General features: G+C 77.7%; 55 protein-coding genes, 4 tRNA genes and 1 riboswitch (1 of these 60 cut by a window edge). Of the genes, 32 read left to right on the top strand and 27 right to left on the bottom strand.

Translation table 11 applies throughout. The features are described from left to right. The 3 genes in view from resB to ACRYMY_RS11235 are tightly spaced (at most 1 nt apart) and all read left to right on the top strand, a layout consistent with a single transcriptional unit that may run on beyond the window. A protein-coding gene (gene resB, locus ACRYMY_RS11245; protein ID WP_432547342.1) for a cytochrome c biogenesis protein ResB crosses the window boundary here: on the top strand, window positions 1-372 show its 3' portion. 1,509 nt of this gene lie to the left of the window's left edge; only the last 372 of its 1,881 coding nucleotides appear in the window; its start codon lies beyond the left edge, outside the window; its stop codon occupies window positions 370-372. Continuing rightward, window positions 369-1,382 carry a c-type cytochrome biogenesis protein CcsB gene (gene ccsB, locus ACRYMY_RS11240; RefSeq protein ID WP_432547341.1) on the top strand — a complete coding sequence of 338 codons (1,014 nt, stop codon included), beginning with the start codon at window positions 369-371 and terminating at the stop codon, window positions 1,380-1,382. Before resB ends, ccsB begins: the two co-directional genes overlap by 4 nt. 1 nt (window position 1,383) lies before the next feature. After that, entirely contained in the window at window positions 1,384-1,653 is a 270-nt protein-coding gene (locus ACRYMY_RS11235; RefSeq protein WP_369054922.1) for a DUF4229 domain-containing protein, read from the top strand. A gap of 142 nt (window positions 1,654-1,795) precedes the next feature. On the opposite strand, the gene ACRYMY_RS11230 is transcribed toward ACRYMY_RS11235, so the two are convergent. From ACRYMY_RS11230 to ACRYMY_RS11215, 4 genes are all read right to left on the bottom strand, one after another. Next, complete coding sequence (locus ACRYMY_RS11230) at window positions 1,796-2,119, bottom strand: hypothetical protein (RefSeq protein WP_432547340.1); 324 nt, start codon at window positions 2,117-2,119, stop codon at window positions 1,796-1,798. Window positions 2,120-2,180: 61 nt separating this feature from the next. Further along, window positions 2,181-3,077, bottom strand: coding sequence for a 1,4-dihydroxy-2-naphthoate polyprenyltransferase (locus ACRYMY_RS11225; protein ID WP_432547350.1), 897 nt, complete (start codon window positions 3,075-3,077; stop codon window positions 2,181-2,183). Between the two features lie 191 nt (window positions 3,078-3,268). Further along, entirely contained in the window at window positions 3,269-3,589 is a 321-nt protein-coding gene (locus ACRYMY_RS11220) for a PLD nuclease N-terminal domain-containing protein (protein ID WP_432547339.1), read from the bottom strand. Window positions 3,590-3,639: 50 nt separating this feature from the next. After that, window positions 3,640-4,983: an AMP-binding protein gene (locus ACRYMY_RS11215; RefSeq protein ID WP_432547338.1), complete on the bottom strand. Its 1,344-nt coding sequence runs from the start codon at window positions 4,981-4,983 to the stop codon at window positions 3,640-3,642. A 220-nt stretch (window positions 4,984-5,203) separates the two neighbouring features. Between ACRYMY_RS11215 and ACRYMY_RS11210 the strand changes: the two genes are divergently transcribed. Together ACRYMY_RS11210 and ACRYMY_RS11205 are read left to right on the top strand one after the other, a co-directional pair. After that, window positions 5,204-7,582, top strand: a complete 2,379-nt coding sequence (locus tag ACRYMY_RS11210; protein WP_432547337.1) for a putative bifunctional diguanylate cyclase/phosphodiesterase — start codon at window positions 5,204-5,206, stop codon at window positions 7,580-7,582. 175 nt (window positions 7,583-7,757) lie between these two features. After that, complete coding sequence (locus tag ACRYMY_RS11205) at window positions 7,758-9,278, top strand: putative bifunctional diguanylate cyclase/phosphodiesterase (RefSeq protein WP_432547336.1); 1,521 nt, start codon at window positions 7,758-7,760, stop codon at window positions 9,276-9,278. A gap of 31 nt (window positions 9,279-9,309) precedes the next feature. Here the strand turns inward: ACRYMY_RS11205 and ACRYMY_RS11200 are convergent, their stop codons facing one another. Genes ACRYMY_RS11200 through ACRYMY_RS11180 form a run of 5 tightly spaced genes read right to left on the bottom strand, consistent with a single transcriptional unit; the run spans window position 9,310 to window position 14,397 of the window. Beyond that, entirely contained in the window at window positions 9,310-10,251 is a 942-nt protein-coding gene (locus ACRYMY_RS11200) for a 1,4-dihydroxy-2-naphthoyl-CoA synthase (protein WP_432547335.1), read from the bottom strand. A gap of 9 nt (window positions 10,252-10,260) precedes the next feature. Further along, entirely contained in the window at window positions 10,261-12,075 is a 1,815-nt protein-coding gene (locus ACRYMY_RS11195; RefSeq protein WP_432547334.1) for a DEAD/DEAH box helicase, read from the bottom strand. A 58-nt stretch (window positions 12,076-12,133) separates the two neighbouring features. Beyond that, window positions 12,134-13,069, bottom strand: coding sequence for a cupin domain-containing protein (locus tag ACRYMY_RS11190; protein ID WP_432547333.1), 936 nt, complete (start codon window positions 13,067-13,069; stop codon window positions 12,134-12,136). Between the two features lie 48 nt (window positions 13,070-13,117). Then, on the bottom strand, window positions 13,118-13,585 hold the full coding sequence (locus ACRYMY_RS11185; RefSeq protein ID WP_432547332.1) for an anthrone oxygenase family protein: 468 nt from the start codon (window positions 13,583-13,585) through the stop codon (window positions 13,118-13,120). Next, window positions 13,582-14,397, bottom strand: coding sequence for a Rossmann-fold NAD(P)-binding domain-containing protein (locus ACRYMY_RS11180; RefSeq protein ID WP_432547331.1), 816 nt, complete (start codon window positions 14,395-14,397; stop codon window positions 13,582-13,584). The genes ACRYMY_RS11185 and ACRYMY_RS11180 overlap by 4 nt, the downstream gene beginning before the upstream one ends. Window positions 14,398-14,547: 150 nt before the next feature. On the opposite strand from ACRYMY_RS11180, the gene ACRYMY_RS11175 reads away from it, so the two are divergent. Both ACRYMY_RS11175 and ACRYMY_RS11170 read left to right on the top strand, forming a co-directional pair. After that, window positions 14,548-14,937 (top strand): tautomerase family protein, encoded by a 390-nt coding sequence (locus ACRYMY_RS11175; protein ID WP_432547330.1) that lies wholly within the window; start codon window positions 14,548-14,550, stop codon window positions 14,935-14,937. A gap of 48 nt (window positions 14,938-14,985) precedes the next feature. Beyond that, entirely contained in the window at window positions 14,986-15,999 is a 1,014-nt protein-coding gene (locus ACRYMY_RS11170) for an o-succinylbenzoate synthase (RefSeq protein WP_432547329.1), read from the top strand. Between the two features lie 70 nt (window positions 16,000-16,069). Here the strand turns inward: ACRYMY_RS11170 and ACRYMY_RS11165 are convergent, their stop codons facing one another. Then, window positions 16,070-16,507 (bottom strand): PaaI family thioesterase, encoded by a 438-nt coding sequence (locus ACRYMY_RS11165; protein WP_432547328.1) that lies wholly within the window; start codon window positions 16,505-16,507, stop codon window positions 16,070-16,072. A gap of 74 nt (window positions 16,508-16,581) precedes the next feature. Between ACRYMY_RS11165 and menD the strand changes: the two genes are divergently transcribed. The 4 genes from menD (at window position 16,582) to ACRYMY_RS11145 (ending at window position 21,602) form a co-directional block, all read left to right on the top strand. Next, window positions 16,582-18,348: a 2-succinyl-5-enolpyruvyl-6-hydroxy-3-cyclohexene-1-carboxylic-acid synthase gene (menD, locus tag ACRYMY_RS11160; RefSeq protein WP_432547327.1), complete on the top strand. Its 1,767-nt coding sequence runs from the start codon at window positions 16,582-16,584 to the stop codon at window positions 18,346-18,348. 88 nt (window positions 18,349-18,436) lie between these two features. Then, the gene (locus tag ACRYMY_RS11155) at window positions 18,437-19,159 is read left to right on the top strand and encodes a demethylmenaquinone methyltransferase (RefSeq protein ID WP_432547326.1); all 723 of its coding nucleotides are present in this window, start codon (window positions 18,437-18,439) and stop codon (window positions 19,157-19,159) included. 98 nt (window positions 19,160-19,257) lie between these two features. Next, entirely contained in the window at window positions 19,258-20,547 is a 1,290-nt protein-coding gene (locus ACRYMY_RS11150) for a geranylgeranyl reductase family protein (RefSeq protein WP_432547325.1), read from the top strand. A gap of 68 nt (window positions 20,548-20,615) precedes the next feature. Further along, window positions 20,616-21,602 (top strand): polyprenyl synthetase family protein, encoded by a 987-nt coding sequence (locus ACRYMY_RS11145; RefSeq protein WP_432547349.1) that lies wholly within the window; start codon window positions 20,616-20,618, stop codon window positions 21,600-21,602. A gap of 28 nt (window positions 21,603-21,630) precedes the next feature. Here ACRYMY_RS11145 and ACRYMY_RS11140 read toward each other — a convergent pair whose 3' ends face one another. The 3 genes from ACRYMY_RS11140 to ACRYMY_RS11130 all read right to left on the bottom strand — a co-directional run bounded on the left by ACRYMY_RS11140 (window position 21,631) and on the right by ACRYMY_RS11130 (window position 25,285). Further along, window positions 21,631-22,431, bottom strand: coding sequence for an SDR family NAD(P)-dependent oxidoreductase (locus ACRYMY_RS11140; protein WP_432547324.1), 801 nt, complete (start codon window positions 22,429-22,431; stop codon window positions 21,631-21,633). Between the two features lie 76 nt (window positions 22,432-22,507). Next, the gene (locus ACRYMY_RS11135) at window positions 22,508-24,169 is read right to left on the bottom strand and encodes a methyl-accepting chemotaxis protein (protein WP_432547323.1); all 1,662 of its coding nucleotides are present in this window, start codon (window positions 24,167-24,169) and stop codon (window positions 22,508-22,510) included. Between the two features lie 54 nt (window positions 24,170-24,223). Then, window positions 24,224-25,285, bottom strand: a complete 1,062-nt coding sequence (locus ACRYMY_RS11130; protein ID WP_432547322.1) for a GlxA family transcriptional regulator — start codon at window positions 25,283-25,285, stop codon at window positions 24,224-24,226. A 212-nt stretch (window positions 25,286-25,497) separates the two neighbouring features. Between ACRYMY_RS11130 and ACRYMY_RS11125 the strand changes: the two genes are divergently transcribed. Next, window positions 25,498-26,151, top strand: a complete 654-nt coding sequence (locus ACRYMY_RS11125; protein ID WP_432547348.1) for a DJ-1/PfpI family protein — start codon at window positions 25,498-25,500, stop codon at window positions 26,149-26,151. Continuing rightward, window positions 26,148-26,462, top strand: coding sequence for a hypothetical protein (locus ACRYMY_RS11120; protein ID WP_432547321.1), 315 nt, complete (start codon window positions 26,148-26,150; stop codon window positions 26,460-26,462). Before ACRYMY_RS11125 ends, ACRYMY_RS11120 begins: the two co-directional genes overlap by 4 nt. 11 nt (window positions 26,463-26,473) lie before the next feature. Here ACRYMY_RS11120 and ligD read toward each other — a convergent pair whose 3' ends face one another. The 3 genes from ligD to rarD are packed head-to-tail and all read right to left on the bottom strand — an operon-like array spanning window position 26,474 to window position 29,563. Next, window positions 26,474-27,508, bottom strand: a complete 1,035-nt coding sequence (gene ligD, locus ACRYMY_RS11115; protein WP_432547320.1) for a non-homologous end-joining DNA ligase — start codon at window positions 27,506-27,508, stop codon at window positions 26,474-26,476. Then, window positions 27,508-28,572, bottom strand: a complete 1,065-nt coding sequence (locus ACRYMY_RS11110) for an ATP-dependent DNA ligase (protein ID WP_432547319.1) — start codon at window positions 28,570-28,572, stop codon at window positions 27,508-27,510. The genes ligD and ACRYMY_RS11110 overlap by 1 nt, the downstream gene beginning before the upstream one ends. A 4-nt stretch (window positions 28,573-28,576) precedes the next feature. After that, window positions 28,577-29,563, bottom strand: coding sequence for an EamA family transporter RarD (rarD, locus tag ACRYMY_RS11105; RefSeq protein WP_432547318.1), 987 nt, complete (start codon window positions 29,561-29,563; stop codon window positions 28,577-28,579). A 187-nt stretch (window positions 29,564-29,750) separates the two neighbouring features. Between rarD and ACRYMY_RS11100 the strand changes: the two genes are divergently transcribed. From ACRYMY_RS11100 to ACRYMY_RS11085, 4 genes are all read left to right on the top strand, one after another. Then, window positions 29,751-31,142, top strand: a complete 1,392-nt coding sequence (locus ACRYMY_RS11100) for an FAD-dependent oxidoreductase (protein WP_432547317.1) — start codon at window positions 29,751-29,753, stop codon at window positions 31,140-31,142. A gap of 1 nt (window position 31,143) precedes the next feature. Then, complete coding sequence (locus ACRYMY_RS11095) at window positions 31,144-31,974, top strand: electron transfer flavoprotein subunit beta/FixA family protein (RefSeq protein WP_432547316.1); 831 nt, start codon at window positions 31,144-31,146, stop codon at window positions 31,972-31,974. After that, window positions 31,974-32,969 (top strand): electron transfer flavoprotein subunit alpha/FixB family protein, encoded by a 996-nt coding sequence (locus ACRYMY_RS11090; protein WP_432547315.1) that lies wholly within the window; start codon window positions 31,974-31,976, stop codon window positions 32,967-32,969. The genes ACRYMY_RS11095 and ACRYMY_RS11090 overlap by 1 nt, the downstream gene beginning before the upstream one ends. A 157-nt stretch (window positions 32,970-33,126) precedes the next feature. Then, complete coding sequence (locus ACRYMY_RS11085; RefSeq protein WP_432547314.1) at window positions 33,127-34,125, top strand: ANTAR domain-containing protein; 999 nt, start codon at window positions 33,127-33,129, stop codon at window positions 34,123-34,125. 18 nt (window positions 34,126-34,143) lie between these two features. Here the strand turns inward: ACRYMY_RS11085 and ACRYMY_RS11080 are convergent, their stop codons facing one another. Then, window positions 34,144-36,507 carry a SpoIIE family protein phosphatase gene (locus tag ACRYMY_RS11080; protein ID WP_432547313.1) on the bottom strand — a complete coding sequence of 788 codons (2,364 nt, stop codon included), beginning with the start codon at window positions 36,505-36,507 and terminating at the stop codon, window positions 34,144-34,146. Window positions 36,508-36,615: 108 nt separating this feature from the next. Continuing rightward, window positions 36,616-36,704: riboswitch (SAM riboswitch) on the top strand. Between ACRYMY_RS11080 and ACRYMY_RS11075 the strand changes: the two genes are divergently transcribed. From ACRYMY_RS11075 to htpX, 3 genes are all read left to right on the top strand, one after another. Next, on the top strand, window positions 36,698-38,044 hold the full coding sequence (locus ACRYMY_RS11075; RefSeq protein WP_432547312.1) for an MFS transporter: 1,347 nt from the start codon (window positions 36,698-36,700) through the stop codon (window positions 38,042-38,044). Its footprint overlaps the riboswitch before it by 7 nt. Further along, window positions 38,041-39,423 carry an LLM class flavin-dependent oxidoreductase gene (locus tag ACRYMY_RS11070; protein ID WP_432547311.1) on the top strand — a complete coding sequence of 461 codons (1,383 nt, stop codon included), beginning with the start codon at window positions 38,041-38,043 and terminating at the stop codon, window positions 39,421-39,423. The genes ACRYMY_RS11075 and ACRYMY_RS11070 overlap by 4 nt, the downstream gene beginning before the upstream one ends. A gap of 135 nt (window positions 39,424-39,558) precedes the next feature. Continuing rightward, the gene (htpX, locus tag ACRYMY_RS11065; RefSeq protein WP_432547310.1) at window positions 39,559-40,440 is read left to right on the top strand and encodes a zinc metalloprotease HtpX; all 882 of its coding nucleotides are present in this window, start codon (window positions 39,559-39,561) and stop codon (window positions 40,438-40,440) included. A gap of 58 nt (window positions 40,441-40,498) precedes the next feature. On the opposite strand, the gene ACRYMY_RS11060 is transcribed toward htpX, so the two are convergent. Both ACRYMY_RS11060 and ACRYMY_RS11055 read right to left on the bottom strand, forming a co-directional pair. Next, window positions 40,499-41,509 (bottom strand): alpha/beta hydrolase family protein, encoded by a 1,011-nt coding sequence (locus ACRYMY_RS11060; RefSeq protein ID WP_432547309.1) that lies wholly within the window; start codon window positions 41,507-41,509, stop codon window positions 40,499-40,501. Beyond that, window positions 41,506-41,997 carry a YajQ family cyclic di-GMP-binding protein gene (locus ACRYMY_RS11055; RefSeq protein ID WP_432547308.1) on the bottom strand — a complete coding sequence of 164 codons (492 nt, stop codon included), beginning with the start codon at window positions 41,995-41,997 and terminating at the stop codon, window positions 41,506-41,508. The genes ACRYMY_RS11060 and ACRYMY_RS11055 overlap by 4 nt, the downstream gene beginning before the upstream one ends. 139 nt (window positions 41,998-42,136) lie before the next feature. Between ACRYMY_RS11055 and ACRYMY_RS11050 the strand changes: the two genes are divergently transcribed. The 8 genes from ACRYMY_RS11050 (at window position 42,137) to ACRYMY_RS11015 (ending at window position 46,144) form a co-directional block, all read left to right on the top strand. After that, window positions 42,137-42,218: transfer RNA gene (locus tag ACRYMY_RS11050), tRNA-Tyr, on the top strand. An 84-nt stretch (window positions 42,219-42,302) separates the two neighbouring features. After that, window positions 42,303-42,374: transfer RNA gene (locus ACRYMY_RS11045), tRNA-Thr, on the top strand. A 29-nt stretch (window positions 42,375-42,403) separates the two neighbouring features. Next, window positions 42,404-42,476: transfer RNA gene (locus ACRYMY_RS11040), tRNA-Met, on the top strand. A gap of 157 nt (window positions 42,477-42,633) precedes the next feature. Further along, window positions 42,634-42,801, top strand: a complete 168-nt coding sequence (gene rpmG, locus ACRYMY_RS11035) for a 50S ribosomal protein L33 (protein WP_369055894.1) — start codon at window positions 42,634-42,636, stop codon at window positions 42,799-42,801. A 23-nt stretch (window positions 42,802-42,824) separates the two neighbouring features. Further along, window positions 42,825-43,292 carry an FAS1-like dehydratase domain-containing protein gene (locus tag ACRYMY_RS11030; protein WP_432547307.1) on the top strand — a complete coding sequence of 156 codons (468 nt, stop codon included), beginning with the start codon at window positions 42,825-42,827 and terminating at the stop codon, window positions 43,290-43,292. Next, complete coding sequence (locus tag ACRYMY_RS11025; protein WP_432547306.1) at window positions 43,289-43,729, top strand: MaoC/PaaZ C-terminal domain-containing protein; 441 nt, start codon at window positions 43,289-43,291, stop codon at window positions 43,727-43,729. The genes ACRYMY_RS11030 and ACRYMY_RS11025 overlap by 4 nt, the downstream gene beginning before the upstream one ends. After that, window positions 43,726-44,985 (top strand): MFS transporter, encoded by a 1,260-nt coding sequence (locus ACRYMY_RS11020; RefSeq protein WP_432547305.1) that lies wholly within the window; start codon window positions 43,726-43,728, stop codon window positions 44,983-44,985. The genes ACRYMY_RS11025 and ACRYMY_RS11020 overlap by 4 nt, the downstream gene beginning before the upstream one ends. Window positions 44,986-45,046: 61 nt before the next feature. Then, on the top strand, window positions 45,047-46,144 hold the full coding sequence (locus ACRYMY_RS11015; RefSeq protein ID WP_432547304.1) for a UDP-N-acetylmuramate dehydrogenase: 1,098 nt from the start codon (window positions 45,047-45,049) through the stop codon (window positions 46,142-46,144). Here the strand turns inward: ACRYMY_RS11015 and ACRYMY_RS11010 are convergent. From ACRYMY_RS11010 to ACRYMY_RS10975, 8 genes are all read right to left on the bottom strand, one after another. After that, window positions 46,110-46,526, bottom strand: coding sequence for a GntR family transcriptional regulator (locus tag ACRYMY_RS11010; protein WP_432547303.1), 417 nt, complete (start codon window positions 46,524-46,526; stop codon window positions 46,110-46,112). The genes ACRYMY_RS11015 and ACRYMY_RS11010 overlap by 35 nt on opposite strands. After that, window positions 46,523-47,449: a hypothetical protein gene (locus ACRYMY_RS11005; protein WP_432547302.1), complete on the bottom strand. Its 927-nt coding sequence runs from the start codon at window positions 47,447-47,449 to the stop codon at window positions 46,523-46,525. The genes ACRYMY_RS11010 and ACRYMY_RS11005 overlap by 4 nt, the downstream gene beginning before the upstream one ends. A 98-nt stretch (window positions 47,450-47,547) precedes the next feature. After that, window positions 47,548-48,582 (bottom strand): adenosine deaminase, encoded by a 1,035-nt coding sequence (locus tag ACRYMY_RS11000; protein ID WP_432547301.1) that lies wholly within the window; start codon window positions 48,580-48,582, stop codon window positions 47,548-47,550. A gap of 54 nt (window positions 48,583-48,636) precedes the next feature. Beyond that, window positions 48,637-49,299, bottom strand: coding sequence for a response regulator transcription factor (locus ACRYMY_RS10995; RefSeq protein ID WP_432547300.1), 663 nt, complete (start codon window positions 49,297-49,299; stop codon window positions 48,637-48,639). Beyond that, window positions 49,296-50,537 (bottom strand): sensor histidine kinase, encoded by a 1,242-nt coding sequence (locus ACRYMY_RS10990; RefSeq protein ID WP_432547299.1) that lies wholly within the window; start codon window positions 50,535-50,537, stop codon window positions 49,296-49,298. Before ACRYMY_RS10990 ends, ACRYMY_RS10995 begins: the two co-directional genes overlap by 4 nt. Beyond that, on the bottom strand, window positions 50,534-51,400 hold the full coding sequence (locus tag ACRYMY_RS10985; RefSeq protein WP_432547298.1) for an ABC transporter permease: 867 nt from the start codon (window positions 51,398-51,400) through the stop codon (window positions 50,534-50,536). Before ACRYMY_RS10985 ends, ACRYMY_RS10990 begins: the two co-directional genes overlap by 4 nt. After that, the gene (locus tag ACRYMY_RS10980) at window positions 51,397-52,350 is read right to left on the bottom strand and encodes an ABC transporter ATP-binding protein (RefSeq protein WP_432547297.1); all 954 of its coding nucleotides are present in this window, start codon (window positions 52,348-52,350) and stop codon (window positions 51,397-51,399) included. Before ACRYMY_RS10980 ends, ACRYMY_RS10985 begins: the two co-directional genes overlap by 4 nt. 107 nt (window positions 52,351-52,457) lie before the next feature. Continuing rightward, complete coding sequence (locus ACRYMY_RS10975; protein WP_432547296.1) at window positions 52,458-53,702, bottom strand: pyridoxal phosphate-dependent aminotransferase; 1,245 nt, start codon at window positions 53,700-53,702, stop codon at window positions 52,458-52,460. 162 nt (window positions 53,703-53,864) lie between these two features. Between ACRYMY_RS10975 and ACRYMY_RS10970 the strand changes: the two genes are divergently transcribed. From ACRYMY_RS10970 to rplK, 4 genes are all read left to right on the top strand, one after another. Beyond that, window positions 53,865-53,937 (top strand) — tRNA-Trp (locus ACRYMY_RS10970). Window positions 53,938-54,009: 72 nt separating this feature from the next. Beyond that, window positions 54,010-54,243 (top strand): preprotein translocase subunit SecE, encoded by a 234-nt coding sequence (gene secE / locus ACRYMY_RS10965; RefSeq protein ID WP_369055907.1) that lies wholly within the window; start codon window positions 54,010-54,012, stop codon window positions 54,241-54,243. A gap of 64 nt (window positions 54,244-54,307) precedes the next feature. Beyond that, window positions 54,308-55,237, top strand: coding sequence for a transcription termination/antitermination protein NusG (gene nusG, locus ACRYMY_RS10960; RefSeq protein WP_432547295.1), 930 nt, complete (start codon window positions 54,308-54,310; stop codon window positions 55,235-55,237). 158 nt (window positions 55,238-55,395) lie between these two features. Next, complete coding sequence (gene rplK, locus ACRYMY_RS10955; RefSeq protein WP_432547294.1) at window positions 55,396-55,827, top strand: 50S ribosomal protein L11; 432 nt, start codon at window positions 55,396-55,398, stop codon at window positions 55,825-55,827. The last annotated feature ends 106 nt before the right edge of the window (window positions 55,828-55,933 follow it).

Below are 55,933 nucleotides of genomic sequence, written 5' to 3'. Positions count from 1 at the left end.
CTGGCGACGACCGGGCTCGTGATGTCCCTGTTCCTGCCGCGCCGGCGCCTGTGGGTGCGGGTCGTCCCGGCCGCCGGCGGAGGTTCCCGCGTGGAGGTGGCGGGGCTGTCGCGCGGCAGCGACGCCGGGCTGGGCGACGAGGTCGACGGGGTCCTGCGGCGGCTGCGCCGGGAGCTGGGCGAGCCCGCCCCGGACGAGCCGGAGGACCTGGGGCAAGAGCTGGTGGAGGAGCGCGTGACCCCGTCGGGGGACGTCCCCGCGGTGGGGGACGATGGGGACGGCGCGCCACGGCGCGCCGCACGAGGGGCCGCGGACGCGGCCAGGGTCCCGGGAGGCACCGGGACCGACGGACGGCCTGAGGAGACGGCGTGAGCGTCGACGAGAACATCGCGGGGATCAGCAACGTCCTGCTGTACGCGGCGATGGCCGCGTACCTGTTCGCCATGACGGCCTACGCCGCCGACCTCGCCGAGAGCGGCAAGGTGGTCAAGGCCCGCCGCGGCGAGCCGGCCGCGCAGCGCGCCGCCGGCCGGGCCGGTGCGACGGCGGGCGGACGGGTGGCCGCGCCCCCGGCACCGCCGGCGCCCGCGCGCCGGCGCCGCCGCGCCGCCGCCGTCGGCACGTCGCTGTTCGTGCTGGCGACGCTGTTCCACCTCGGTTCGGTCGTGACCCGCGGCCTGTCGGTGCACCGGGTGCCGTGGGGCAACATGTTCGAGTTCGCCCTCACCGGCACGCTCGTGGTGTCGCTGGCGTACCTCGTCGTCGTGCTGCGTGCCCACCTCGGCGCGCCCGGCGCGGGCCGCGACGCCCGCTACCTCGGCGTCTTCGTCGCCGGGCCCGTGCTGGCCACCCTCGGGATCGCGCTGCGCACCTTCTACGTCGAGGCCGCCCAGCTGGTCCCGGCCCTGGACAGCTACTGGCTCGTGATCCACGTCTTCGTGGCGATCCTGGCCAGCGCCCTGTCGACCGTCGGCTTCTCCGCCACCGTGCTGCAGCTGGTGCAGGAGAAGCGCGAGCGCTCGCGGGCGGCCGGGCGCACCCCCGGCGGCGCCTTCATGGACGCCCTGCCCTCCTCGGTGGAGCTGGAGCGCACGGCGTTCCGGCTGTACGCGGTGGGCTTCGTCATGTGGACGTTCACGCTCATCGCGGGCGCCGTGTGGGCGCAGGTGGCGTGGAACCGCTACTGGGGCTGGGACTCCAAGGAGGTGTGGACGTTCGTCATCTGGGTCGTCTACGCCGCCTACCTGCACGCGCGGGCGACCCGCGGCTGGGACGGGCGCCGCGCCGCCTGGCTGGCCTGCGTCGCCTTCGCCTGCATCCTGTTCAACTACCTCGTGGTGAACATCTTCTTCCCGGGTCTCCACTCGTACGCGGGGGTGTGACGTGTTCGTGGCGTTCCGCTACTCGGTGCTCCGGCTGAGCATCTTCGTCGGGTCCCTGCTGCTGCTGTACCTGCTGGGCGCGCGCGGCTGGCTGGCGCTGGGCCTGGCGGCGGTGGTCTCGGTGCTGCTGTCGCTGGTGCTGCTGCGCAAGCAGCGCGACGCGATGGCCGCCGAGGTGCAGCGCCGCGTGGACGCCCGCGTCCAGGGCGGCGGGCGGCGCTCGCGCTTCGAGCGCGGGCTGCGCGAGGACGAGGACGCCGAGGACCGCTGAGGCGCCCTCGCCACCCACCCGCGCTCGACCCGCCGTGATCTTGCACCGAGTCACAGCGGGGACCCCGCGAGGGTGCCGGGGACGCAGCCGCTGTGACTCGGTGCAAGATCACGGCGGGTGGGGGCGGCGGGGGGAAGGTCTCTCAGCGCAGGGGCAGGTCGCGCAGCAGCTCGGGGCGCTCGCGCTCCAGGGCCGCGAGGTCGATGTGCGTCGGCAGGACCGCCGCGCGCCCGCCGGCGGGGTCGTCGCCCGGCCCGGCGTCGTCGCGCTCGGCCTCGTCCAGCGCGGCCGCCAGCACCTCCAGCACCCGGCGCACGAGGACGGGCTCCTCGGCGGCCGTCACGTCCAGGCGCGCCAGCAGCTCCTCGTCGGCGGTGACGACGTGCTCGCTGCTGCTGCCCGACCCCGTCGTGAGCACCGCCGCGTAGCGGTGCGCGCCGTCCGCCCGGACCTCGACCTCCGTCACGGCGCGCAGCCTAGGGCCGCGCGCGCCGCGGGGCGCCCGGACGCGCCGCTCACCGGGTCGCTCACAGGGCCAGGCCCAGCGCCAGCAGCGCCCCGGTCACCAGCTCCAGCTGCCCGGTGCGCTGCAGGACGGGCACGAGGTCGCGCCCGCGGGCCCCGCCGAGCACGGCGCGCACGGGCGGCACGGCCGGGACGACGGCCAGCAGGACCAGCAGCGCCCACGGGTGCCGCGGTGCGCACGCCAGCGCCGCGACGAGCGCACCGGCGACGGTGCCCGCGTACAGCAGGCGGGTGCGCTCCTCGCCGAGGCGCACGGCCAGCGTCCGCTTGCCCGCCACGGCGTCGGTGGGGACGTCGCGCAGGTTGTTGGCCAGCAGGATGGCCACGGCCAGCAGCCCCACGCACACCGCGCCGGCCAGCGCGACGGGGCTGACCCGCCCGGCCTGCACGTAGGTGGTGCCCAGGACGGCGACGAGGCCGAAGAAGACGAAGACGAAGACCTCGCCCAGCCCGGCGTAGCCGTAGGGGCGCTTCCCGCCGGTGTAGTACCAGGCGGCCGCGATGCTGGCGGCGCCGACGAGCAGCAGCCACCACGCCTGCGCGAGGGCCACGACGGCCAGGCCGGCCAGCGCCGCCACGGCGAAGCAGCTGAAGGCCGCGTCGCGCACGTGCCGCGGTTCGGCGGCACCGGAGCCGACGAGGCGGAAGGGCCCGACGCGGTCGGCGTCGGTGCCGCGGACGCCGTCGGAGTAGTCGTTGGCGTAGTTGACGCCCACCTGCAGGGCCAGGGCCACGACGAGGGAGAGCACGGCGGTGCTCCAGCGCACGCCGTCCAGGGCCGCGGCGGCGCCCGTGCCCACGAGGACGGGGGTCAGCGCGGCGGGCAGCGTGCGGGGGCGGGCCCCGGCCAGCCACTGCCGCGCGCTCGCGCGGCGCCGGGTCGGGGGCGTGGAGGGCAGCTCGCTCAGCGGGTCGGTCCCGGCCGCCTCGGGAGCGGCGGGGCCGGTCGAGGGGCCGGTCGAGGGGCCGGTCGAGGGGTCCGGCGGGGGGTCAGCGGGCTGCGGCACGGCGGACCACTGTGCCAACGACGGCGCGCCGGTGCCCGCCCGGGTCCCGGGCCGGCACCGGCGCGCTCCTGGTCGGGGGCCGGTCAGCGCGGCGGCTGCTCGCGCAGGCGCCGCAGGAAGTCCTCGTCGTCGTCGGGGCCGCGCGGCGGCGCCGAGGGCGACCCGCCGGGGCCGCCGTAGCCGCGACCGCCTCCGCGGCCGCCGCCGCCGCCGTGCCCGCCGGGGGGCAGGGGGCGGCCCGCGATGAGGTAGGCCGCCGGCCCGACGAGCGGGACGAAGATCACGAGGAGCACCCAGGCCCACCGGGGGAACATGCGCACCTCGGTGTCGCGGGACTGCGCGATGCTGAACAACGAGTAGACGGCCAGTGCCAGGGGAACCAGCACGGCCAGGGCGCGAAGCACGGTCATCCCTCCCACTGCCGCCGGCCGGTCGGACGCCGGCGGCCGGTCCGTCACCTGCTGGACGACCGGGCGTCGCCCGCGGTTCCCAGTCTCGCACCGGAGGCGGCCGCCAGCGCGCGGAGCGCGGAGCGGTCGGGCTTGCCGGGTCCGCGCAGCGGCAGCTCCTCCAGCAGTAGCAGCCGGCGCGGAGCGGCGGGGGCGCCCAGGCGCTGGCGGACCACCTCGCGCAGCTCCTCCAGGGAGCAGCCGCGCGCCGTGGGGACGACGACCGCGGCCACCGCCTGCCCCCACTCGGGGTCGGGGACGCCGACGACGACGACCTCGCGGACGCCCGGGTGCGCGGCCAGCACGGCCTCCACGGCCGCCGGGGCGACCTTGAGGCCGCCCGTGACGACGACGTCGTCGACGCGGCCCAGGACGCCGACGCGGCCGTCCGCCCCGAGGACGGCGGTGTCGTCGGTGCGGAAGGCCCGCCCGGCCGCGGTGCGGGTGAACGCCGGGTCGCCGGGGCGGCCGCGGTAGCCGCGCGCGACGACCGGCCCGGCGAGCACCAGCCGCCCCGCGCCGCCCTCCGCGCCGTCCGGCCCGGGGACGGGCCCGGGGTCGCGGTCGAGCGAGGCGACGACGCCGTCCAGGGGCACGCCGTCGTACACGCAGCCGCCGCAGGTCTCCGAGGAGCCGTAGGTGGTCACGACGCGCGCGCCGGCGGCGCGGGCGCGCTCCAGCAGCGCCGGCGGGGTGGCGGCGGCGCCGACGAGGACGGCCGCGCAGGAGGCCAGGGCGGCGCGCGCCTCCTCGCCCTCCGCTCCGGCGGCGTCGAGCAGCCGGGCCAGCTGGGTGGGCACGAGGGAGGTCAGCAGCCGGGTGCCCGTGGCGCGGGCGACGGCGGCGGTGAAGGCGCGGGGGGTGAAGCCGTCCGCCAGGTCCGCGACGACGGGCTCGGTGCCCGCGCGCACCGAGCGCAGCAGGACCTGCAGGCCGGCGACGTGGTGGCCCGGCAGCGCCAGCAGCCACTGCTCGTCGCCCCGCCCGCCGGGGCCGGCGGCGGCGCCGGGACCGCCGAGCCGGGTGGCCGTCGCGGCCGCGGACGCGCGCAGCGCCCCCGCGCTCAGGAGGGCGGGCTTGGGGGCGCCGGTGGAGCCGGAGGTGGCGACGACGACGGCCGTGGGGTCCGCGGGGTCGTCCTCGCCGCGGGTCAGCGGCTGGCCGGCGCCGACGGCGGGGTGCGGGGCCCGGTCGGCGGCGTGCGGGTGCAGGGCGTCGCCGCGCCCGTCGAGGGCCCGGGCGAGCGCGGGCAGCAGCCGCAGGACGCCCTCGCCGGCGGGCACGGGCAGCGCGAGGACGCGCCGGGCGCCGTGTCCGGCCGGGAGCGGGTCGGGGTGCGGGCGGACCACGCCAGGAGGGTAGGCCGCCCGCCGGATCCCTCCCGTCCCGTCCGCCCCTGCTGTCACGGTCTGTCAGGATTAGTCCACGCAGAGGAGTAACAAGCGGGCGATCGGGTGAAGCAGGTCCGCCGATCGGGCGGTCCGGGCACCCTGGTGGTCGATGGAGCGTGACCGCGCATGATCGGAGTGTCAGGATGGCGCTGCTCGCGCGCTGGCGGGGGAGGTGACGATGAGCACAGGGGTCCGGGTCGAGCGCCCGCTCGGCGGCATCGTGTTCGACGCCGTCGTGGCGGCCGCGGCCGTCCTCGTGACCGTCCACGCCCTCGTCTCCTTCACCTCCGACGCCGAGCTCGCCGACCTGCGCGCCCTCGGCCTGTGCCTGCTCGTCGGACTGCCGCTGACCCACCTGCTGACCCGCTTCCCCTTCCAGCTGAGCATCCGCCACGCCGGGGTCGAGGTGCAGTTCGACGTCGGCGTCCTCGTCTTCCTGCTGTGCTTCACCACGCCCCGGACCGCCGTCCTGGCGTGGGTGCTGTGCGTGCTGCCGACCCAGCTGCTGCAGCGGCGCCGGTGGGTCAGCCGCGTCTTCAACGCCTCCATCGGCGTCCTCTTCGCCCCCGTGGCCCTCTTCGTCCTCGAGCGGCTCGGCGCGGGCGGCCCCGGGCCCGGCGGCGAGCTGCGGGCCGTCCGGCTCGACCACTCGCCGTACGAGGTCCTCGCCGTCCTCCTGGCCGTCGTCGCCGTCTTCTGCGTCGACACGCTCGTCTCCGCGGTCTCCGTGGCCCTGCACGAGCGCACCAGCGTCCGCAGCGAGCTGTCCGACTTCGGGGCCTGGCTCAGCGGTGGCACCGCCGTCGCCGTCGGCGGGCTCGGCTACCTCGGCGGGCTCGTCGAGGCCGAGATCACCCCGCTGGCCGCGCTGCTGCTCGTCATCCCGCTCGTCGTGACGATGATCGCCACCAAGGCCATGCGCCAGACCCGCGACGTCGCGCGCCGCACCGAGGCCCTCTTCGAGGCCGCCACCGCCCTGCACACCCAGGGCCGGCGCGCCGACCTGGCCCGCGCCCTGCAGAAGCACGCCCGCATGGTCGCCGGCAGCCCCGCCGCCACCGTCCGCTCCGTCGGCCCCGCCGAGGGCGAGATCGGCGTGCCCGTCGTCGCCGGCGACGGCGTCGTCCTGCACATCACCGCCCCCAAGCAGCGCGACCCCGCCCACCGCGCCTCCGACGAGAAGGCCCTCGAGGCGCTCGCCAGCGTCGGCGAGGCCGCCTTCTTCCGGGTCAGCGCCAGCGAGGAGATGCACGGCCTGGCCCGCCGCGACGTCGTCACCGGCCTGCCCAACCGGCTGCAGTTCGCCGAGCAGCTGGGCCGCGCCCTCGACCGCGCCCGCGAGACCGGCGCCCTGGAGCGCCTCGTCGTCCTCTACCTCGACCTCGACGGCTTCAAGGGCGTCAACGACCGCTTCGGGCACGAGGCCGGCGACGAGCTGCTGCGCGTGGTCGGCCAGCGCCTGCGGGACACCCTGCGCGAGGGCAGCACCGTCGCCCGCCTCGGCGGCGACGAGTTCGCCGTCCTGCTGCCCGAGTGCACCGACTCCGAGGGGCTGTGCCGGCGGGTGCTGGCCGCGCTGCGCGTGGAGGTGCGCATGCGCGGGCACGTGCTGCGCGTGCAGGGCAGCATCGGGCTGTCCCGCGCCCGCCCCGGCGACGACGTCGGCACCCTGCTGCGCAACGCCGACACCGCCATGTACCGGGCCAAGGCCACCGGCAAGAACCGCTGGGTGGAGTTCCGGCCCGAGCTGCTGGAGGAGGAGATCGCCCGCCTGCAGGTCATCGAGGACCTGCAGCAGGCCCCCGCCGAGGCGTTCGTCGTGCACTACCAGCCCATCGTCGACCTGCGCAGCTCCGAGGTCGTCGGGCTGGAGGCCCTCGTGCGCTGGCGCCGCGACCGCGGCGGCAGCGTCGAGCCGCTCGTGGGGCCGGAGGAGTTCATCGGCCTGGCCGAGCGCTCGGGCACCGTCGTGGGCATCGGCGACGCCGTGCTGCGCACCGTCGCCCGCGACGCGGCCGTCCTGCAGGCGCGCGCCGGCCGGCCCCTGGACCTCATGGTCAACGTCTCGCCCGTGCAGCTGCGCCACCCCGACTTCGCCGCCCGGGTGGCGGGGGCGGTGCGCCAGACCGGCGCGAGCGGGTGCCGGCTGCACCTGGAGATGACCGAGAGCGTGATGATCGACGACGACAGCGCCGACGTGCTGCGCGACCTCGCCGAGACGGGCGCCCAGCTGACGATCGACGACTTCGGCACCGGGTTCTCCTCCCTGGGCTACCTGCGGCACCGCCCCTTCACGTCGTTCAAGATCGACCGCAGCTTCGTGCGCGACATCGCCACCGAGCCCACCGCCCGCGCCCTCGTGGAGGGCATGGTGAAGATGGGCCAGGCCCTGGACCTCGCCGTGGTCGCCGAGGGCGTCGAGCACCCCGAGCAGGCCGAGATCCTGCGCGGCATCGGCTGCGGGCTGGCCCAGGGGCACCTGTACTGCACGCCGCGGCCGCTGGAGGACCTGCAGGACACCGTCCTGGCCCGCGCGGCGCGTCCCCTCACCGCCTGACGGCCCGCGCCGCCGTCCCCGCGCACCACCCCTCGGGCGGGGGACGGCCGGAGGGGTGACGTGGTTGGACCGAGCGGGCGGTCGCCCGCCGCGCGCGTCAAGCGCCGGGCCGGCGGGGACGACGTGTGCTGCACCGCTCCGGCAACCCGCCGGGCCCGGCGCGCAGGAGGTCCGCGTGCTGCTCCTGCCCGCCCACCCGTCGCTCCCCCCGCCCGCGGGCGTCGACCTCGGCTGCCTGCTCCTGCTGCTGGCCCTCGGCGCCGCCGCCGGTGTCCTGCTCTCCGGCGCCGCGGTGGCCGCCGTCGTCCTGCTGCGCCGTGCCCGCCCCGGCCGCTCCCGCGGCGCCGGCGGGACCCGCGACGGCGGTGCGGTGGACCGGCTGACCGGCCTGCCCACCGGGAGCGCCTTCGCCGCGGCCGTCGCCACGGCGCTGGCCGAGGACGCGGCGGAGCCGGGGCGGCCGGAGGGGACCGGCGGCACCGAGGTCGCCGTCGTCCACCTGGCGCTGGACGGCTTCCGGGAGGTGAACCTCGCGCACGGGCGGCCCGCCGGCGACGCCGTGCTCACCGAGGTCGCCCGCCGCCTGCGGGCCGGGGTGCGCGGCGGCGACGTCACCGCCCGCCTCGGCGGCGACGAGTTCGCCGTCCTCCTGCACGACGCCGAGGGCGCCGACCGCGCCGCCACCCGCCTGCTGGAGCTGCTCGCCGCGCCCGTCGTCCTGGCGGGCCCGGGGGCCGGCCCGGCCGCCGCCGTCGCGCTCACCGCCAGCGCCGGCGTCGCCACCGGCGGGCGGCCCGCCCGGGAGCTCCTCGCCGCCGCCGAGCGCGCCCTGCGCGCGGCCAAGGACGCCGGCGGCGGCTGCGCCCGCCGCTGGGACGCGGCCGCCGAGCGCGAGCGCGCCGCCGAGGGCGCCGCCGCCGAGCGGCTGCGCCGCGGCATCGACGACGGCGAGCTGGAGGTCCACTACCAGCCGTGCGTCGACGTGGACTCCCGCGTGGTCAGCGGCGTGGAGTGCCTCGTGCGCTGGCGCCGCGACGGCGAGCTCGTCCCGCCGGACGCGTTCGTCGGCCTGGCCGAGCGGCACGGCCTCGTCGCCGACCTGGGCCGCGAGGTGCTGGCCCAGGCGGTGCGCGACGCGCCGCTGCTGGCCGCCGCCGCCGGGCACGACGTCGTCGTCGCCGTCAACGTCTCCGCCCCGCAGCTGCGCGACCCCGCCCTCGTGCCCGCCGTGCGCCGGGCCGTGGCCGACCTGGCGCCCCGCCGGCTGGTCCTGGAGATGACCGAGAGCGTCCTGGTCGCCGAGGACGACCACACCACCGCCGTGCTGGAGGCCCTCGTGGAGGCCGGCGCGCACCTGTGCGTCGACGACTTCGGCACCGGCTACGCGACGCTGGCCTACCTGCGCCGCCGGCCGTTCACCGCCTTCAAGGTCGACCGCTCCTACGTGCGCGAGATCGAGACCGACGCGCGCACCCGCGCCCTCGTCGAGGGCCTGGTGCTGCTGGCGGCCGCCACGGGGATGGGCCTGGTCGCCGAGGGCGTGGAGACGCCCGAGCAGGCGCGGCTGCTGCACGGCATGGGCGCCCCCACCCAGCAGGGGTTCCTGCACGCGCGGCCCGAACCGCTGGCCGGCGCGCTGTGGACGATCCGCCGGCTGACCCGCGAGCTGCGCGAGGCGCCCGTCCCCGTGGCCTGAGCGGGACCCGGGCGCAGCGGGCGGCCCCGGCTCAGAAGTACCAGGGGAAGCGGCTCCAGTCCGGCTCCCGCTTCTCCAGGAACGCGTCGCGGCCCTCGACGGCCTCGTCGGTCATGTACGCCAGGCGCGTGGCCTCGCCCGCGAACACCTGCTGGCCGACCATCCCGTCGTCGGCGGCGTTGAACGCGAACTTCAGCATTCGCTGCGCGGTGGGGGACTTGCCGTTGACCGCGGCCGCCCACGCCAGCGCCGTCTCCTCCAGCTCGGCGTGCGGCACCACCTCGTTGACCATGCCCATCGCGTGCGCCTGCTGCGCCGTGTACGGGCGGCCCAGGAAGAACACCTCGCGGGCGAACTTCTGCCCCACCTGCCGGGCCAGGTACGCCGAGCCGTAGCCGGCGTCGAAGGAGCCGACGTCGGCGTCGGTCTGCTTGAAGCGGGCGTGCTCGGCGCTGGCCAGCGTCAGGTCGGCCACCACGTGCAGGGAGTGCCCGCCGCCGGCCGCCCAGCCGGGCACGACGGCGATGACGACCTTCGGCATGAACCGGATGAGGCGCTGCACCTCCAGCACGTGCAGGCGCCCGCCCTCGGCCGCCGCGCGCGCCGCGTCGACCGTGTCGGCGGTCTCCCCCTCGGCGTACTGGTAGCCCGAGCGCCCCCGCACCCGCTGGTCACCGCCGGAGCAGAACGCCCACCCGCCGTCCTTCGGGCTGGGCCCGTTGCCCGTCAGCAGCACGCACCCCACGTCGGGGGTGCGGCGGGCGTGGTCCAGGGTCCGGTGCAGCTCGTCGACCGTGCCCGGGCGGAACGCGTTGCGCACCTGCGGCCGGTCGAACGCGATGCGCACCGTGCCGCGCTCCGGGCCCGGGCGCACGCACCGGTGGTACGTGACGTCGGTGAGGTCCGCGAACCCGGGCACCTCCTCCCACGCGGAGGGGTCGAACGTCTCGCTCACACCGTCCAGGGCTGCCACGCCGCGACCCTAGGACGGGTCCGCGGACCGGTCGACGCCGCCCGCCCGCGGCCCGCGGCCCGCGGGCCGGTCGCGGCGCACCGTCGGGCGCTTGCCGCGCAGCGTGGCCCCGCGCAGGCCGCGGATGACCTCCTCGGCCCGGTCGGCGGGGACCTCCACCAGCGAGAACCGCTCGGCGATCTCGATGGCGCCCACGTCGCGGCCCGTCAGGGACGACTCCCCGGCGATGGCGCCGACGAGGTCCTGCGGGCGCACGCCCGCGCTGCGCCCCATCCCGACGAACAGGCGCGTCACCGGGCCGCCGTCCCCGCGGCGTCCCGCCGGGCCGCGGCCCCTGCCGCGCCCGTCCGGCCCGCCCCGGCCCGCCGGGCCGCTGGCCGGGCGCTCCTGCGGGATGTCCTCCTCGTCGCCGTCGGGGCCGCCGGTGGCCTCGTGGGCGAGCTTCACCGCGGCGAGGGCGATCTGCACGACGTCGAACTCGTCGCCCAGCGCCTCCACGACGCCGCGGAAGCGGTCCAGGTCGTCGGTGAGCAGGCTCTCGCGCAGCGCCGCCCGCGTCAGCTCCAGGCGGCGGGCGTGCAGGTCGGCGACCGTGGGCAGCGCCTGCACGGCGATCCGCTGCCCCGTCACCCGCTCGATCGTCTTGAGCATCCGGTGCTCGCGGGAGTCCGCCAGGGTGATCGCCACCCCCTCGCGGCCGGCGCGCCCCACCCGCCCGATGCGGTGCACGTACGACTCCGGCGCGCTGGGCACGTCGTAGTTCACGACGTGGCTCAGGTGCTCCACGTCCAGGCCGCGCGCGGCGACGTCCGTGGCCACCAGCAGGTCCGCCGTCTGCGCCCGCAGCCGGCCCAGCACCTTCTCGCGCTGGTCCTGCCCCATGCCCCCGTGCAGGGCCTCGGCGCGGTAGCCGCGCCCGTTGAGGCTCTCGGTGACGGAGTCCACCTGCTCGCGGGTGCGGCAGAACACCAGCGCCGCCGTGGGCGCCTCCACGTCGAGCACCCGGCCCAGCGCCGCCGTCTTGTGCGCGCGCGGCACCAGGTAGGCGCTCTGGCGCACCCGCGGCACCTCCCCGGTGGCCAGGGGGGCGCTCTCGACCTGCACGCGCACCGGCTCGCGCAGGTGCCGCCGCGCCAGCGCCGCCGTGCGCGCCGGCATCGTCGCCGAGAACAGCACCGTCTGCCGGTCCTCGGGCGTCGCGTCCAGGATCGCCTCGATGTCCTCGACGAAGCCCATGTCGAGCATCTCGTCGGCCTCGTCGAGCACCACCGTCCGCAGCGCCGCCAGGTCCAGCGCCCCGCGGCCCAGCAGGTCCAGCGCCCGCCCGGGCGTGGCCACGACGACGTCCGTGCCGCGCGCCAGCGAGCGCAGCTGCTGCCCGACGGGGGTCCCGCCGTACACCGGCAGCACGCGCACCGACAGCTCGCGGCCGTACTTGTAGACCGCCTCGGACACCTGCACGGCCAGCTCGCGCGTCGGCGCCAGCACCAGGGCCGTGGGGGTGCCGGGCCGCTCCGGCAGCGGGGCCAGGGCCTGCAGCAGCGGCAGCGCGTAGGCCGCGGTCTTGCCGGTGCCCGTGGCGGCCAGCCCGACGACGTCGCGCCCGGCCAGCAGCGGCGGCACGGCCTCGCGCTGGATGGGCGTGGCCTCCTCGTAGCCCAGCGCGGTCAGCGGGCGCAGCAGCTCCTCGCGCAGGGACAGGTCGGCGAAGCCCGTCCCGTCCTGCTCCTGCTCCTGGTCCGGCTCCACGTCCCGCTCCCGGTCGTCCGGGGTCCGGTCGCCGGGGGCCTGGTCGTCGGGTGCGCGGTCGTCGGGTGCGCTCATGCGGCGAGTGTGCCCACCGCGCGGGCCGCCGGCGCCACGACCCCGGCCCGACCCCGCCTCACGGGGGGCCGGCGCCCCCGGGCCGCCGCGCCCGGTAGGCGCTCGGGCTGGCGCCGTAGCGCCGGGTGAAGGCGGCGCTGAAGCTGAAGGGGGTGGCGTACCCCACCTCGCGGGCGACGCTCGCCAGCGTGCGCCGCGGGTCGGCCAGCAGCAGGTCCGCGCCGAGCGCGAGCCGCGCGTGCGTCAGCCACGTCGTCGGCGGCACCCCGACGGCGGCGGTGAACCGGCGCGTCAGGGCCGAGCGGGACAGCCCGGCCCGCCGGGCGAGCAGCGCGACCGTCCACGCCCGCGCCGGGTCGGCGTGCACGAGGTCGAGCACGGCGCGCACCGCCGGGTCGGTGACGGTGCCGGCGGGCCCCGCGCCCGCCGCGGCGGGCAGGGCGCGCAGCGCGGCGACCAGCAGCAGGTCCAGGAGCCGGTCCAGGACGCCCGCCTGCCCCGCGGCCTCGCGCTGCACCTCCCGCGCCAGCAGCGCCAGCAGGTCCGGGTCCGGGCGGGGCACGACGACGGCCCCGGGCAGCGTGGCCAGCAGCACCCGCCCGACCTCGCCGCGGCTGCGGAAGGTGCCCACCACGAGGCGGTCGGGGCCGGCGGGGTCGTTGCCCCACGTGCGCACGCCCCGCGTCCACGGGGCCAGGTCGCGCCCGTCCGCGGCCGCGCACGACTGGCCGGCCCCGACGACGGCCCGGGGCGCGGCGCCGGGGGAGTCGGCCAGCACGTACTCCTCGGTGCCGCGCACCAGCAGCACGTCCCCCGGGGCCATCGGCACCGACCCCGACCCCGTCGTCACCCACGCCGAGCCGGCCACGAGCGCCACCACCGACAGCGGCGCCTCGTCGAGCACGCGCACCGACCACGGGGCGGCCATGACGACCTGCAGGACGAACGCCCCCCGCGCGCGGGGACCGTCCAGCGCGGCCGCGAGGTGCTCCACGCCCCCGACGCTAGGCCCCGCGCGGACCCCGGCGCTGGGTCCCCGGCGCTAGGTCCCCGGGACGGCCAGGCCCAGGGCGAGCGCGGCGGCGGTCGTCGCCGCGGCGCGCACCGCGTTCCACCGCCGCCAGGGGGCCTCGTACCCGCGACGGGCGCGGGCCGGGTCACCCGCCGTGGCGGCGAGCGCCGCGTTGAGCGGCAGGTTGCGGGTCGCCGTGACCGCCGCACCGACGACGTGCGCGGCCACGGCCACCGCGAGGGCCGTGCGCGTCCCGGGGGAGGCGCCCGGCGACGCGGCGGCCGCGGCGGCGAGGGTGAGCGCGGGCGCCCCGAAGAAGAGCGCCGCGAACCCGGGGTTGCGCACGGCCCGGTTCACCGCCGTCGTCGTCTCCACGAACACGCCGTCCGACGTCCGCCGCAGCCCGGGGAGCACCGCGCAGGAGAACCCCGCGTACAGGCCGGCGAGGAGACCGGTGTCGACCAGGGCGGCGAGGACGAGGCCGCGGGCCGCGGTCACCGCGCCACCGCGGCCGGTGACCAGACGCCCGTGTCCGCGGTCGCGGTCGCGTAGTCGGTGAAGTCCCGGGGCGGGCGGCCCAGGACCCGCTCCACGTCACCGGTGGGGGTGGCGTTGCGGCCGTCGAGGACGAGCGCGAACAGGTCGGCGAGCTCGGCGGGCAGGCCCTGCGCGACGAGCTCGGCGGCGCAGGCGTCCCGGGTCGAGGGGACGTAGCGGACCTCGTGCCCGCTGGCGCGGGTCAGCTCCGCGGCGACGTCGGCGAAGCTCAGCGGCCGGGGCCCGGACAGCTCCAGCACCGCGCCGCGGTGGCGCCCGCCGAGCAGCACCTCGACGGCCACGTCGGCGACGTCGTCGGCGTCGACGAAGGGCTCGACCGCGTCCCCGGCCGGCAGTGCGAGGGTCCCCGACCGCACGGCGGGCAGCAGGAAGTGCTCGGAGAAGTCCTGCGCGAACCAGTTGCACCGCAGCACCGTCAGCTCCGGACCGGACGCGCGGACGGCGTCCTCGGTCGCCGCGGCGCCCTCCTCCCCGCGCCCGGACAGGAGCACGAGGTGCTCCACCCCCTCGGCGCGGGCGGCGGCCGCGAACGCCCCGAGCAGCTGCGGCACCCCGGGCAGAGCGAGGTCGGGGTGGAAGGCGAGGTAGGCGCTGCGGGTGCCGGCCAGGACCGGTCCCCAGGTCGCGCGGTCGTGCCAGTCGAGGGGCGGGGTGCCGCGGCGGGAGCCGACGCGGACGTCGGCGCCCCGGGCGAGCAGGCGGGCGGTGACGCGGCGACCGGTCGTGCCGGTGCCGCCGAGGACGGTGATCACGAGGACCTCCCGGGAGTCGTGGGCTGGTGCTCCCAGTCGACCCGCGCGGTGCCGGCGGGACCATGCCGCCGCGGCGCGCGGGCATGCGCGGACGGCGCACAGCCCTGCCCGAATGTGTCAGTATGTCCTGACAAACCACCGGAGGTGACCGTGCCCCTGCTCCGCTTCGACCTCGTCGCCGGCCGCACGCCCGAGGAGCTGCGCTCCCTGCTCGACGCCGCCCACGCCGCCGTCCTGGAGGCCTTCGAGGTGCCCGCCGGCGACCGCTACCAGGTCGTCCACCAGCACCCCGCCGAGGAGCTCGTCGTCGAGGACACCGGCCTCGGCATCACCCGCACGCGCGACGTCGTGCTCCTGCAGGTCACCAGCCGCCCCCGCCCGGTGGAGCAGAAGCAGCGCTTCCACCGGCTGCTCACCGAGCACCTGCAGCGCTCCTGCGGCACCGACCCCGCGGACGTCGTCGTCTCGCTCGTCGAGAACTCCGACGCCGACTGGTCCTTCGGCCACGGCCGCGCCCAGTTCCTCACCGGCGAGCTCTGAGGCCCCGCCCCGGCCGCGGCCCGCCGCCGGCCGGGGCAGGCTGGGCGCGTGCTGCCCCCGCTGGCCGACCTGCTCGACGCCGCCCGCGTCGTGCGCCTGCCCCTGCGCCGCCGCTTCCGCGGCGTCACCGAGCGCGAGGCGCTGCTGCTGCGCGGTCCCGCCGGGTGGGGGGAGTTCTCCCCGTTCCTCGAGTACGCCCCCGCCGAGGCCGCGCGCTGGCTCGCCGCCGCCGTCGAGGCGGCCTGGACCGGGTTCCCGCCCGCGCTCCGCGACCGCGTCGAGGTCAACGCCACCGTGCCCGCCGTCCCCGCCGACGACGTGCCCGCCGTCCTGGCCCGCTACCCCGGCTGCCGCACCGCGAAGGTCAAGGTCGCCGAGCCCGGGCAGGACCTCGCCGACGACGTCGCCCGCGTGCGGGCCGTGCGCGAGGTCCTCGGCCCGGACGGGCGCGTGCGCGTGGACGCCAACGCCGCCTGGGACGTCGCCGCCGCCGAGCGGGCCCTCCTCGCGCTCGCCGAGGCCGCCGGCGGGCTGGAGTACGCCGAGCAGCCGTGCGCGGGCCTGGAGGAGATGGCCGCGCTGCGCCGCCGCCTCGCCCGCGCCGGGGCGCCCGTGCCGCTGGCCGCCGACGAGAGCGTGCGCAAGGCCGAGGACCCCCTGCGGGTGGCCGGGCTGGAGGCCGCCGACGTCGTCGTCGTCAAGGTCGCCCCGCTCGGGGGGGTGCGGCCCGCGCTGGAGGTCGCCGCCGCCTGCGGGCTGCCCGTCGTCGTCTCCAGCGCCCTGGACACCTCCGTCGGCCTGGCCGCCGGTGTCGCGCTCGCGGCCGCCCTGCCCGACCTGCCGCACGCCTGCGGGCTGGGCACCGCCGCGCTGCTGGCGACCGACGTGCGCCCCGACCCGCTGCTGCCCGTCGACGGCGCCCTGTCCGTCGCGGCCGCGCTGCCCGGTGGCACCGCGCGCGCCGACGACGCCCTCGTCGACGCCGCCCGGGCCCGGCCCGAGCGCGAGCGCTGGTGGCGCGAGCGCCTCACCGCCTGCCACGCCCTCCTCGCCGCCCCCTGACCCCCGCCACCCCTCCACCCCTCCGTGATCTTGCTGGGAAACCCTGCGAGATCACGGAAGCGGGGTGCGGTCAGGGGGTGCGGGGGCGGACCAGGTTGGTGATCCGGGCGGTGCACAGGCGCCGGCCGGCGTCGTCGGTGAGGACGACCTCGTGGCTGCACAGCGTCCGCCCCAGCGAGATGGCCGTCGCCACGCCCGTCACCAGGCCCGACGTCGCCGAGCGGTGGTGCGTGGCGTTGATGTCCGTGCCGACCGCGACCGCGTCGGGCCACACGTGCAGCATCGCCCCGATCGAGCCGAGCGTCTCCGCCAGCACGCAGCTCGCCCCGCCGTGCAGCAGCCCCGTCACCTGGGTGTTGCCCTCCACCGGCATCGTCCCCACCAGCCGCTGCGCGGTGCCCTCCAGGACGCGGATGCCCATCCGCTCCACCAGCGCGCCCTGGGGCAGCTGGCCGAGCAGGTCCCCCACGGTGAGGGGGGAGGGCGCGGCGGGTGTGGGATCGGTCACGACGGGAGGTTCCCACGCCCCGTCCGGCCCTCCTCGGGCGGCGGGCACCCCCGTGGGCGGGGGACGATGAGGCGGTGTCCACGGATGAGGCGGTGACCGCGCCGAACCCCTCCACCGCGCTGGCGACCACCGTCGTCGACGCGCTGGTCGGTCTCGGCCTGCGCCACCTCGTCCTCTCGCCCGGTTCGCGCAGCGCGCCGCTGGCCTACGCCGCCGCGGCCGCCGACCGCGCCGGCCGGCTGCAGCTGCACGTGCGCGTCGACGAGCGCGCCGCCGGCTTCCTGGCCCTCGGCCTGGCCCGCGGCGGCGCCCGCGACGGGCAGCTGCCGCTGGTGGCCGTGGTCACCACGAGCGGCACGGCGGTGGCGAACCTGCACCCGGCGGTCCTGGAGGCCCACCACGCCGGCGTGCCGCTGGTGGTGCTGTCGGCCGACCGCCCGCACGAGCTGCGCGGCTCCGGCGCCAGCCAGACCGCCGACGCGCAGGCCCGGATGTTCCTGCCGTCGGTGCGCTTCTCCGCCGACGTGCCCGCGCCGACCGACCCGCAGCGGCAGGCCCCGGCGTGGCGCTCGGTGGTCTCCCGCGCGGCGGCCGCCGCCCGCGGGGCGCGCGGCGGGTCCCCGGGCCCGGTGCACCTGGACATCGCCTTCGCCGACCCGCTGGTGCCCGGCGGCCCCGTGGGCGCCGGCCCGTCCGGGGACCGGCGCGGCCTGACCCGCGTCCTGGCGCCCGCCCCGGCCGCGCCGGTGCTGCTGGAGCGGGGCCTGCCGACGGTGGTGCTGGCCGGCGACGCCCCCGACCCCGCGCTGGGGGTCGCGGCGCGCGAGCTGGCCGAGGCCGCCGGCTGGCCGCTGCTGGCCGAGCCGGGCTCCGGCGCGCGCAGCGGACCGGCCGCCGTCGGCCCGTACCGGGTGCTGCTGGAGGCCGAGGACGCGCAGGGCCCGCTGGGCGCGGCCGTGGAGCGGGTCGTCGTCTTCGGCCACCCCACCCTGTCCCGACCGGTCTCGCGGCTGCTGGCGCGCGACGACGTCGAGCTCGTCGTCGTCAGCCCCGGCGGCACCTGGTCGGACGCGGGGTTCCGGGCGAGCGCGGTCGTCCCCGCGGCGCGGGTGGCCGGCCCGGCCACCGCCGCGGAGGCGGAGCTGGCGGGCCGCTGGGCGCGCGCGGGCAAGCTGGCCCGCGAGGCCGTGGACGCCGTCCTGGACGGCGGCGCGGGCGAGGACGGGGACGGGACGCCCGACGACGGGCTGAGCGGTCCGTGGGCGGCCCGGGAGACGGTCGCCGCGTGCGCCGCCGACGGCGCGGCGCTGGTGGTCGCCGCCAGCAACCCGGTGCGCGACGTGGACCTGGCCGCGCACCCGGCCGAGGTGCCCACGACGACCAACCGCGGTCTGGCGGGCATCGACGGGACGCTGTCGACGGCCTCCGGGGTGGCGCTGGCGCGCGGCGGCCCGGCCCGCGTGCTCGTGGGGGACCTGGCGTTCCTGCACGACGCCAACGCCCTGCTGCTGGGCCGCGACGAGCCGCGCCCGGACCTGACGGTCGTGCTCGTCAACGACGACGGCGGCGGGATCTTCGAGACGCTGGAGCACGCGGCGGCGGTGCCGCGCGACGTGTTCGAGCGGGTCGTGGCGACCCCGCACGGGGTGGACGTGGCGGCCCTGTGCGCGGCGCACGGCGTCCCGCACACCGCCCCGGCCACGCGGGCGGAGGCGCTGGCGGCGCTGCGGGCGCGCCCGGCGGGGCTGCGGGTGGTGGAGCTGCGGGTGGACCGGTCGCTGGTGCGCCCGCGGGTGGAGCGGATCGCCACCGCGGTGCGCGCAGCGGTCGCGGCGGGCTGAGGCGGTGGCCGTGGACGACGCCGGGGACGACGCCGGGACCGCTGCGCCCGCCCGGGCGCCGCGCGGGCCCGGCTGGGACGATGGCCCGGTGACCGAGCCGGTGTCCCGCCCGCAGGAGCTCGCGGACCTGTCCAAGCGGCCGCAGCAGGTGTCGGCGATGTTCGACGGGGTCGCCGAGCGCTACGACGTCACCAACGACGTGCTCTCCGCCGGGCAGGACCGGCTGTGGCGGCGGGCCGTGGTGCGGGCCGTGGACGCCCGGCCGGGGGAGCGGGTGCTGGACCTGGCGGCGGGCACGGGCACCTCCAGCGAGCCGTTCGCCGACCGCGGCGTGCACGTGGTGCCGTGCGACTTCTCCCTGGGCATGGTCCGCACCGGCAAGCGCCGGCGCCCGGACCTGCCGTTCGTGGCCGGCGACGCGACGCGGCTGCCGTTCGCCGACGGCGTCTTCGACGCGGTGACGATCTCCTTCGGGCTGCGCAACGTGGTCGACGTGGACCGGGCGCTGCGGGAGATGGCGCGGGTGACCCGCCCGGGCGGGCGGCTGGTGGTGTGCGAGTTCTCCACCCCGCCGAACCGGTTGGTGCGCGGCGCGTACGGCGCGTACCTGCGCCGCGGCCTGCCGCGGGTGGCGCGCCTGGTCAGCTCCCACGACGGCGCCTACGGCTACCTGGCGGAGTCGATCGGGGCGTGGCCGGCGCAGCCGGAGCTGGCGCGGCGGGTGGCCGCGGCCGGCTGGGAGCGGGTGGCGTGGCGGGACCTGTCCGCGGGCGTGGTCGCCCTGCACCGGGGGGTGCGGGCGGCGAACTAGACTCCCGGGACTTCGTGAAAGTCTTCACGAGCAGTCGTGGGGACGAGGGACGGGGCGCCGCGGTGGCGCCCGGCGAGCAGAGGACGTGAGGAGCGCAGGTGCAGCCTGGAGCGGCGGGGGAGCGCGCGGCCGACGTGGTCGTCGTGGGCGCCGGCCCCGCGGGGTCGACGGTCGCGCGCCACCTGGCCGCCGCCGGGCGCCGCGTCGTCGTCCTGGAGAAGTCCGCCTTCCCCCGCGAGAAGGTCTGCGGCGACGCCCTGACCCCGCGCGCCGTGCAGGAGCTGCGCGCACTGGGCCTGCCCACGCCCCGCGAGGAGGGGTGGCTGCCCAACCGGGGCCTGCGCCTGCTCGGCGGCGGCGTCCGGCTGCAGGTGCCGTGGCCCGACCTCGCCGACGCCCCCGACCACGGCGTCGTGCACACCCGCGCCCGCTTCGACGAGGCGCTGGCCCGGCACGCGCAGGCCGGTGGCGCGCAGCTGCACGAGCTGACCAGCGTGACCGGCCCGGTGGTGGACGAGCGCACCGGCCAGGTCGTCGGCGTGCGCGCCCGCCCGGTCGACGAGCGCGGCCGCAAGGCGGGGGAGGAGACCGTCTGGCGCGCCCCCGTCGTCGTCGCCGCCGACGGCGTGGGCGGGCGCCTGGGCCTGGCGCTGGGCCTGCACCGGCGCGAGGACCGCCCGCTGGGCGTGGCGGTGCGCACCTACTTCCGCTCCCCGCGCCACGACGACGACTGGCTGGAGAGCTGGCTGGAGCTGCACGACCCGGCCACGGGGACGCTGCTGCCCGGCTACGGCTGGGTGTTCGGCGTGGGCGACGGCACCTCCAACGTGGGCCTGGGCGTGCTGGGCGGGGACGTCGGCACGGTCGACCACCGCGAGCTGCTGCGCCGCTGGCTGGCGGGGATGCCCGCCGAGCACCGCTTCGTGGAGGAGGAGCAGGTCGGCCCCGTGCGCGGGGCGGCGCTGCCGATGGCGTTCAACCGCACCCCGCACTACACGCGCGGGCTGCTGCTGGTCGGCGACGCCGGCGGCATGGTCAACCCGTTCAACGGCGAGGGCATCGCGTACGCGATGCGCTCGGCGCGGCTGGCGGCCGAGGTCGTCGACCGCGCCCTGGACGCCCCCGACGAGCGCGCCCGCGAGCGCGCCCTGCACGGCTACCCGGCCGCGGTTCGCGCGGACCTCGGCGGGTACTACACGCTGGGTCGCGTGTTCGTCTCGCTCATCGGTCACCCGGAGGTCATGCGGGTGGCGACGCGCTACGGGATGCCCCGCCCGGGGCTGATGAAGCTCGTCGTCAAGCTGCTGGCCAACCTGGCCGACCCCACCTCGCGGGACGCCTCCGACCGGCTCGTGGTGGCCCTGAGCCGTCTGGCGCCGGCCTCGTGAGCGCCCCGGGCGCCGCGGGCGCCGGCACGAGCGCGCCCACCGGCCCGGCCGCGCACCGGACGGTGGCGATGCCGACGAGCGACCCCGCGCTGGAGGCCGCGCTGCGCGAGGGCCTGGACGACGTGGAGGCGCTGCTGGCCGACGCGGTCGGCACGACCGACCCGCTGGCCGACGCCGCGGCCCGGCACCTGGTGCGCGCCGGCGGCAAGCGGGTGCGCCCGCTGCTGACGCTGCTGGCCTCCCACCTGGGCGACCCGTCCCGCCCGGAGGTCGTGCGGGCGGCCGTCGTCGTCGAGCTGACGCACCTGGCCTCGCTGTACCACGACGACGTCATGGACTCCGCGCCCACGCGCCGCGGCGCCCCCGCGGCGCACGTCGTGTGGGGCAACAGCGTGGCGATCCTCACCGGCGACCTGCTGTTCGCCCGCGCCTCCAACGTGGTGGCCGAGCTGGGCCCGGAGGCCGTGCGCATCCAGGCGTCCACGTTCGAGCGCCTGTGCCTGGGGCAGCTGCGCGAGACCGTGGGCCCGCAGCCGGGCGAGGACCCCGTCGAGCACCACCTGGGCGTGCTGCGCGACAAGACGGCCTCGCTGATCGCCACGGCGGGCCGCTTCGGCGCCCTGTTCGGCGGTGCGCCGCCGGCCGCGGTGGAGGCGATGGTCCGCTACGGCGAGGACGTCGGGGTGGCGTTCCAGCTGGCCGACGACGTGCTGGACCTGACCAGCGACACCGAGGACTCCGGCAAGCGCCCGGGCACGGACCTGCGCGAGGGCGTGCCGACGCTGCCGGTGCTGCTGGCGCGGCGGGCGGCCGCCGGTGGCGACGTCGCGGCCGGCGCGCTGGTGGGGCTGCTGGACTCCGGGCGCCTGGGCGATGACGCGGTGCTGGCCGAGGCGGTGGACCGGCTGCGCGAGCACCCGGTGACCGCCGCGGCGCGGCGGGCGGCCCGCGAGTGGGCCGAGCGCGCCACCGGGCACCTGGTGGCGGTGCCGGCCGGCGCGGCCCGCGACGCCCTGGCGGCGTACGCCGCGACGGTCGCCGACCGGGTGGGCTGAGGCCCCGGCCGGCGTCCCGCGGGCGGCCTCAGCGCCGCCCGCGGCGGGTGGTCACCACCTGGCTGAGCAGCGCCGTCAGGCGGCGCGGCGCGAAGCGCGGGGCGGTGGCCGTGACCTTGTTCAGCGGGCCGTCCACGACGGTCGGCCCGCTGCCGTCCAGCGCCCGCAGGGCCGTGGCCACCACGTCGGCGGCCGTGCGCCGCGGCAGGTCCCCGACGCTGTCCTGGCCGGCGGAGTCGAAGAACGGCGTCTCGGTCGGCCCCGGGCACACCGCGAGGACCCGCACGCCGGTGCGCCGGTTCTCCACCCACAGCGCCTCGGTGAAGGACAGCACGAACGCCTTCGTCGCCGCGTAGACGGCCAGGTTCGGGATCGGCTGGAACGCCGCGGTGCTGGCGACGTTGAGGACCACGCCGGAGCGGCGGGCCACCATCCCGGGCAGCAGCCGCGCCGTCAGGTCCACCAGGGCCGTGCAGTTGACCTGCACCTGGGACACGAGCCGGTCCACGCCGGTGTCCTCCGCGGCCCGCGCCACCGGGCCGGACAGCGCGAAGCCGGCGTTGTTGACGAGCACGTCCACGGTGACGCCCAGGCGCTCGACCTCGGCGACGACGCGCGCGCCCGCGCCGGGCTCGGCCAGGTCGGCGGTCACGACGTCGACGCGGCGCCCGTGCTGCGCGGTCAGCCGGTCGGCCAGCGCCCGCAGCCGGTCCCCGCTGCGGGCCACGACGACCAGGTCGGCGCCGCGGGCGGCCAGCTCGGCGGCCAGGTGCTCGCCGATGCCCGTGCTGGCGCCCGTGACGAGCGCGGTGCGGCCGTGGAAGTGCATCGGGGTCCTCCTGGGGGCGTGCCGGCCCCGCGCCGCCGGTGCGGGCGCGGGGCCGCCAGCCTCCCAGCCGGGCGGCTCAGACCCGGAAGCGGCCCACCAGCGCGCTGAGCTCCTGCGCCATCCGGGACAGCTCCGCGGTCGCCGCGCGCGTGCCGTCCACGCCCTCGCGGGTGGTGGCGGCGGCCCCGGCGATGGTGGTGATGCCGCGGGCGATGTCGGCGGTGCCGGCGGCGGCCTCGGACACGCTGCGGCTCATCTCGGCCGTGGTGGCGCTCTGCTCCTCCACCGCCGAGGCGATGGTGGTCTGGAAGCCGGAGATCTCCCCGACGACCTCGGCGATGTCGGCGATGGCGCGCACGGCCTCGGCGGTGTCGGCCTGGATGGAGGCGACCCGGGAGGTGATGTCCTCGGTGGCGCGGGCGGTCTGCGCGGACAGCTCCTTGACCTCGCCGGCGACGACGGCGAAGCCCTTGCCGGCGTCACCGGCGCGCGCGGCCTCGATGGTGGCGTTGAGCGCGAGCAGGTTCGTCTGCTCGGCGATGGCGGTGATGGCGCGCACGACGTCGCCGATCTGCTGGGAGCTGTCGCCGAGGCGGGCGACGGTGGCGCTGGTGCGGTCGGCCAGCGCGGCGGCCCGCTCGGCCACCCCGGAGGCGTCGGCCGCGCCGGCGGCGATGTCGCGGATCGCGGCCCGCATCTCCTCCGCGCCCTGGGCGACGGTGCCGACGCTGCCGGAGACCTGCCCGGCCACGTCGGCGGCCGTGCGGACCTGCTCGGCGGTCTGGGCGGCGGCGCCGCTGATGCGTTCGGCGCTGCCGGTCAGCTGCGTGGAGGCCGCGGCCAGGGACTGGGCGGAGGCGACGACGGCGCCGACGGTGCCGCGCACGCCCTCCTGGGCGCGCGTGAGGGCGTCGGCCATCTGCGCGACCTCGTCGCGCCCGCGCACGTCCGCGGTGGAGGTCAGGTCGCCGGCGGCCATGGCCTCCAGCGACGCGGACACGGTGCGCAGGGGACGCACGAGCAGGCGGGTGACGTGCACGCCGAGGGCGACGGCCAGCGCCAGCCCGGCCAGCAGGACGCCGAGGACCGTCAGCCGGGCGGAGCGGGCGATGCCGGCGACGTGCGCGGCCTCGGCGGCGGCGTCGGCCTCCTGCGCGGCCTCGACGCGGTCCAGCGCGTCGGCCAGGTCGCTGATGACGGGCTGGGCGACGTCGGCGGTCACGCGCGCCCACTCGGCGGCGTCCCCGGCGTCGGAGGCCGGCAGCAGCTGCGCGTCGCGCAGCTCGCGCCAGGTGTCCCAGCCGTCGCTGAACGCCCGCCAGTCCGCGGCACCGGGGCCGTCGGCGCCGACGACGGCCTCGTAGCGCGCGGCCCAGTCGTCCAGCTCGGCGTCGCTCTCGGCGATCTTCGCGGCGTACTCGGCCTTCTCCGCGGCCGTGGGGACGGCGGCGTGCTGGGCGACCAGCATCCGCGTCTTGATCTCCTCCTGGTGCACGCGGCCCAGGGCGACGAGGGCGGTGACGTCGTGCTCGGCCAGGTGCGTGGAGACGGTCGAGGAGCGCTCGAGGGCGACCACGGCGGTGGCGCCGACCGCGACGGCCACGAGCGAGGCCGCGCCCACGGCGGCGGCCACCTTGCGGCCCACGGGCTGGTCGGCGAACCAGCCGGCGGACGGCCGGGTGGCGGCGGTCGGGGCGGCGGTCGGGGCGGTGGAGCTCGTGGGGCGGGTGCTCGGCATGGCGAGTCCTCGGGCGGCGTCGGTGCGGCGGGGGCGCCGGTGGTCCCGGCGTCCTCACCCATCGGCGCGCGCGGGGCCGGGCTTGAGCCGTCCGGGCCCGGGCCGCGCTCCCGCTGCCCGCGGGTCCCGGGGGTCCCGCGGGTGCGGGCGGGCGGGCGGGAGCGCGGGGCCACCGCCGAACGCGCGGCGGTAGGCGGCCGGGCTGGTCCCGACGACGTCGCGGAAGCGCTCGCGGAAGGTCGTCGGGGCGCCGAACCCGACCGCCGCGGCGATCCGGTCGACCGGGTGGTCGGTCGTCTCCAGCAGCTCCTGCGCCCGGCGCACGCGGGCCAGGTGCAGCCACGCCACCGGGGTGGTGCCCGTCTGCTCGGCGAAGCGGCGCGACAGCGTCCGGGTGCTGGTGCGCGCCCGCGCGGCGATGGCCGCCAGGTCCAGCGGCTCGGCGCAGTGCTCCTCCAGCCACGCCAGCAGGGGCGCCAGCGAGGTGCCGTCGCCCGGCGGCGGGGCGTGGCGGGTGAACTGCGCCTGCCCGCCGGCGCGCTCCAGCGGAACCACCGTCAGGCGCGCCACGTCCGCGGCCGCGGCGGCCCCGTGGTCGCGGCGCACCACGTGCAGGCACAGGTCCAGCCCCGCCGCCGCCCCGGCCGAGGTGAGCACCTGCCCGCCGTCCACGAACAGCACGCCGGGGTCCACCTCGACGTCCGGGTAGCGCGCCGCCAGCTCCCGGGCGGCGGCCCAGTGGGTGGTGGCGCGCGCACCGTCGAGCAGCCCGGCCGCCGCGAGCACGAACGCCCCCACGCAGACCGAGACCACGCGCGTCCCGGCGGCGGCCGCCTCCCGCAGCGCCCGCAGGACGGCGTCGTCGACCGGTGCCGCCGGGTCGGCGACCCCGGGCACGACGACGGTGCCCGCCCCGGCCAGCACGTCCAGGTCGTGCTGCGGGCGCAGCCGGAGGGCGCCCGCGTCGACCTCGCGCCCCGCCCCGCCCGGCCCGGCGGTCAGGACCCGGTACGGGCTGCTGCCGTCGGGCAGGCGCACCCGGCCGAACGTCTCCAGCGGCACCGACAGGTCGAACGGGTTGACCCCGTCGAGGACGAGGACGACCACGGTGTGCACGGCGGCAGCCTAGGCGCGCGGTGGCGAGATCCCGTCGGGATGTGGCGTTCCAGCCACTGGGGCGCGGGGCCGGCGCTGCCTAGGTTCGCCGCAGGACGGTGCGCACCGCCCGTCCGCCGCACCCGACCAGCCGGCACCCGCCGCGCCCGCACCCGCCCCGGAGGACGCCCGTGACCACCGCCCACCCGCCGCGACCTGGCGTCGACCGGCCCCTGCGGGCGCAGGTCGTCCTCTTCGACGGCTTCGACCCGCTCGACGCCGTCGCGCCCGTCGAGGTGCTCGACGCGGGCGGCCGGGCGTCCGGCGGCGCGCTGACCGTCGAGCTCGCCAGCGCCGAGGGGCCCCGGGAGGTGCCCAGCGGCACCGGCGGCATCGCCCTGCGCGCCACCACCGCGCTGGACCCGGAGGCCGACCTGCTCGTGCTGCCCGGCGCCTCGGGCCCCGTCGACGACCCGGAGGACACCGGGCTGGTCACCGTGCCGGTCCTGCTCGCCCGCACCCTCGAGACCCCCCTGCCCGCGCTGCTGGAACGGGCGTTGGAGCGCGAGGGGACCGTCGTCGCGACGGTGTGCGGCGGCTCGCTCGTCCTCGGCATGGCCGGTCTGCTGGTCGGCCGCCACGCGGTCACCCACCACCTGGGCACCGACCTGCTGGAGGCCACCGGCGCGGTCGCGCACCGCGCGCGCGTCGTCGAGGACGGCCGGCTGGTCAGCGGCGGCGCGGTCACCTCCGGGCTGGACGTCGGGCTGCACCTGCTCGAGCGGCTGCTGGGCCCGCAGGTCGCGCTCGCCGTGGAGGAGCTGTTCGCCCACGAGCGCCGCGGCACGGTGTGGCGCGCCGCCGGCCTGCCGGGAGCCGTCGCGTGAGCGGGGTCGAGGGCGACTGGGAGCTGGTCGTGCGCACCCCCGTCGGGCGCCAGGACGTGCGCCTGCACCTGGTCGCGGACGCGGCCGGCGCGCTGGCGGGCACCGCGGCCGGGCCGGCGGAGACCGTGCCGCTGGAGGACGTCCGGCTGGAGGGCGGGCACCTGACGTGGGCGCAGTCCATCACCCGGCCCCTGCGGCTGCGGCTGCTGTTCGACGTCGAGGTCGACGGCGACGTCCTGACCGGCACGTCCCGGGCCGGGCGCCTGCCCCGCTCCGCGGTGACCGGCCGGCGGGCCCGCCCGCGGGCCTGACGGGGGCGGTCTCAGCCCGCCGGGTCGTGCCGGGCCCGCGAGGGCTGCACGCGCGGCGGCTCGCCGGCCACCTTCGGGAAGTTCGGCGGGTACGGCAGGTCGCCCAGCCCGGCGGCCTCGTCGCGGTCGGCCAGCTCCAGCAGCGCGTCCAGCGGCGCGGGCGAGCGGGCGCCCGCCCACGGGTCGCCGACGGCGGCCAGCCGGGCGGGGACGGTGAGCAGGGTGAAGTCGTCCGGCGCGCAGCCGTCCGCCAGCTCCCGCCACGTCACGGGCGTGGAGACGGTCGCGCGGGCGGTGGGGCGCAGCGACCAGGCGGCGGCGATCGTTCGGTCGCGGGCGTTCTGGTTGTAGTCGACGAACACGGCCCGCCCGCGCTCCTCCTTCCACCACGCCGTCGTGACCAGCCCGCCGGCGCGGCGCTCCAGCTCGCGGGCCAGCGCGATGCCCGCCCGGCGCACCGCGGTGAAGTCCCACCGCGGCTCGAGCGGCACGACGACGTGCAGGCCCCGCCCCCCGGAGGTCTTCACCAGGCCCGTCAGCCCCAGCTCCGCCAGCAGCGGGCGCAGGTGCTCCAGCGCCACCTCCCGCGCCTGCTCGAAGCCGGTGCCCGGCTGCGGGTCCAGGTCCACGCGCAGCTCGTCGGGGTGCTCGACGTCGGGGGCGGTGCACGGCCACGGGTGGAACGTGGTCGTCGACTGCTGCACGGCCCACACCAGGTCGGCGGCGTGCCGCGGGCGCAGGACGTCGGCGGTGCGGCCGGAGGGGAACTCCACCCGCACCGCCGCCACGTGCGCGGGCGCGCCGCGCGGCAGGCGCTTGGAGTAGACCTCCTCGCCGCTCACGCCGTCGGGGAAGCGCTGCAGGTGGACGGGCCGGTCGCGCACGGCGTCCAGCAGGGCGGGGGCGACGGCCAGGTGGTAGTCGACGACGGCGCGCTTGGTGCCCCGCTCGCCCAGCGCCGGGTAGTACGGCTTGTCCGGGCTGGTCAGCCGCACGGGCACGCCGTCGGCGTCGACCTCCTGGGCGGGCGGTCGCGCGGTCGCCATCAGCGGCCGCCCGTCCCGGTCAGCACGTCCGCCAGGGAGTACCGGGCGGGCACGTCGAGCTGGTCGAGGGCGCAGCCGGCGGGGTCCCGGTCGGGCCGGGCGCGCAGGAACCGCGGGGAGTGCCGGAACCGCGAGCCCTCCAGCTGGTCGTACTCCACCTCCCACACGAGCTCCTGGCGCACCGGCACCCAGGAGGTGTCCCGGCGCGCGTTCCACCGGTTCGGCTCCCCGGCGGTGCGCACGTCCTCGCCCAGCCGCAGCGCCGACAGCTCCGCCAGCAGCTGCGCGCGGCGGGCGGTCGTGAAGGCCGTCACCGCGCCCACCCCGCGCACCTCCTCGCCGACCCGCAGCCCCAGCAGCACCGAGCCGACGCCGGGCAGGCTCTTGTGCTCGCGGTAGCCGACGACGACGCACTCGGCGGTGCGCCGGTGCTTGACCTTCGTCATGACCCGCTGCCCCGGCGCGTAGGGGGCGTCGAGGGGCTTGGCGACGACGCCGTCGAGGCCGGCGCCCTCGAAGAGCGCGAACCAGCGGGCGGCCACGTCCTCCTCCAGCGTCGCGCGGGTGACGCGGACGACGGGCCCGCCGCCGGGCAGCTCCCGCGCGAGCCTCTCGCGGCGCTGCGCCGTCGGCCGCCCGGTGAGGTCCTCGTCGCCGACGGCGAGCAGGTCGAAGGCGACGAGCAGCGCCGGCTGCTCCCGCGAGAGCGTCTCGATGCGGCTGGCGGCGGGGTGCACGCGCTGGGACAGCAGCTCCCAGTCCAGCCGGTCGCCGCTCGCGCCGTCCTCACCGTTCCCGCCGGGCACGACGAGCTCGCCGTCCACGACGCAGCGCGCGGGCAGCTCGGCCAGCGCCCCGGCCACGACCTCGGGGAAGTAGCGGGTCAGCGGCTTGCCGCCGCGCGAGCCGAGGACGACCTCGTCGCCGTCGCGGAACAGGAGGCAGCGGAAGCCGTCCCACTTCGGCTCGTACAGCCACGCCGGCTCCCCGTCCGGCTGGGCGGGCACCCGGTCGGCTGCCCGCGCCAGCATCGGCTCCACGGGTGGTCGCACCGGCAGGTCCACGGGCTCACTGTGCCGGAGGGGCCTCCGCGGCGGTACCCGTGCGCGCACCCCGGCGCCCGCGGGAGGCGGCGCGCAGGGCGTCGCTCGTCAGTACCAGCAGCGCCAGCCACACCAGCGCGAACCCGACCCACTGCGAGGGCGGCATCCGCTCGCCCAGCGCCAGGCCGGCCAGGAACTGCAGGACGGGCGTCAGGTACTGCAGCAGCCCGATGAGCGTCAGCGGCACCCGCCCGGCGGCCACGGCGAACAGCAGCAGCGGCACGACCGTGGTCACGCCCAGCAGCGCCATCAGCGCGGTGTGCAGGGCGCCGTGGCCGGTGAACGTCGAGGCGCCGCCCGCGCCGATGACCGCCAGCGCCGCCGCCGCGGGCAGGGCCAGCACGACGGTCTCCACGGACAGCCCCGTCAGGGCGTCCACCCGCCCGGCGGGCGAGCGCGCCAGGCGGTTCTTCAGCAGCCCGTACGTGGCGAAGGAGCCCGCCAGGGTCAGCGCCACCCACGGCAGCCGCCCCAGGTCGGCGGTGATGACGACGACCGCGACGGCGCCGATCCCCACGGCGGCCCACTGCGCGCGCCGCAGGCGCTCGCGCAGCACGAGGACACCCAGCAGGACGGTCACCAGCGGGTTGACGAAGTACCCCAGGGCCGCCTCCAGGACGTGCCCCGTGGTGGCGGCCCACGCGTACACGCCCCAGTTGACCGCGATGGCCACGGCCGCCACGGACAGCGGGCCCAGCAGGGCGGGGGTGCGCAGCACGCGCACGACGGGACCCCAGCGGCGCAGCGCCGTCAGCACCAGCGCGCACACCAGCAGCGCCCACAGCACGCGGTGGGCCAGGACCTCCACCGCGCCGGCGGGCACGAGGGCGGCGAAGTAGAAGGGGAAGGCGCCCCACAGGGCGTAGGAGGCGAAGCCGGCGAGGACGCCGGTGCGGTCGGCGCCCGCCAGGGGAGACGCGGGGGAGGGCGTGGAGGGGGCGGGGGACGGCACCGGCGGATCCTCGCAGCACCTCCACCCCGCTCGGCGGGTGGCCGCGGCCCGGCGCGTTAGGCTTGCCTTCGGAGGCCGGGGCTCCTGCGAGAGCCGCCCGGTGAGCACGACCCGGCTGCGCGGAGCACGAGCGAGCACGCCCCCGCCGGCCGCCCTGTCGATCCCCTGACGGAAGGCGATCCACCCTGTGAGCAGCGCGAACGGCGACCGTCCCCTGCGCGTGGCCATCGTCGGCGCCGGGCCGGCCGGCATCTACGCGGCGGACATCCTGTCCAAGGCCGACGTCGAGACGAGCATCGACCTCTTCGAGCGGCTGCCCGCCCCGTACGGCCTCGTGCGCTACGGCGTCGCGCCCGACCACCCCCGCATCAAGCAGATCGTCGTCGCCCTGCACAAGGTGCTGGGCCGCGGGGAGGTCCGGCTGCTGTCGAACGTGGACTTCGGCACCGACATCACGCTGGAGGAGCTGCAGCGCCACTACGACGCGGTGGTCTTCTCCACGGGCGCCATCGAGGACGCGCCGCTGGCCGTGCCGGGCGTGGACCTGCCCGAGAGCTTCGGCGCCGCGGACTTCGTCTCCTGGTACGACGGGCACCCCGACTACCCGCGCGAGTGGCCGCTGGAGGCCTCCAGCGTCGCGGTGCTCGGCGCCGGCAACGTCGCCCTGGACGTGGCGCGCATGCTGGCCAAGCACGCCGACGACCTGCTGACCACGGAGATCCCGGACAACGTCCACGCCGGGCTGAAGGCGTCGAAGGTCACCGACGTGCACGTCTTCGCCCGCCGCGGCCCCGCCCAGGCGAAGTTCTCCCCGCTGGAGCTGCGCGAGCTGGGCCACGTCCGCGACGTGGACGTGCTCGTGGACCCGGAGGACTTCGACTTCGACGAGGGCTCCGAGGCGGCCATCGCCTCCTCCAACCAGACCAAGCAGGTCGTCAAGACCCTGACGGACTGGGCGATGCGCGAGTCGGCCGGCACGGCCTCGCGCCGCATCCACCTGCACTTCCTGCACGCCCCGCAGGAGATCGTCGGCCGCGACGGGCACGTCGTGGGCCTGCGCACCGAGCGCACCCGCCTGACCGGCGACGGCACCGTCGAGGGCACCGGCGAGGTCCACGAGTGGGACGTGCAGGCGGTCTACCGCGCGGTCGGCTACTTCGGCTCCCCGCTGCCGGGCGTGCCGTTCGACGCCGTCAAGGGCGTCATCAGCAACCACGAGGGCCGCGTCGTCTCCCCGGAGGGCGAGCAGGTGCCCGGCCTGTACTGCACGGGCTGGATCAAGCGCGGGCCCGTCGGCCTCATCGGCCACACCAAGTCCGACGCCTCCGAGACGGTGCGCCACCTCGTCGCCGACGCGGCCGCCCTGCCGCGCGCCACCGCGCCGGACCCGGACGCGGTCGTGGACTTCCTGCGCGCCAAGGGCGTGGACGTCCTGACCTGGAACGACTGGGAGGTCCTGGACGCCTACGAGCGCGCCCTCGGCGAGGCCCAGGGCCGCGAGCGCGTCAAGGTCGTCCCCCGCGAGGACATGGTCCGCTACTCGCGCGAGGTGCTCGCCGACGCGGGCGCCGGGTCCTGACGTGCGCGTCGTCGTCTGCGTCAAGCACGTCCCGGACATCCAGTCCGCGCGGTCCTTCCGCCCCGACGGCCTGCTGGCCCGCGGCGGGGAGGACGACACCCTCAACGAGCTCGACGAGGACGCCCTGGAGGCGGGCCTGCGCCTGGTCGAGGCGCACCCGCCGGCCGGGGACGAGCCGCCGCACGACGTCACCGTCCTGACGGTGGGGCCGGCCGCGGCCGTGGAGGCGCTGCGCCGCGGCCTGGCGATGGGCGCCACCACGGCCGTCCACGTCACCGACGAGGCGGTCGCCGGCTCCGACGCCCTCGCCACCGCCCGGGTGCTGGCCGCGGCCGTGCGCCACCTGCACGCGCAGGACCCGGTGGACGTGGTCGTGGCCGGCATGGCCGGGCTGGACGGGCTGACCTCGCTGGTGCCGGCGGCGCTGGCCGCGGAGCTGGACTGGCCGCAGCTGACGCTGGTCGACCGGGTGGACGTGGCCGACGGGCCGGACGGTCGGACGGTGTCCGTGCGCCGCGAGACCTCCACCGACGTGGAGGAGCTGTCCGCGCCCGCGCCGGTGGTCCTCAGCGTCACCGACCAGGCGTTCCGCGCCCGCTTCCCGGCCTTCAAGGGCATCCTCGCCGCCCGCAAGGCGCCCGTGACGGTGCTGGACCTGGCCGCGCTGGGCGTGGACGGCGCGTCCGTGGGCCTGGACGGCTCGACGACGCGCGTGCTGGAGGCCGCGCCCCGCCCGCAGCGGCCCGGGCGCGTGGTCGTCACCGACACGGCCGACACGGCCGTCGTGGTCCGCGACCTCGCGGACTACCTGGCCACGAAGGGGTTCGCGTGATGGACGTCCTCGTCCTGCTGGACCACCACCCGGCCCGCGAGGGGTCCGCGCCGCGGTCCACCGCGGCCGAGCTGCTCACCCTGGCCCGCGACCTGGCCGGGGACCCCGGCACCGGTGCCGTGCACGCGGTGCGGGTGGGCGACGACGGGCACGGCACGGCCGCCGAGCTGGCCGCCGCCCACGGCGCCGACCACCTGCACCTGGTGCACGTCGAGGGCGCCGACGACCGGCTCACCGCCTCGGTGACCGACGCGCTGCGCGCCGTGCTGGCCGCCCACCCCGTCCCGCTGGTCCTGCTGGCCTCCACCTTCGAGGGCAAGGAGGCCGCCGCCCGCCTGGCGGTGCAGACCCGCGGCGGGGTCGTCACGGACGCCACGACCGTCGAGGTCGCCGACGGGCGCGTCGTCGCCGGCAAGGCCGTGCTGGCCGGCTCGTGGGCCACCCGCTGCGCCGTGACCGGCGAGCTGGCCGTCGTCACCGTCAAGCCGCACTCGCTGCGCGCGGCACCGGCGGCGCAACCCTCGCGGCCGCAGCAGCACGAGCACCGCGTCGAGGCGTCCGCGGCGGCGCGCGCCGTCACCGTCGTCTCCCGCGCGCCCCGGCCCACCTCCGACCGCCCCTCGCTGGCCGAGGCGGAGGTCGTCGTCGTCGGCGGGCGCGGCACCAACGGCGACTTCGCGCCCCTGGAGGAGCTCGCCGACGTGCTCGACGGGGCCGTGGGCGCCACCCGCGTGGCCACCGACGAGGGGTGGATCGGGCACGAGGCGCAGGTCGGGCAGACCGGCGTCACGATCAGCCCGCGCCTGTACGTGGGGGTGGGTGTGTCCGGCGCGGTGCACCACCGCGGCGGCATGGACGCCTCGGTGACGGTCGTGGCCGTCAACGAGGACGCGGACGCCCCGATCTTCGAGTTCGCCGACTACGGCGTGGTGGGCGACCTCACCGAGGTCGTGCCGGCGCTGACGGCCGAGCTGCGCCGCCGCCGCTCGTCCTGACCCCGCCCCGGGTCCGGTCCCGGCGCTGCCCGCGGGGTGGCGGGGGGGCCGGGCCCGGGGACAGGATGGCCGCGGGCCCACCCCCGCCCGGGTACAGCAGCGTGCTCGTCCACCGACCGCTGCCCCCGGGCCGCGGTCGCCGCACCTGGAGACTCCCGTGTCCGAGACGCACCCCCCGCTCGACCTGCCGACCGGCACCTACGTCGCCGACCTGCCCGGCGGCCGCTGGTGGTGGTCCGCCGGCACGAACGCCGTGCACGGCGGGGAGCGGCGCTGGACGGCGCTGACCGCCGACCGCGTCCGCGACCTGTACGGCCCGGCCGGCTGGCAGCACCTGCTCGGTGCCGTGCGCACGTGCGCGCTGCACGGGGAGCCGTTCGCCGTGCAGGTGCCCGTGGAGGTCGAGGGCGCGCCCCGCGCGGTGGTCGTGACGGGGGCGGCCGACCCGGAGCGGCCGGGCACGCCGCTGCGGCGGGTCCGCGGGCACGTCGTCGACGTCGCCTCCGGCGCCGACCGGTGGGTCGGGCAGCGCGTGCAGGAGCAGCTGGAGGTGGCCCTGGCCTCGCGCACGGTCATCGACCAGGCCAAGGGGGCCCTGATGCTCGCCTACGGCGTGGACGCCGACGAGGCGTTCGGCCTGCTGAAGTGGTACTCGATGCACAGCCAGGTCAAGCTCTCCGTGCTCGCCCAGCGCCTCGTCGACCTCGTCTCGCGCACCAGCGTCCTGCCCGCGGGGGCGCACGGGCGCGTCGACGACCTGCTCGACCGCGCCCTGGCGGCCGGGGACCCCGCCCACGGCCCGGCGGCCGCGGGCGCCGCGGGGGAGCCCGGTGAGGACCTCGTCGTCGACGGGCCGCGCCCGTGCGACGGGGGCCGGCTGCTGACGGTCCGCGGCGAGGTGGACCTGCTGACCGCGCGCCGGTTCGCGGCCGCCGTCGGCACCGCCGAGGCGCAGGCCGCCCCGCCCGAGCGCGTCGTCGTCGACCTCACGGGCGTGGACTACCTCGGCTCGGCCGCCGTGTCCGTGCTGACGGCCGCCGACCGCCGCTGCCGCCGCGCCGGCACGCCGCTGACCGTGGTCCTCGACCGCGACTGCGACGTGCGCGACGCCACCGGGCTCGGCGCGCTGGACGTCCGCGCGGGCGTGCCCGGCTGACCCGATGACCGGCGCCCCTCAGGGGTCGCGGGGCAGGGCCACGAGGTCCAGGACGAGGGCGGCGGTGCTGCCGTCGGGTGCCCGCAGCGCCAGGGCGCCGGCGCCCACGGCGTCGCGCACCGCCCACAGCGCCCGCACCCCCGCGCTGGCCAGGTGCGTCACCCCGGCCAGGTCCACCCGCAGGGGGAGGGCGCCGTGCCGGCCGGCGCGCAGCAGCTCCTCCTGCAGCAGGGGCGCCGACTCCAGGTCCACCGGGCCGCGCACGCGCACCGGCACGGGCGCGCCCGGCCCGCCGGCCGTCAGGACCCGCACCGCGAGGACACCGTCGTCACCCGCTCCCGCGCCGTCGTCGCCCGCTCCGGCGGCGTCCTCCCCGCCGGGGTCGCGCTGGTCCACGTCGGCGCCCAGCACCCGCCGCACGCGCACCGTCGTGCCCGCCCCGCCGCCGCCGGTCCCGCCGCGGTCCACCCGGACGCTGCCGGCGGCGCCCACCATCACCAGGCCGCGGCCGCGGTCCCCGGGGTGGGCGTCCGCCGGCCGCCACCGCCCGTCGTCGCTCACCTCCAGCAGCGCGGCGCCGTCGTCCTCCAGCCGCGCCCGCACCTCCACCCGCCCCGGCGGGGCGTCGCGGTAGGCGTGCTCCACGGCGTTGGTGACGGCCTCCCCGGCGGCCAGCGCCAGCAGCCGCCGGTCCCGCGACCCCGCACCGGCCGCCTCCAGCCAGGCCGCCACCTCCCGCCGCAGCCGGCGCACCGACGACGGCAGCGCCGGCCCGCCGCACCGCAGCGGGGCCACGGGCGGGCGCGGGCGCACCGCGAGCACCGTCGCGTCGTCCTGGACCGCGCCGTCGAGCAGGGCGGTGACCACGTCGTCGACGACGGCACCGGCCGCTCGCCCGGGCGGGGCGGCCGCGCGCGCGGCGGCGTCCGCCAGGGCCCGCAGGCGCTGCGGCAGGGGCGTGCCGCGCCGCTCGACGAGCCCGTCGGTGTGCAGCAGGAGCAGCTCGCCCGGCCCGAGCCGGTCCACGGCCGTGGGCGGCAGCGCGCCGGGGGCCGTCAGCGAGGACGTCAGCGGGGCCGCGCCGGTCGCGGGCAGCCGGCGGACCCCGCCCGGGCCCGCCACGAGCGGCGGCGGGTGGCCCAGCACGGCGTGCTCCACCTCGCCCGTCGCGGGGTCGAGCACCGCCGCGCACACCGTGGCCGCCGACGCCCCCGGCACCCGGGCGGCGGCGCGCGCCAGCGCGGCCAGCGCGACCGGCAGCGCGTCGCCGTCGGCCAGGCGCTGCTCCAGCACGGCGCGCAGCTGCCCCATGACGGCCGAGGCGGCCACGCCGTGCCCGACGACGTCGCCGACGACCAGCGCCAGCCGCCCGTCCGGCCGGACCAGGGCGCTGAACCAGTCGCCGCCGGCGCGGGCGCCGTCCCCGCCGGCGACGAGGTAGCGGGCGGCCGTCTCCGCGCGCGGCAGCACCGGCAGGCTCGCCGGCAGCAGCGCCCGCTGCAGCTGCCGGGCCACCTCGCGGGCGCGCGCGTACCGCTCGCGGACGGCGCGCTCCTCGCGCTCGCGCACCAGGCACAGGTAGGCGCGCGGCACGACGTCGGCCAGCAGGTCCAGCTCGTCCGCGCGCCAGCGCCGCCCGGGCGCGTCCCGCACCCGCAGCAGGAACACCCACCGCCCGCCCGTGACGAACGGCACGAGGACGTCACCGTCCTCGACGAGCACCTGGCCCGCGCGCAGCCGCGCGGCGAGGGCGGCGCCCGGCGGGTCGGCGCCGGGCCCGCGGTGCGTCCCGTCACCGGGCTCGTCCGCCACCACCTCCAGCGGGGCCCCGGCCGCCGCGCCGCCGTCCGGCTCCACCGCCCACGCGGTGACGCGGGCGGCGCCGGTGTGGGCGGCGACGCGGCGCGCGATGCCGCGCAGCGCCGCCAGCCCGGACGCCTCGCGCGCGAAGTCCTCCCCGACGGCGGCCAGCACGGCCGCGGCCTCCTCGCGGCGGCGGTGGTCGGTCACGTCGGGGTTGGCGCCCGTCAGGCCGAGGAAGACGCCGTCGGCGGACCAGCGGGGCGCCGCCTGCGTCTCGATCCAGCGCCACTGCCCGTCGGCGCGCCGGACCCGCACCTGCGCGCGGAACCCGCGCCGCTGCGCGGTCGCCTCGTCGAACGCGCGCAGGTAGGCGTCGGCGTCGTCCGGGTGGCAGATCGAGCGCCACGACGTCCCGGCCATCCGCTCCGGCGTGGTGCCGAAGAACTCCAGGCAGGCGCGGTTGACGAACGTGCAGCGCCCGGCCGCGTCGGTCGTCCAGATCGTCAGGTCGACGCTGTCGGCGGTGGCGCGGAACAGCGCGAGGGCCTCCTCGGCGCCGACGTCGCCCCCGCTGTGCACGGCGCGAGCCTCCCGCCGCGCCCGCGCCGCCGCAACAGCCCCGGTGCGACGCGCCGTGACGGGGCGGGCGCGTTGCGCGCTCCGGAGGCGATGGCCTAGCGTTCCCGGCGGCCATCCAGAGCGACCGAGAGACCTGGCTCGTCGACGTCGCAGCAACCACCCGCGAGGGACGGTGCTACCGCCAGGACCGATGGGAGACGCACCCGCAGTGAGCACCGCCCCCGCGCCCTCGCGCGCCCTGCCCGCCCCCGACGTCGCGCGCCGCCGCGCGGCCCTCGGCTCCTTCGTCGGCACCACGATCGAGTGGTACGACTACTACCTCTACGGCACGGCGGCCGCCCTCGTCCTGGGCCCGCTGTTCTTCCCGCAGTCCAGCACCGCGGCCGGCACGGTCGCGGCGTTCGCCACCTACGCGGTGGGTTTCGTGGCCCGCCCGCTGGGCGGCGCCGTCGCCGGCCACCTGGGCGACCGGGTGGGCCGCAAGGCCGTCCTCGTGGCGGCGCTGCTGCTCATGGGCGTGTCCACCACGCTCATCGGCCTGCTGCCGACGTACGCGCAGATCGGCGTGTGGGCGCCCGTGCTGCTGACCCTCGCCCGGCTGCTGCAGGGCTTCTCCGCCGGCGGGGAGTGGGGCGGCGCGGTGCTGCTGTCCGTCGAGCACGCCCCGCCGGGGCGGCGCGGCCTGTACGGCGCCGTCCCGCAGATGGGCTCGGCGGCCGGCATGGTGCTGGCCAGCGGTGGTTTCTGGCTGACGCGCACGCTGCTGGACGACGAGCAGTTCTTCTCCTGGGGCTGGCGGGTGCCGTTCCTCGTCAGCGCCGTCCTCGTCGTCGTCGGCCTGCTCATCCGGCTGAAGGTCACCGAGTCGCCGGCGTTCCGCGCGGTGCGCGAGGCTGGGGAGGTGGCCCGCCAGCCGGTCCTGGAGGTGCTGCGCCGCAACCCGCGCGGCGTCCTGCTGACGACGGGCATGCGGCTGGGGCAGAACGGCGGCTACGTCCTCTACACGGTGTTCGCGTTGAACTACCTGGCCAACCAGGTGCGCGAGGACGGCGCCGACCTGGGCCTGCTCGCGGTCCTCGTCGCCTCCGTCCTGAGCCTGGCCGCGACCCCGCTGTGGGGCCGGCTGTCGGACCGGGTGGGCCGCAAGCCGGTGTACCTGTTCGGCGCCGTGCTGACCGCCGTGTTCACCGTCCCGGCGTTCTGGCTGCTCGACACCGGCGCGGGCCTGCTGATCGGCGCGGCCGTCGTCGTGGCCGTCAACCTGGGCCACGACAGCATGTACGGGTCGCAGGGCGCGTTCTTCGCCGAGCAGTTCGACGAGCGCACCCGCTACAGCGGCGCCTCGCTGGGCTACTCGATCGGCGCGGTCCTCGGCGGCGGCCTGACCCCGCTGATCGCCGCCGCGCTGCTGGCCGCCGGGGACGGGTCGCCGTGGCTGGTCGCCGGGTACCTGAGCCTGCTGGCGGTGCTGACGGCCGTCTCGGCGGCCGCCGCCCGCGAGACCGCGTTCGCGCCGCTGGCCGGGAGCGAGCGGTGAGCGCCACCCCCGCCGGGCGCGGCCCGCTGCGGCTGAACGCGTTCGCCATGGCCTGCGTGGGCCACCAGGCCGCGGGGCTGTGGGCGCGGCCGGAGGACCGCAGCGCCGACTACCGCACGCTGGAGCACTGGACGTCGCTGGCGCGGCTGCTGGAGCGCGGCGGGTTCGAGTCGCTGTTCCTGGCCGACGTCCTCGGCGTCTACGACGTGCACGGCGGCTCGCGCGACGCCGCGGTGCGCGCCGCCGCCCAGGTCCCCGTCAACGACCCGCTGGGCGCGGTCTCGGCGATGGCGGCGGTGACGCGGACGCTGGGCTTCGGGCTGACCGTCACCACGACCTACGAGCAGCCGTACTCCCTGGCGCGGCGGCTGACGACGCTGGACCACCTCACGGGCGGGCGCGTGGCGTGGAACGTCGTCACCGGCTACCTGGACTCCGCGGCCCGCAACCTCGGCTTCACCGCGCAGGTCGCCCACGACGAGCGCTACGAGGTCGCCGAGGAGTACCTGGAGGTCTGCTACAAGCTGTGGGAGGGCTCCTGGGAGGACGGCGCGGTCGTGCGCGACGCCGAGCGCGGCGTCTTCGCCGACCCGGCCAAGGTCCACGACATCGCCCACCACGGCCGGTACTTCGACGTCCCCGGCGCGTTCCTGTGCGAGCCGTCGCCGCAGCGCACCCCGGTGATCTTCCAGGCGGGCTCGTCCCCGCGCGGGCAGCGCTTCGCCGGCACCCACGCCGAGGCCGTCTTCGTCATCGGCCCCACCGCGCGGCACGTGCGCCGCTCGGTGGACGCGCTGCGCGAGCAGGTCGAGCGGGCCGGCCGCGACCCGCGCGCGGTGCGGGTGTTCGCCGGCCTGACGGTCGTGGTGCGCCCGGACGACGCCGAGGCCGCGGCCCTGCTGGCCGACTACCGCGAGCGCGCCAGCCGGGAGGGGGCGCTGGCCCTGTTCGGCGGGTGGACGGGCGTCGACCTGGCCGGGCTCGCCCCGGACGCGCCGCTGCAGCACGTCACCACCGACGCCAACCGCTCGGCGCTGGCGAGCTTCACCCAGGACCCCGAGCGCACCTGGACGGTCGACGACCTCGCCCGCTTCGTCGCCGTGGGCGGGCGCGGGCCGGTGCTGGCGGGCTCACCGGCCACCGTGGCCGACGCCCTGGAGGAGTTCTCCGACGTCGCCGACGTCGACGGCTTCAACCTCATGTACGCGACGATGCCGGGCACCTTCGCCGACGTGGTGGACCACCTCGTGCCCGAGCTGGAGCGCCGCGGGCGGCTGGCGCCCCGGCCCGCGGCCGGCACGACCCTGCGCGAGCGGCTGGGCACGGGCGAGGGCCCGCGGCTGGCGGCCGCGCACCCGGGCGCGCGCCACCGGCGCTGACCGGCCCTGTCCCGCGGCGCCCCCGGGTGGTGCGCCGGAACGCCTCCCCGCCGCGGGGCGTTGCACCGGTGCGCCCGGGCAGCCGTCCCGCCGGGCGCCACGTCGTCCGGGGCGCGAGACGAGGGAGGGGCCGGGTTGCACCGCCACCACAACGGTCTGAAGACCGCCGCGCTCTTCGGGGCCATCTGGGCCGTCCTGCTCCTGCTGGGGTGGGTCCTGGCCAGCTCCTTCCGGGCGCCGGTCTTCCTGCTCGTCTTCGCCGTCCTCGGCGTGGTCACCACCGCCTACGGCTACTGGAACTCCGACAAGCTGGCGATCCGCGCCATGCGCGCGCGGCCGGTCTCCGAGGCCGAGCAGCCGGCGATGTACCGGATCGTGCGGGAGCTGTCGAACCGCGCGCAGCAGCCGATGCCGCGCCTGTACGTGTCCCCGACGATGGCGCCCAACGCCTTCGCGACGGGCCGCAACCCCGACAACGCGGCCGTGTGCTGCACCGAGGGGATCCTGCAGATGCTCGACGAGCGGGAGCTGCGGGGCGTCCTCGGGCACGAGCTGATGCACGTCTACAACCGCGACATCCTCACCTCGTCGGTGGCCGCGGCCGTCGCCGGGCTCATCACCTCGATCGCCCAGTTCGGGATGTTCTTCGGCGCCTTCGGCGGCGGCGGCCGCGACGGCGAGCGCGGCAACCCGATCGCCGTGCTGCTGCTGTCGCTGGCCGCGCCGATGGCCGCCACCCTCATCCAGCTGGCCATCAGCCGCACCCGCGAGTACGACGCCGACGAGGACGGCGCGAAGCTGACGGGCGACCCGCTGGCGCTGGCCTCGGCGCTGCGCAAGCTGGAGATGGGCACCCGGCAGCTGCCGCTGCCGCCCGAGCGCGAGCTGGTCAACTCCAGCCACCTGATGATCGCCAACCCGTTCCGCGGCGGTGGCGTGTCGAAGATGTTCGCCACCCACCCGCCCATGGCCGAGCGCATCGCCCGCCTGGAGGGGCTGGCCGGCTACCGCCGCTGACGCGGCGAGCGCCCGCTCGACCCGCGCCCGCCCGGCTTCACCGGGCGGGCGCGCGCGTTCAGGCGCCCAGCGCCTCCAGCTGCGCGGTGATCCAGTCGCGCACCGAGCCCCACGTCTCCTCGCCGACGTACAGCGGGTCGACGTGGGTGCCGCCCTCGAACAGCTGCAGGGACACGGTGTCGCCGGCGGCCGTCGCGGCGTCGGCGAACTCCTGCGTCTGGGTGACGGGGACGGTGTCGTCGGCCGTGCCGTGCACGACGCGCAGGGGCACCCCCAGCGGCACGAGCCGGGTCGGGTCGCCGAGGGCGTAGTGCTGGTCCACGACGTCGGCGGGCCCGCCGAAGACGGCGACGACGTTCGGGTCGCCGGTCTCGCCGCCCAGCGCGGTGGGGTGCAGCACGCCGGACATCGACGCGGCCACCGCCGGCACGACGCGCGGGCCGGAGCCGGGGGCGCCCTCGGGCAGCCGCGGCCGGGCCGCGGCCCACAGCGCCAGGTGCCCGCCCGCGGAGTGCCCGACGACGGCGGTCCGCTCCAGCGGCAGGCCGTGCTGGGCGGCGGCCTCGGCGGCCATGTCCACGGCCGTGGCCACGTCGGTGAACGTCCCCGTCCAGCCGCCGCCGTCGTCGTCGTAGCCGCGGTAGTCGGTGTTGAGGACGGGCCAGCCGCGGCCGACGAGGTCGGCCACGTGCAGGTTGAGGTTGCGCCGGTCGGTGCGCGCCATGTACCCGCCGCCGTGCACGAGGACGACGATCGCCTCGCGCCGCCCGTCGGCCGGCAGCCACAGGTCGGAGACCTGCCGCGGGTGGTCGCCGAAGCGGTACTCGCTGCGCTGGGACTCGCTCAGCCCCTCGGGGACGAACGGCTCCTCGGTCTCCGTGGGCGTGGGCTCGGGCGCCGGCCCGGTCTCCGTGGGCGTCGGCGCCGGCTCCGGGGTGGTCGGCGCCGGCTCCGGCTCCCCGCCGGAGCAGGCGGCCAGCGCGCCCGTCCCGCCCAGCGCGGCGAGGCCGAGCAGCGCGCGCCGGGTGGGTGCCGGGACGGGCCGGGCCGCGGGGGAGGGGCGGCTCACCGGTAGTTGACGAACTGCAGGGCGACGTCCAGGTCGGCGCCCTTGAGCAGCGCGATGACCTCCTGCAGGTCGTCGCGGCTCTTGGACGACACGCGCATCTCGTCCCCGGTGACCTGCGTCTTGACGCCCTTGGGGCCCTGGTCGCGCACGAGCTTGCCGATCTTCTTGGCGACGTCCTGCTCCAGGCCCTCCTTGAGGGTGCCGGTGATGCGGTACTCCTTGCCGGAGGCGACCGGCTCGGAGGTGTCCAGCGCCTTCAGGGACACCCCGCGCTTGATCAGCTTCGTCTGCAGGACGTCGAGCACCGCGGTGACGCGCTCCTCGCTGTTGGCGGCCATGAGGATGGTGTCCCCGCTCCAGCGCACCGAGGCGTCCACGCCCTTGAAGTCGTAGCGCTGCGACAGCTCCTTCGCCGCCTGGTTGAGCGCGTTGTCGACCTCCTGCCGGTCCACCTTGCTGACGACGTCGAACGACGACTCGCTGGCCACGGACTGCTCCCCCTCGGTGTTGCCCGGTGCTGCCCGGACGTGCTGCCTGGACGGTGCTCGTGCCCCGGTGCGCGGCCGGTGTGACCGCACCCCCGGGACCTTGCTATCCTCTCACTCGTCCCCGGCACGCCGGGGGCATGGCGGGTTGCCCGAGCGGCCAAAGGGAGCGGACTGTAAATCCGCCGGCATTGCCTTCGTTGGTTCGAATCCATCACCCGCCACGTCGCGAGGCGCGACCCGGGCCCGGTCAACGGGCCCGGGTCGCGGCGTGTAGGCTCGACCTCACGCCGCGCAGCGCGGCGAGTGCCCCGATAGCTCAGTGGTAGAGCACTTCCTTGGTAAGGAAGAGGTCTCGAGTTCAATCCTCGATCGGGGCTCGCAGCACGCCCCCGCGCAGGGCGTGCGCGGCGGAGTAGCTCAGTTGGTAGAGCAAGCGGCTCATAATCGCTGTGTCGTCGGTTCAAGTCCGGCCTCCGCTACGCGAGACGTGCGAGCGGTCGTCCTCCGTGGGGCGACCGCTCGTTCCGCGTGCCGGGTGGCCGCCGCACGGGCGTACCCTGGACGGCAGACCGCGGCGCACCGCCGAGCTCTCGCGAGCGCCGCCCGCTGGACCGAGAACGAGAGAGGCACCCCGCCGTGGCCAAGACCACCGACGTCCGCCCGAAGATCACCATGGCTTGCACCGAGTGCAAGGAGCGGAACTACATCACCAAGAAGAACCGGCGCAACGACCCCGACCGGCTCGACCTGGCGAAGTTCTGCCCCCGCTGCGGCCGCAAGACCACCCACCGCGAGACCCGCTGACCCAGCGCGCAGCAGGCGGCACCGTGAGCCCCTCGAACCCCGTCACCGTCGACGAGTCCTTCCAGGGGCGGGTGTACCCCGTGGGCCCGGCCGTGTCGGTCACCGCCGACGCGGTCCGGGCCTTCGCGCGTGCGGTGCGCGCCGGGCACCCGGCCCACCACGACGCCGAGGCCGCGCGCGCCCTCGGGCACGCCGACGTCGTCGCACCGCCCACCTTCGCCGTCGTGCTCGCCCAGCGCGCCGACGCGCAGTTCGTGCAGGACCCGGCCGCGGGCGTCGACTTCTCCCGCGTCGTCCACGGCGAGCAGACCTTCACCCACCACCGCCCGATCGTGGCCGGTGACGAGGTCGTCGCCCAGCTGCACGTGGACCGCGTGCGCGTCGTCGCGGGCAACGCGATGGTCACCACGCGCAGCGAGCTGCGCACCGCCGCCGGCGAGCCGGTGTGCACCGCCGTGTCCACCCTCGTCGTCCGCGGAGCCGACTCGTGAGCCAGCCCCCCACCGGCGCCCGCCGCTTCGACGACGTGGCCGTCGACGACGAGCTGCCCGAGGTCGAGCACGCCCTCAGCCGCGCCGACCTCGTCGCCTACGCCGGCGCCAGCGGGGACCACAACCCCATCCACCAGGACGAGGCCGCCGCCCGTGCCGTCGGCCTGCCCGACGTCATCGCCCACGGCATGCTGACGATGGGCCTGGCCGGCTCGGCCGTCGAGGACTGGGCGGGCGACCCCGCCGCCGTCGTCTCCTTCGGCACCAAGTTCACCCAGCCCGTCGTCGTGCCCGCCGGCACCGCCGCGGCCGTGCGCGTCTCCGGCAGGGTCAGCGCCCGCGACGAGGACGCCCGCACCGCCACGGTGGAGCTGACGGTCACCAGCGCGGGCGTGAAGGTCCTGGGCCGCGCCCGCGCCGTCGTGCGCCTGCCGTGACCGGGCCCGCCCCCGGACCCGGCGCCGCCGTCCCCGCGGCGGGTCCCGCCCCGGCCGTCCGGCGCGCGCGCACCGCCGTCTACGCCGCCTTCACCCTCAACGGCTTCGCCTTCTCCACCTGGATCTCGCGCATCCCGACGGTGCGCGAGGACCTCGGCCTGAGCAACAGCCAGCTCAGCTTCCTGCTGCTGGCCCTGTCGGTGGGCTCGGTGCTGACGATGCCGCTGGCCGGCCTCGTCGTCATGCGCCTGGGCCGGGTGCGCACGGTCACCGCCGGCGTCCTCGCCGTCGCCACCGGGCTGCTGACGGTCGCCGTGGGCGTCGACGTCGTCGGCAGCGCCGCCCTCGTGGCCGCGGGCCTGTTCGTCCAGGGCGCCGGCACGGCCGCCTGGGACGTGGCGATGAACGTCGAGGGCGCCGCCGTCGAGCGCCGCCTCGGCCGCTCGATCATGTCCCGCTTCCACGCCGGGTTCAGCTTCGGCACCGTGGCCGCTGCCGGCCTGGGCGTCCTGCTGCTGCGCCTCGGCGTGCCCACGTGGGCGCACCTGGGGACGCTGGCGCTCGCCGTCCTGGCCGCGACGCTCGTGGCCGTGCGCGGCTTCCTCGCCGCCCCGCCGGCCCCCGAGCCGGGGCAGGAGGAGCCGCGCGGGCTGGCGCTGCGCGACGCCTGGCGCGAGCCGCGCACGCTGCTGCTGGGCGTCATGGTCCTGTGCATGGCCTTCGTCGAGGGCACCGCCAACGACTGGCTGGCCCTGGGGCTGGTCGACGGCTACGGCGCCTCCCACGACACGGGCGTCGCCGGCTTCGCCGTCTTCGTCGTCTTCATGACCGTCGGCCGGTTGCTCGGCCCGGTCCTGCTGGGCGTGATGAGCCGGGTGGCGGCGCTGCGCGCCTGCGCGGCGCTGGCCGTCGTGGGCGTCGTCGTCGTCGTCACGGCCCCCTCGCTGCCCGTGGCCCTCCTCGGCGCCGCCGCCTGGGGCGTGGGCGCCGCTCTCGGCTTCCCGCTGGGCATGTCCGCGGCCGCCGACGACGAGGCCGGCGCCGCCGCCCGCGTGAGCGTCGTCTCCTCCGTCGGGTACGCGGCCTTCCTGGCCGGCCCGCCGCTGCTGGGCTTCCTCGCCGACCACGTCGACGTCCTGACCGCCCTGCTGGCCGCCGCCGCGGCCTCCGCGGTCGCGCTGGCCCTGTCCAGCACGGCGCGCCCGCCGGCCGGCGCCGTGACCGTGGGCTCGGCCCCGCCCACCCGCGTGCCCTGACCCCCGCGCCCCACCAGCCCCGCTGACCCCCGCGTCCCCGACCCGCCCCGGGAGGCCGACCGTGACCGCTGCGCCGACCGACGTCGCGCTCGCCCCGTTCACCACCCTGCGCGTGGGGGGCCCGGCCCGCCGGGTCGTCCTGGCCCGCACCGCCGACGAGCTCGTCGAGGCGGTCGCCGCCGCCGACGCGGCCGGCGATCCGCTGCTGCTCGTGGCGGGCGGCTCCAACCTGCTGGTCGCCGACGACGGCTTCGACGGCACCGTCGTGCGGGTGGCCACCACCGGGGTGCGGCTGGAGTCCGAGGACGCCTGCGGCGGTGCCGTGGTCACCGTCGCGGCGGGGGAGAGCTGGGACGGCTTCGTCGCCCGCGCCGTGGCGAACGGGTGGACGGGCGTGGAGGCGCTGTCCGGGATCCCCGGCACCGTGGGCGCCACCCCCGTGCAGAACGTCGGCGCCTACGGCCAGGACGTCTCGCAGACCCTCGCCGCGGTGCGCACGTGGGACCGCGTCGAGCGGCGCCAGCGCACCTTCGCCGGCGCCGACCTGCGCTTCGGCTACCGCACCTCGCGGCTCAAGACCGAGCGGGTGGCGCTCGCGGGCACCCACGCCGAGAGCCGCTACGTCGTGCTGGAGGTGCAGTTCCAGTTCCGGCTGTCGGACGCCTCCGCGCCCGTGGCCTACCCGGAGCTGGCCCGCCGCCTCGGTGTCGAGGTCGGCGACCGCGTGCCGTCGGCCGACGTGCGCCGGGCGGTCGTGGAGCTGCGCCGCGGCAAGGGCATGGTCTGGGACGCCACCGACCTCTCCGACCACGACACCTGGAGCGCGGGCTCCTTCTTCACCAACCCCGTCCTGCCGGCCGAGCGCGCCGACGCCCTGCCGGCCGACGCGCCCCGCTACCCCGCGGGCACCGACGGGGACGGCCGGCCGCTGGTCAAGACGTCCGCGGCGTGGCTCATCGAGCGCGCCGGCTTCGGCCGCGGCCACGGCGCGCCCGGCCCGGCGGCGCTGTCCACCAAGCACGCGCTGGCGCTGACCAACCGCGGCGGGGCCAGCGCGGCGGACCTGCTGGCGCTGGCCCGCGAGGTCGCCGCCGGGGTGCGCGAGCGCTTCGGCGTCGACCTGGTCAACGAGCCGGTGCTCGTCGGCTGCTCGCTGTGATCGGGGGGCGGGACCGGGCGCGCGCCAGCGCACCGCGCACGACGTCGAGGACGTCCTCCTCGTCCATCCCCGCCTGCAGGGCCCGCTCGACGAACCCCTCCGCCGCCCAGCGCACGTCGTCCTCGACGGCCGGCGCGGTGGCGGTGACGACCGTGCCGGTGCGCCGCCGCGAGGCCACGAGCCCCGCGGCCTCCAGCTCGCGGTAGGCGCGCTGCACGGTGCCCAGGGCCAGGCCGAGGTCGGCGGCCAGCGCCCGCGCCGCCGGCAGCCGGTCGCCCGTACGCAGCGCGCCGGTGGCCACGAGGGTGCTCACCTGCCGGCGCAGCTGCTCGTAGACGGGTACGGCCGAGGCCGTGTCGACCGTGACGGACAGCTCGCTCACGCGCGCACCGGCTCGCCGGGCGCCGGGCGCAGCCCCGGCGCGGGCAGGGCCAGGACGAGGACGCCGGCCAGCGCGGCGACCAGCCCGGCCACCGCCGCCGCGACGCCGCCGACCTGCCACAGCGGGTCGCCGGCGACGACGGTCCACACCCCGTCGACGGCGTAGCGGCCGCCGGTCAGCCGGGCGGCCGCCTCGCCGCCGACGACGAGCAGCGCCCCCGCGGTGCCGAGCAGGGCGCTGAGGGTCACCCGCAGGACGCGGTGCACGGCGGTGGTGCGCAGCAGGGCGTCGGTGGTGGCGTCGGCGCCGGGTACGGCCGGGCGCCGCACGAGGCCGCGCACGACGAGGGCCGTCACCGCGGCGAGCACCGCGGCGGCGGCCGCGACCGGGCCGGCGTAGAACGCGCCGGGGAAGGCTCCGGCGCTGGACCCGAGGACCCCGTCGGGGGAGGTCCACGAGACCGCGCGGCCCGTGCCGTCGGCCAGGGCGGCGCCGAGGGCGCAGACGAGCAGCAGGCCGGCCGCGGCGGCGGTGGTGGCCCGCGCCAGGGCGCGCGGGGCGTGCTCGCGCACGGTGCGCGGCGCCAGCCGGGCGGTGCGCACCGGCGAGGCGCGCCGCGGCCGGTGCAGCGCGGCGCCCGCGGCGCTGACGAGGGCGTGCGCGGTGGCCGCCACGAGCGGGACGGTCGCCACCGCCTGCGTGCGCTCCAGCGACGTCAGGGGCAGCGACGTCCCGGCGAGCAGGACGGCCGCGGTCACCGCGAGCGCCGCGACCGCGACGAGCGCGCCGTGCCGGCGGGCCGCGGCCACCGCCGGGTCCAGCCGGGCGGCGGGCACGCGCCGGGCCAGCACGACGACCGCCGCGACGGTGCCGGCGACGAACAGGAGCAGGAGCGGGACGACGAGGAGCAGACCGGCGAACACGGGCGGACCTCCGGTGCGGGAGCACCGGGGTGCTCAATGACATGATTCATTGAGTCAATCACGCGGCGCGGGCCTCCGTCGAGCCCCTCACCACCGCCTCACCCGTCCGCCGGGGCCGCCGCCCACCCGTCCACCGCCGCCAGCAGCTCCCGCCGCACGTCCGCCGGCGCCCGCGAGGCGCTGATCGAGGAGCGCGCCAGCGCCGCCAGGCCCGCGTCGTCCAGGCCGTGGTCATCGCGGGCGCTGCGGTACTGCGCCGCCAGCCGCGGGCCGAACAGCAGCGGGTCGTCCGCCCCCAGGGCCACCTGCGCGCCCGCCGCGAGCAGCGTCCGCAGCGGCACGCTGCCCAGGTCGTGCGCCACCCCCAGCGACACGTTGCTCGTGGGGCACACCTCCAGCGCCACCCCCGCGGCCACCACCCGGTCCAGGACGGCGGGGTCCTCGGCGCTGCGCACGCCGTGCCCGATCCGGTCCGGGCGCAGCGCGTCGAGCGTGTGCGCGACGTGGCCGGCCCCCAGCAGCTCCCCGGAGTGCGGCACGCACGCCAGCCCCGCCCGCCGGGCGATGTCGAACGCCGCGGCGAAGTCCGCCGTCGTGCCCGCCCGCTCGTCGTTGGACAGCCCGAAGCCCACGACCGTGCCCGGTCCCTCGCCCGCGTACCGGGCGGCCAGCCGGGCCAGCGCCCGCGCGTCCAGCGGGTGCCGCGTCCGGCTGGCCGCCACCACGACCGCCACGGCCGTCGGCGTCGTGGCGCTGGCCTCCCGCGCCGCGTCGAGCACCACCTCCAGCGCCGGGACGGTGCCGCCCAGGTGCGCGCCGTACGTGGTGGGGTCGACCTGCAGCTCCAGCCAGCGCGAACCCTCCGCGGCGTCGTCCTGCGCGGCCTCCAGGACGACCCGGCGCATGTCCTCCGCGGTGCGCACGCACGAGCGCGCCGCGTCGTACAGCCGCTGGAAGCGGAACCAGCCGCGCACGTCCGGCGACAGCGACAGCACGCGCCGCCCGTCGAGGGCCGGCGGCAGCCGCACGCCGTGCTCGGCGGCCAGCTCCCGCAGCGTCGCCGGGCGCATCGACCCCGTGAAGTGCAGGTGCAGGTGGGCCTTCGGCAGCGTCTGCACGGGACGGTGGTGCACGCTGCGTGAGTCTGCCAGGGCTGGGCGTGACGAGCCGGGGGAGCGGTGGCGCGTTCAGCGCTCCCCGGGGCGCGGCAGCAGCCCGCGCTCCATCGCCACCGTCACCGCGTGCGTGCGGTCGTCCACCCCGAGCTTGGCGAACGCCCGCAGCAGGTGCGTCTTGACCGTCGCCTCGCCGATGAACAGCCGCCGGCCCACCTCGGCGTTCGTGGCGCCCTCCGCCACCGCGGCCAGGACCTGCACCTCCCGCGGTGTCAGGGCCTCCGGCACCGGCTCGCGCAGGCGCGCCACCAGCCGCGCCGCCACCGGCGGCGCCAGCACCGTCTCCCCGCGCGCCGCCGAGCGCACCGCGTCCAGCAGCTGCGGCAGCGGGGTGTCCTTGAGCAGGTAGCCCGTCGCCCCGGCCTCCACCGCGCGCACGATGTCGGCGTCCGTCTCGTACGTGGTCAGCACCAGCACGTGCACGCCCGGGTGCTCGCGGCGCACCCGCTCGGTCGCGCCGGCGCCGTCCAGCCGCGGCATCCGCAGGTCCATGAGCACCACGTCCGGGCGCAGCCGGGCCACCTGCTCGACGGCCTCCAGCCCGTCCGCGGCCGAGCCGACCACCTCGATGCCGTCGGCGGCGGCCAGCAGCGCCTCCAGGCCGCCGCGCACGACGGGGTGGTCGTCGGCCACCAGCACGCGCACCACGGCCCCGGCACCGGCCGGCGCGTTCACGCCCCGCCCCCCGCACCCTCGGCGGGTGCCGCGCCGGCACCGGCCGGCACGCGCACCCGCAGCACCGTCCCGCCGCCCGGGACGCCGCCCACGTCGAAGCGGCCGCCGGCCTCCTCCACCCGCCGGCGCGTGCCCGCCAGGCCGTAGCCGCGCCCGGCCGCCTCGGCGTCCGGGCCGATGCCCACCCCGTCGTCGACGACCTCCAGCACCACGCCGTCGGCGCCCGCGCACAGCCGCACCCGCGCCCGGGTGGCCCGCGCGTGCCGGCGCACGTTGCCCAGCGCCTCCTGCGCCGCGCGCAGCAGCACCACCTCGCCGGGACGGCCCAGCCCGCCCAGCCCGTCGCGGGCCCCCACCTGCACGTCCACCTGCACGTCCACCCGGACCCCGCTCTCCCGGGACACCCGGTCCGCCAGCCGGCGCAGCGCCTGCTCCAGCCCGCCGTCGTTCAGCGCCACCGGCGACATGGCGGCCACGAGGGTGCGCGCCTCGGCCAGCCCCTCGCGGGCCGCCTCCTCGACCTGCCCCAGCCGCTCGCGCACGGCCGCCGGGTCGTCGGCGACCGCGTCCGCCGAGCGGGCCAGCAGCAGGACGCTCGTGAACCCCTGGGCGAGGGTGTCGTGGATGTCGCGGGCCAGCCGCGCCCGCTCCTCGCTGACGCCGGCGGCGTGGTGGGCCTCCGCCAGCTGCGCCCGGGCCGCCTCCAGCTGCGCGATGAGCTCCGCGCGCTCCTGGCTCTGATCGATGATCTTGGAGATCCAGACGCCCAGCGCGCAGCTGAACAGGACGCTGACGCCCAGCGAGGTCGCCACCCCCGGCGCGCGCGCCAGCGACCCGTACCCGGCGACCAGGCCCACCGTGGCCGAGGCGGCGAGCGCCACCGTCCAGGCCACCCCCTCCCGGGTGGTCTCCGACAGCAGCCACACCTGCGGGAAGCCCAGGAACAGCAGGAAGCTCAGCTCCGGCTGGCCGGCGAACGCCGCGCCCAGCCCCAGGACGAGGACCACCAGGTAGGGGCGGCCGGTGCCGCGCTCGGTCGCGCTGCGCGCGCCGCGCAGCACGTACGCGAGCGCCACCGCGGCCACGGCGGCCGCCGCCAGGGGCCAGCGCTCGCCCGGCACGGCCACGAGCACGACCACGGCGATGCCGAGCATGACCGCCGCGGCCACGTGCCAGCCGACGACGGCGCGCACCCACCACGAGGGGCCGTCCGCGCGGGCGGGCGCCGGGGCGCTCACGCGTCCCGCCGCGACCAGCGGAAGGTCCGCAGGCACACCACGAGCCCCACGAGCGCCCACGCGGCCAGGACGAGCGCCCCGGTGCCCAGCTCCCAGCTGCCGCCGGGCTCGGCGGCCACCGCCGACTCCGGCAGGAAGGCCGCCCGCATGCCCTGCGCCATCCACTTCAGCGGGAACAGCTCGGCGACGCTGCGCATCCACTCCGGCAGCGAGCCGTAGACGAAGAAGACGCCGGAAACGAACTGCAGCACCAGGACCAGCGGGGTGATGACCGCGTTGGCCGAGGCCCCGCTGCGCGGCAGGGCGGAGGCGGCGATCCCCAGCACGCACCCGGCGACCGTGCCCAGGGCGAACACCCACGCGAAGCGCAGCCAGTGCTCGGCGTCCGCGGGCAGCGGCACGTCGTAGGCCAGGCGCGCCACCGCCAGCAGCAGCACCGTCTGCGCCAGCGAGCTGACCAGGACGGCGCCCACCTTGCCCAGCACGTAGGCGCTCACCGGGACGGGCATGCCGCGCAGCCGCTTGAGGGTGCCGTCCTCGCGCTCGCGGGCGATGGTCACCGCGAGGTTCTGGAAGCTCGTCAGCACGATCGCGGTGGCCGCGATGCCGGCGAGGAAGTAGCGGGCGAAGGGCGTGCCGTCGGGCAGCTCCTGGTCGCCGAAGACCGCCCCGAAGATCACCATCATGAGCACCGGGTAGGCGAAGACGAAGACGACGGCGTCGCGCTCGCGGGAGCTGGTCAGCAGCTCCAGGCGCACGCGGGCCAGCGCCAGCCGCGCCGTGGACGGGCGCCGCCGGGCGGGCGCGCGCCCCGCGGCCGGGACGTCGCCGGGCGTGGTGCCCGTGGTGCTGGTGCTGCTCACCGGGACCTCCTCGGGGTGGGGGCGGGGACGTGCTCGGGGGAGGCGCCGGTCCCGTCGGCGGCGGCGCCGGCGGAGTCCAGCAGCGCGAGGTAGGCGTCCTCCAGCGTGGGCCGGCGCACCTGCAGGCCGGGCACCTCGCCGTCCACCAGCAGGCCGGGGCGCGCCAGCAGCGAGCGCACGAGCGCCGTGGGCGCCGCGGTGACCTCCTCGCGCGGCCGGCCGTCCTCGGTCCAGCTCACGACGGCGCCCAGCGCGGCCCGCCCGCCCAGCCGGTCGGGCGGAGCGACCTCCAGCAGGCGCCCGCGCGCCACGACGCCGACGCGGTCGGCCAGCTGCGCGGCCTCGTCGAGGTAGTGGGTGGTGAGCAGGACCGTCGTGCCGTCCGCGCGCAGCGCGCGCACGAGGTCGTGGAACTGCCGCCGCGCCTCCGGGTCGAAGCCCGTGGTCGGCTCGTCGAGGAACAGCAGCTCGGGGCGCCCGAGGATGCCCAGGGCCACGTCGAGGCGCCGCCGCTGCCCGCCGGACAGCGCCCGCACCCGGGTGCGGCGCTGCCCGGTCAGCCCGACGGCCTCCACGACCTCGTCGGGGTCGCGGGGGTCGGCGTGGTAGACGGCGAAGTGCCGCACGACCTCCTGCACGGACAGGTCCGCGGCGTCGGTGGCGCTCTGCAGCACGATGCCGGTGCGGGCGCGCCAGTCCAGGCCGGCGGTGGCCGGGTCCTGCCCGAGGACCTCGACCTCCCCGGCGGTGCGGCTGCGGTGGCCCTCCAGGACCTCCACGGTGGTGGTCTTGCCGGCCCCGTTGGGACCCAGCAGGGCGAAGCACTCCCCGCGCTCGACGTCGAGGTCGAGGCCGTCCACGGCGAGGTGGCCGGTGACGGGGTGCCCGTAGCGCTTGACGAGGCCGCGGACCCGCACGGCGGGACCCGCGGCGGTGGTCGCTGTGCTCATGAGCCCGAGCGTGCCGCGCCCGGGGCCCCGGCGGCACCACCGCGGGGCGGTCACCGGTGTCCACCGGCCGGTGGACGGCCGGTGGACCCCGGTGGCTGCGGCTGCGCTCAGGACACCTCGGCCAGCAGCCGCTGCAGGCGCCCGACGCCCTCGACGAGGTCGTCGTCGGCCAGGGCGTACGACAGCCGCAGGAAGCCGCTGGGGCCGAACGCCTCGCCGGGCACGACGGCCACCTCGGCCTCGGTCAGGACGATCTCCGCGAGCGCCGCGGAGGAGGTGATCTCCCGCCCGCGCAGGCTCCTGCCGATGAGCTGCTGCACGGAGGGGTAGGCGTAGAAGGCGCCCTGCGGCAGGGGGCACTCGACGCCGGGGATCTCCGAGAGCATCGAGACGATCGTGCGCCGGCGCCGGTCGAAGGCCTCGCGCATGCGGGCGACGGCGTCCAGCCCGCCCGTCAGGGCCGCCACGGCGGCGCGCTGGGAGACGTTGGCGACGTTCGAGGTCAGGTGCGACTGCAGGTTGCCCACGCCCTTGACGACGTCGGCGGGCCCGACGAGCCAGCCGACCCGCCAGCCCGTCATGGCGTACGTCTTGGCGACCCCGTTGAGCACGACGCAGGTGTCGGCCAGCTCGGGCACCTCCACGGGCATCGAGGCGGCGCGGGCGCCGTCGTAGACCAGGTGCTCGTAGATCTCGTCGGAGACCACCCAGACACCGTGCTCGAGGGCCCAGCGGCCGATGGCGCGGACCTCCTCGGGCGGGTAGACGGCGCCCGTGGGGTTGGAGGGGGAGTTGAACAGCAGCACCTTGGTGCGCGGGGTGCGCGCGGCCTCCAGCTGCTCGACGCTCACGCGGTAGCCCTGCTCGGGACCGGCGAAGACCTCCACGGCGGTGCCGCCGGCCAGCCGCACGGCCTCGGGGTACGTCGTCCAGTACGGCGCCGGCAGCAGCACCTCGTCGCCCGGGTCGAGCAGGGCGGCGAAGACCTCGTAGACGGCCTGCTTGCCGCCGTTGGTCACCAGGACCTGCGAGGGGGGCACCTCCCAGCCGGAGTCGCGCAGCGTCTTGGCGGCGATGGCCTCGCGCAGGACGGGCAGGCCCCCGGCGGGGGTGTAGCGGTGGTTGGCGGGGTCCTGGCAGGCCGCCACGGCCGCCTCGACGACGTCGGCGGGGGTGGGGAAGTCGGGCTCACCGGCGCCGAAGCCGATGACCGGGCGCCCGGCCGCCTTGAGCGCCTTGGCCTTCGCGTCGACCGCCAGCGTGGCGGACTCGGCGATGCCGGCGACGCGGGCGGAGACGCGACGGCGCTCCGGGGTCGCGGGCGGGGCTGCGGGGGAGCTCGCGGCGGTCATGCGCCCATCCTGTCACCGGGCCCGGCGGCGGGTCCGGTGCAGCGGCGCGGGCCCGGGTCCGGGGGCGGGTTCGACGCGGGGCGCCGTCCTCGCCTACAGTGGCCGGGCGGCGGCTCGTTCCGCCGTGGTGACGCGCGCCCGGCGGGGCGCTCGGAGCCGTACAGGGCAGTGGCGCAATTGGTAGCGCACCGGTCTCCAAAACCGGCGGTTGTGGGTTCGAGTCCCTCCTGCCCTGCGAGCACCACCGGCGTCCGCCGAGGACGCGTCCGCACGACGAGCACCGGCGACGGTGAGGGGCAGGGTCCACGTGAGCCAGACGACGAAGGCGCAGGCGGAGCCCGCCGACGCCCGGAAGCGCACGGGGGTCCTGCTCTTCCTGCGCCAGGTCGTCGAGGAGCTGCGCAAGGTCGTCTGGCCCACCCGCAAGGACCTCGTCAGCTACACGGGCGTCGTCCTGGTCTTCGTGTCGGTGATGATGCTCTTCGTGTCTGCGCTGGACTACGGCATCGGCCGGCTCGTCCTGCTGGTGTTCGGGTCCTGACGGACACGCCGCGGGCCCGCCGGCCCGTCCGTCTCCCGATCATCTGAGGAAGCAGGTCAGCACCGTGTCCGAGCAGTGGGGACCCTCCGTCGGTCAGCGTTCGTCCGACCACGACGCCCAGCCCGACGACGTGTTCGCCGCGCTCACCGGCTACAGCGGCGAGGACGTGCGCGCCGACCACGCCGCCGACGCCGAGGCGGCGGACGAGCAGGCGGCCGACACCCCGGACGTGCCGGTCGCGGACGCGCTGGGCGCCGTCGAGGGCGACGAGCCGGGCGACCTGGGCGACGCGGACCCGCTGGCGGACGTCGCGGCCGACCCCGCGCAGGAGGTCACCGACGAGGACGTGGCCGCCGCCGCGACGGCCGGCGCGGACGACGAGGACGTCGACGAGGCCGAGGAGTTCCGCAAGAAGCTGCGGCGCATGCCCGGCGACTGGTACGTCGTGCACAGCTACGCGGGCTACGAGAACCGCGTGAAGACCAACCTCGAGACCCGCATCACCAGCCTCAACATGGAGGACTACATCTTCCAGGTCGAGGTGCCGATGGAGGAGGTCGTCGAGGTCAAGAACGGCCAGCGCAAGAACGTGCGCCGCGTGCGCATCCCCGGCTACGTCCTGGTCCGGATGGACCTGACCGACGAGTCGTGGGGCGCCGTGCGCCACACCCCGGGCGTGACGGGCTTCGTGGGCAACACCCACCAGCCGGTGCCCCTGTCGACCGACGAGGTCTTCTCGATGCTGGCCCCCTCGCTGCAGCCCAAGCCCAAGGCGGGCGCCGAGAGCGGCGCCGGCGCGGCGGCCGCCCCCGCGGCCAAGGTCGTGGACTTCGAGGTCGGCGAGTCCGTCACCGTCATGGAGGGTCCCTTCGAGACGCTGCCGGCGACGATCTCCGAGATCGCCCCCGAGCGGCAGAAGGTCACCGTGCTGGTCTCGATCTTCGGTCGCGAGACGCCCGTCGAGCTCAGCTTCAACCAGGTCGCCAAGATCTGAGGCGTCCCGCCCCGCAGCGAGCCCCGGCCGGACGGCCGGGGCTCGCGCGCGTCCGGCGCCACCGCGCGCGCCGCGTAGACTGGACGACGGCCTCAACCCGTCGTCGCCCGATCCGCGGGCACCGATAAGGCCGCCCACCGCTACCGAGAGGACCGACCGTGCCCCCCAAGAAGAAGGTCGCCGGGCTCATCAAGCTCCAGATCAAGGCCGGTCAGGCCACTCCCGCCCCGCCGATCGGCCCCGCGCTCGGTCAGCACGGCGTGAACATCATGGAGTTCTGCAAGGCGTACAACGCGCAGACCGAGGCCCAGCGCGGCAACGTCATCCCCGTCGAGATCACGGTCTACGAGGACCGCTCGTTCACCTTCATCACCAAGACGCCGCCGGCCGCCGAGCTGATCAAGAAGGCCGCGGGCGTGGAGAAGGGCTCCGGGGAGCCGCACGTCAAGAAGGTCGCCTCGCTGACGACCGCGCAGGTGCGCGAGATCGCCGAGACGAAGCTGCAGGACCTCAACGCCAAGGACGTCGACATGGCGGCCCGCATCATCGCCGGCACCGCCCGGTCGATGGGCATCACCGTCCAGGACTGACCCCTCCCGGGCGTCCGCACCGGACGCCCGCCCCGGGGGCCCGCCCGGGCGGGGGGGGGGTGGGCGGGGGGGGCGGGGGGGCGGCGAGAGCAGACGTCGCCACGCC

The sequence above is a fragment of the Kineococcus haloalkalitolerans genome (assembly GCF_050871905.1).
In the GTDB taxonomy this organism is placed as follows: Bacteria; Actinomycetota; Actinomycetes; order Actinomycetales; family Kineococcaceae; genus Kineococcus.
The sequence above is the reverse complement of the archived record's forward strand: the minus strand, read 5'-3'. Positions and strand labels throughout refer to the sequence as shown.

Bases quoted from the DNA above. Each gene is read 5' to 3' on its own strand.
- ACRYMY_RS11140 (WP_432547324.1), bottom strand. From the start codon at position 22,431: ATGCACTTCCACGGCCGCACCGCGCTCGTCACGGGCGCCAGCACGGGC.
- ACRYMY_RS11075 (WP_432547312.1), top strand. From the start codon at position 36,698: ATGGGAGACGCACCCGCAGTGAGCACCGCCCCCGCGCCCTCGCGCGCC.
- ACRYMY_RS10980 (WP_432547297.1), bottom strand. From the start codon at position 52,350: ATGAGCACAGCGACCACCGCCGCGGGTCCCGCCGTGCGGGTCCGCGGC.
- ACRYMY_RS11135 (WP_432547323.1), bottom strand. From the start codon at position 24,169: ATGCCGAGCACCCGCCCCACGAGCTCCACCGCCCCGACCGCCGCCCCG.
- ligD (WP_432547320.1), bottom strand. From the start codon at position 27,508: ATGGCGACCGCGCGACCGCCCGCCCAGGAGGTCGACGCCGACGGCGTG.
- ACRYMY_RS11210 (WP_432547337.1), top strand. From the start codon at position 5,204: ATGAGCACAGGGGTCCGGGTCGAGCGCCCGCTCGGCGGCATCGTGTTC.
- ACRYMY_RS11145 (WP_432547349.1), top strand. From the start codon at position 20,616: ATGCCGACGAGCGACCCCGCGCTGGAGGCCGCGCTGCGCGAGGGCCTG.
- ACRYMY_RS11195 (WP_432547334.1), bottom strand. From the start codon at position 12,075: ATGAGCGCACCCGACGACCGCGCACCCGACGACCAGGCCCCCGGCGAC.
- ACRYMY_RS10975 (WP_432547296.1), bottom strand. From the start codon at position 53,702: ATGACCGCCGCGAGCTCCCCCGCAGCCCCGCCCGCGACCCCGGAGCGC.
- ACRYMY_RS11090 (WP_432547315.1), top strand. From the start codon at position 31,974: ATGGACGTCCTCGTCCTGCTGGACCACCACCCGGCCCGCGAGGGGTCC.